General features: G+C 45.9%; 61 protein-coding genes and 1 other RNA gene (2 of these 62 cut by a window edge). 24 read left to right on the top strand and 38 right to left on the bottom strand.

Features of this window, described 5'->3' with window-relative positions; genetic code table 11:
* The 5 genes in view from ICN22_RS03965 to gyrA are tightly spaced (at most 32 nt apart) and all read right to left on the bottom strand, a layout consistent with a single transcriptional unit that may run on beyond the window.
* On the bottom strand, positions 1-713 hold the 5' portion of the coding sequence (locus tag ICN22_RS03965) for a prephenate dehydrogenase (RefSeq protein WP_216168997.1). It extends 169 nt beyond the left edge of the window; 713 of the gene's 882 nt are visible here — the first part of the coding sequence; it begins with the start codon at positions 711-713; its stop codon lies off the left edge, out of view.
* A 32-nt stretch (positions 714-745) separates the two neighbouring features.
* Entirely contained in the window at positions 746-1,876 is a 1,131-nt protein-coding gene (hisC, locus tag ICN22_RS03960) for a histidinol-phosphate transaminase (RefSeq protein ID WP_216168996.1), read from the bottom strand.
* On the bottom strand, positions 1,873-2,967 hold the full coding sequence (pheA, locus tag ICN22_RS03955; protein ID WP_216168995.1) for a prephenate dehydratase: 1,095 nt from the start codon (positions 2,965-2,967) through the stop codon (positions 1,873-1,875). The genes hisC and pheA overlap by 4 nt, the downstream gene beginning before the upstream one ends.
* Positions 2,967-4,064 (bottom strand): 3-phosphoserine/phosphohydroxythreonine transaminase, encoded by a 1,098-nt coding sequence (gene serC, locus ICN22_RS03950; protein ID WP_216168994.1) that lies wholly within the window; start codon positions 4,062-4,064, stop codon positions 2,967-2,969. The genes pheA and serC overlap by 1 nt, the downstream gene beginning before the upstream one ends.
* A 29-nt stretch (positions 4,065-4,093) precedes the next feature.
* The gene (gene gyrA / locus ICN22_RS03945; RefSeq protein ID WP_216168993.1) at positions 4,094-6,796 is read right to left on the bottom strand and encodes a DNA gyrase subunit A; all 2,703 of its coding nucleotides are present in this window, start codon (positions 6,794-6,796) and stop codon (positions 4,094-4,096) included.
* A 159-nt stretch (positions 6,797-6,955) separates the two neighbouring features.
* Here gyrA and ompA point away from each other — a divergent pair, with 159 nt between their 5' ends.
* The 4 genes from ompA (at position 6,956) to ssrA (ending at position 9,432) form a co-directional block, all read left to right on the top strand.
* Positions 6,956-7,540, top strand: a complete 585-nt coding sequence (gene ompA, locus ICN22_RS03940; protein WP_216168992.1) for an outer membrane protein OmpA — start codon at positions 6,956-6,958, stop codon at positions 7,538-7,540.
* 100 nt (positions 7,541-7,640) lie between these two features.
* Complete coding sequence (gene ubiG, locus ICN22_RS03935) at positions 7,641-8,330, top strand: bifunctional 2-polyprenyl-6-hydroxyphenol methylase/3-demethylubiquinol 3-O-methyltransferase UbiG (RefSeq protein ID WP_216168991.1); 690 nt, start codon at positions 7,641-7,643, stop codon at positions 8,328-8,330.
* Positions 8,327-9,004 carry an HAD family hydrolase gene (locus ICN22_RS03930; RefSeq protein ID WP_216168990.1) on the top strand — a complete coding sequence of 226 codons (678 nt, stop codon included), beginning with the start codon at positions 8,327-8,329 and terminating at the stop codon, positions 9,002-9,004. Before ubiG ends, ICN22_RS03930 begins: the two co-directional genes overlap by 4 nt.
* Positions 9,005-9,073: 69 nt before the next feature.
* Positions 9,074-9,432, top strand: a transfer-messenger RNA (tmRNA) gene (gene ssrA / locus ICN22_RS03925).
* An 81-nt stretch (positions 9,433-9,513) separates the two neighbouring features.
* Here ssrA and ICN22_RS03920 read toward each other — a convergent pair.
* Together ICN22_RS03920 and ICN22_RS03915 are read right to left on the bottom strand one after the other, a co-directional pair.
* Positions 9,514-11,265, bottom strand: a complete 1,752-nt coding sequence (locus ICN22_RS03920; RefSeq protein ID WP_216168989.1) for an IlvD/Edd family dehydratase — start codon at positions 11,263-11,265, stop codon at positions 9,514-9,516.
* Positions 11,266-11,297: 32 nt separating this feature from the next.
* Positions 11,298-12,287: a Bug family tripartite tricarboxylate transporter substrate binding protein gene (locus ICN22_RS03915; RefSeq protein ID WP_216168988.1), complete on the bottom strand. Its 990-nt coding sequence runs from the start codon at positions 12,285-12,287 to the stop codon at positions 11,298-11,300.
* Between the two features lie 109 nt (positions 12,288-12,396).
* On the opposite strand from ICN22_RS03915, the gene ICN22_RS03910 reads away from it, so the two are divergent.
* Positions 12,397-12,819 (top strand): VOC family protein, encoded by a 423-nt coding sequence (locus ICN22_RS03910; RefSeq protein WP_216168987.1) that lies wholly within the window; start codon positions 12,397-12,399, stop codon positions 12,817-12,819.
* Positions 12,820-12,860: 41 nt separating this feature from the next.
* On the opposite strand, the gene ICN22_RS03905 is transcribed toward ICN22_RS03910, so the two are convergent.
* From ICN22_RS03905 to ICN22_RS03880, 6 genes are all read right to left on the bottom strand, one after another.
* A complete protein-coding gene (locus ICN22_RS03905; protein ID WP_216168986.1) occupies positions 12,861-14,918 on the bottom strand; it encodes a TonB-dependent receptor family protein in 2,058 nt (685 codons plus the stop codon).
* Between the two features lie 84 nt (positions 14,919-15,002).
* Complete coding sequence (gene hemP, locus ICN22_RS03900; protein ID WP_216168985.1) at positions 15,003-15,179, bottom strand: hemin uptake protein HemP; 177 nt, start codon at positions 15,177-15,179, stop codon at positions 15,003-15,005.
* Position 15,180: 1 nt separating this feature from the next.
* Complete coding sequence (locus ICN22_RS03895; protein WP_216168984.1) at positions 15,181-15,462, bottom strand: energy transducer TonB; 282 nt, start codon at positions 15,460-15,462, stop codon at positions 15,181-15,183.
* Between the two features lie 429 nt (positions 15,463-15,891).
* Positions 15,892-17,091, bottom strand: coding sequence for a methyltransferase (locus ICN22_RS03890; RefSeq protein WP_216168983.1), 1,200 nt, complete (start codon positions 17,089-17,091; stop codon positions 15,892-15,894).
* A gap of 3 nt (positions 17,092-17,094) precedes the next feature.
* Positions 17,095-17,646: a carboxymuconolactone decarboxylase family protein gene (locus ICN22_RS03885; RefSeq protein ID WP_216168982.1), complete on the bottom strand. Its 552-nt coding sequence runs from the start codon at positions 17,644-17,646 to the stop codon at positions 17,095-17,097.
* Between the two features lie 9 nt (positions 17,647-17,655).
* Complete coding sequence (locus ICN22_RS03880; protein ID WP_216168981.1) at positions 17,656-18,654, bottom strand: tripartite tricarboxylate transporter substrate binding protein; 999 nt, start codon at positions 18,652-18,654, stop codon at positions 17,656-17,658.
* Between the two features lie 89 nt (positions 18,655-18,743).
* Between ICN22_RS03880 and ICN22_RS03875 the strand changes: the two genes are divergently transcribed.
* A complete protein-coding gene (locus ICN22_RS03875; protein WP_216168980.1) occupies positions 18,744-19,511 on the top strand; it encodes a sulfurtransferase in 768 nt (255 codons plus the stop codon).
* 12 nt (positions 19,512-19,523) lie between these two features.
* Here the strand turns inward: ICN22_RS03875 and ICN22_RS03870 are convergent, their stop codons facing one another.
* Positions 19,524-19,826 (bottom strand): antibiotic biosynthesis monooxygenase family protein, encoded by a 303-nt coding sequence (locus ICN22_RS03870; protein ID WP_216168979.1) that lies wholly within the window; start codon positions 19,824-19,826, stop codon positions 19,524-19,526.
* A 90-nt stretch (positions 19,827-19,916) separates the two neighbouring features.
* Here ICN22_RS03870 and ICN22_RS03865 point away from each other — a divergent pair, with 90 nt between their 5' ends.
* The 6 genes from ICN22_RS03865 to ICN22_RS03840 are packed head-to-tail and all read left to right on the top strand — an operon-like array spanning position 19,917 to position 25,391.
* Entirely contained in the window at positions 19,917-20,918 is a 1,002-nt protein-coding gene (locus ICN22_RS03865) for a Bug family tripartite tricarboxylate transporter substrate binding protein (protein WP_216168978.1), read from the top strand.
* Positions 20,919-20,978: 60 nt separating this feature from the next.
* Complete coding sequence (locus ICN22_RS03860; protein ID WP_216168977.1) at positions 20,979-22,352, top strand: MmgE/PrpD family protein; 1,374 nt, start codon at positions 20,979-20,981, stop codon at positions 22,350-22,352.
* A gap of 27 nt (positions 22,353-22,379) precedes the next feature.
* Positions 22,380-23,354: a D-2-hydroxyacid dehydrogenase family protein gene (locus ICN22_RS03855; RefSeq protein WP_216168976.1), complete on the top strand. Its 975-nt coding sequence runs from the start codon at positions 22,380-22,382 to the stop codon at positions 23,352-23,354.
* 5 nt (positions 23,355-23,359) lie between these two features.
* On the top strand, positions 23,360-23,896 hold the full coding sequence (locus ICN22_RS03850) for a chromate transporter (protein ID WP_216168975.1): 537 nt from the start codon (positions 23,360-23,362) through the stop codon (positions 23,894-23,896).
* The gene (locus ICN22_RS03845; RefSeq protein WP_216863477.1) at positions 23,896-24,417 is read left to right on the top strand and encodes a chromate transporter; all 522 of its coding nucleotides are present in this window, start codon (positions 23,896-23,898) and stop codon (positions 24,415-24,417) included. Before ICN22_RS03850 ends, ICN22_RS03845 begins: the two co-directional genes overlap by 1 nt.
* The gene (locus tag ICN22_RS03840; protein ID WP_216168974.1) at positions 24,414-25,391 is read left to right on the top strand and encodes a Bug family tripartite tricarboxylate transporter substrate binding protein; all 978 of its coding nucleotides are present in this window, start codon (positions 24,414-24,416) and stop codon (positions 25,389-25,391) included. The genes ICN22_RS03845 and ICN22_RS03840 overlap by 4 nt, the downstream gene beginning before the upstream one ends.
* Before the next feature lie 15 nt (positions 25,392-25,406).
* On the opposite strand, the gene crcB is transcribed toward ICN22_RS03840, so the two are convergent.
* From crcB to ICN22_RS03820, 4 genes are read right to left on the bottom strand one after another with little or no spacing between them, the layout of a single operon-like run.
* On the bottom strand, positions 25,407-25,784 hold the full coding sequence (gene crcB / locus ICN22_RS03835; protein ID WP_216168973.1) for a fluoride efflux transporter CrcB: 378 nt from the start codon (positions 25,782-25,784) through the stop codon (positions 25,407-25,409).
* A gap of 9 nt (positions 25,785-25,793) precedes the next feature.
* The gene (gene ygiD, locus ICN22_RS03830; protein ID WP_216168972.1) at positions 25,794-26,573 is read right to left on the bottom strand and encodes a 4,5-DOPA-extradiol-dioxygenase; all 780 of its coding nucleotides are present in this window, start codon (positions 26,571-26,573) and stop codon (positions 25,794-25,796) included.
* Positions 26,574-26,582: 9 nt separating this feature from the next.
* Positions 26,583-26,720, bottom strand: a complete 138-nt coding sequence (locus ICN22_RS03825) for a hypothetical protein (RefSeq protein ID WP_170217005.1) — start codon at positions 26,718-26,720, stop codon at positions 26,583-26,585.
* Positions 26,721-26,763: 43 nt separating this feature from the next.
* Positions 26,764-26,931 (bottom strand): hypothetical protein, encoded by a 168-nt coding sequence (locus ICN22_RS03820; RefSeq protein WP_216168971.1) that lies wholly within the window; start codon positions 26,929-26,931, stop codon positions 26,764-26,766.
* A 28-nt stretch (positions 26,932-26,959) separates the two neighbouring features.
* Here ICN22_RS03820 and ICN22_RS03815 point away from each other — a divergent pair, with 28 nt between their 5' ends.
* Positions 26,960-27,622, top strand: coding sequence for a site-2 protease family protein (locus ICN22_RS03815; protein WP_216168970.1), 663 nt, complete (start codon positions 26,960-26,962; stop codon positions 27,620-27,622).
* 59 nt (positions 27,623-27,681) lie between these two features.
* Positions 27,682-28,134, top strand: a complete 453-nt coding sequence (locus ICN22_RS03810) for a c-type cytochrome (protein WP_216168969.1) — start codon at positions 27,682-27,684, stop codon at positions 28,132-28,134.
* Here the strand turns inward: ICN22_RS03810 and ICN22_RS03805 are convergent, their stop codons facing one another.
* On the bottom strand, positions 28,135-28,815 hold the full coding sequence (locus ICN22_RS03805) for a cytochrome b/b6 domain-containing protein (protein ID WP_216168968.1): 681 nt from the start codon (positions 28,813-28,815) through the stop codon (positions 28,135-28,137).
* A gap of 44 nt (positions 28,816-28,859) precedes the next feature.
* Between ICN22_RS03805 and ICN22_RS03800 the strand changes: the two genes are divergently transcribed.
* Entirely contained in the window at positions 28,860-30,065 is a 1,206-nt protein-coding gene (locus tag ICN22_RS03800; RefSeq protein WP_216168967.1) for an MFS transporter, read from the top strand.
* On the opposite strand, the gene ICN22_RS03795 is transcribed toward ICN22_RS03800, so the two are convergent.
* Positions 30,062-31,003, bottom strand: a complete 942-nt coding sequence (locus ICN22_RS03795) for a 3-hydroxyacyl-CoA dehydrogenase family protein (protein WP_216168966.1) — start codon at positions 31,001-31,003, stop codon at positions 30,062-30,064. The two genes, ICN22_RS03800 and ICN22_RS03795, sit on opposite strands and share 4 nt — an antisense overlap.
* Before the next feature lie 83 nt (positions 31,004-31,086).
* Here ICN22_RS03795 and ICN22_RS03790 point away from each other — a divergent pair, with 83 nt between their 5' ends.
* The 4 genes from ICN22_RS03790 (at position 31,087) to ICN22_RS03775 (ending at position 36,023) form a co-directional block, all read left to right on the top strand.
* Positions 31,087-32,016: a 2-hydroxyacid dehydrogenase gene (locus tag ICN22_RS03790; RefSeq protein ID WP_216168965.1), complete on the top strand. Its 930-nt coding sequence runs from the start codon at positions 31,087-31,089 to the stop codon at positions 32,014-32,016.
* Positions 32,017-32,028: 12 nt separating this feature from the next.
* Complete coding sequence (locus tag ICN22_RS03785) at positions 32,029-32,955, top strand: dihydrodipicolinate synthase family protein (protein ID WP_216168964.1); 927 nt, start codon at positions 32,029-32,031, stop codon at positions 32,953-32,955.
* Positions 32,956-32,983: 28 nt separating this feature from the next.
* Positions 32,984-33,934: a TAXI family TRAP transporter solute-binding subunit gene (locus ICN22_RS03780; protein WP_216168963.1), complete on the top strand. Its 951-nt coding sequence runs from the start codon at positions 32,984-32,986 to the stop codon at positions 33,932-33,934.
* Between the two features lie 76 nt (positions 33,935-34,010).
* Entirely contained in the window at positions 34,011-36,023 is a 2,013-nt protein-coding gene (locus ICN22_RS03775; protein WP_216168962.1) for a TRAP transporter permease, read from the top strand.
* Positions 36,024-36,100: 77 nt separating this feature from the next.
* On the opposite strand, the gene ICN22_RS03770 is transcribed toward ICN22_RS03775, so the two are convergent.
* The gene (locus ICN22_RS03770) at positions 36,101-37,234 is read right to left on the bottom strand and encodes a mandelate racemase/muconate lactonizing enzyme family protein (protein WP_216168961.1); all 1,134 of its coding nucleotides are present in this window, start codon (positions 37,232-37,234) and stop codon (positions 36,101-36,103) included.
* Between the two features lie 131 nt (positions 37,235-37,365).
* Between ICN22_RS03770 and ICN22_RS03765 the strand changes: the two genes are divergently transcribed.
* On the top strand, positions 37,366-38,805 hold the full coding sequence (locus tag ICN22_RS03765) for a M23 family metallopeptidase (RefSeq protein WP_369411562.1): 1,440 nt from the start codon (positions 37,366-37,368) through the stop codon (positions 38,803-38,805).
* A 65-nt stretch (positions 38,806-38,870) separates the two neighbouring features.
* Here ICN22_RS03765 and ICN22_RS03760 read toward each other — a convergent pair whose 3' ends face one another.
* Positions 38,871-39,311, bottom strand: a complete 441-nt coding sequence (locus tag ICN22_RS03760; RefSeq protein WP_216168960.1) for a universal stress protein — start codon at positions 39,309-39,311, stop codon at positions 38,871-38,873.
* Between the two features lie 107 nt (positions 39,312-39,418).
* On the opposite strand from ICN22_RS03760, the gene ICN22_RS03755 reads away from it, so the two are divergent.
* The gene (locus ICN22_RS03755; RefSeq protein WP_369411567.1) at positions 39,419-39,802 is read left to right on the top strand and encodes a DUF2177 family protein; all 384 of its coding nucleotides are present in this window, start codon (positions 39,419-39,421) and stop codon (positions 39,800-39,802) included.
* A 13-nt stretch (positions 39,803-39,815) separates the two neighbouring features.
* Positions 39,816-41,456: a SulP family inorganic anion transporter gene (locus tag ICN22_RS03750; protein ID WP_216168958.1), complete on the top strand. Its 1,641-nt coding sequence runs from the start codon at positions 39,816-39,818 to the stop codon at positions 41,454-41,456.
* Here the strand turns inward: ICN22_RS03750 and ICN22_RS03745 are convergent.
* Complete coding sequence (locus ICN22_RS03745) at positions 41,449-42,180, bottom strand: sulfite exporter TauE/SafE family protein (protein ID WP_216168957.1); 732 nt, start codon at positions 42,178-42,180, stop codon at positions 41,449-41,451. The two genes, ICN22_RS03750 and ICN22_RS03745, sit on opposite strands and share 8 nt — an antisense overlap.
* A gap of 53 nt (positions 42,181-42,233) precedes the next feature.
* On the opposite strand from ICN22_RS03745, the gene ICN22_RS03740 reads away from it, so the two are divergent.
* Positions 42,234-42,992, top strand: a complete 759-nt coding sequence (locus tag ICN22_RS03740) for a helix-turn-helix domain-containing protein (RefSeq protein WP_216168956.1) — start codon at positions 42,234-42,236, stop codon at positions 42,990-42,992.
* A 3-nt stretch (positions 42,993-42,995) separates the two neighbouring features.
* Here ICN22_RS03740 and ICN22_RS03735 read toward each other — a convergent pair whose 3' ends face one another.
* From ICN22_RS03735 to ICN22_RS03680, 12 genes are all read right to left on the bottom strand, one after another.
* On the bottom strand, positions 42,996-43,253 hold the full coding sequence (locus ICN22_RS03735; RefSeq protein ID WP_216168955.1) for a hypothetical protein: 258 nt from the start codon (positions 43,251-43,253) through the stop codon (positions 42,996-42,998).
* The gene (locus ICN22_RS03730; RefSeq protein ID WP_216168954.1) at positions 43,250-43,453 is read right to left on the bottom strand and encodes a FixH family protein; all 204 of its coding nucleotides are present in this window, start codon (positions 43,451-43,453) and stop codon (positions 43,250-43,252) included. Before ICN22_RS03730 ends, ICN22_RS03735 begins: the two co-directional genes overlap by 4 nt.
* 32 nt (positions 43,454-43,485) lie before the next feature.
* Positions 43,486-44,943, bottom strand: coding sequence for a cytochrome c oxidase accessory protein CcoG (ccoG, locus tag ICN22_RS03725; protein WP_216168953.1), 1,458 nt, complete (start codon positions 44,941-44,943; stop codon positions 43,486-43,488).
* 3 nt (positions 44,944-44,946) lie between these two features.
* Positions 44,947-45,870 (bottom strand): cytochrome-c oxidase, cbb3-type subunit III, encoded by a 924-nt coding sequence (ccoP, locus tag ICN22_RS03720; protein ID WP_216168952.1) that lies wholly within the window; start codon positions 45,868-45,870, stop codon positions 44,947-44,949.
* Positions 45,867-46,034 (bottom strand): cbb3-type cytochrome oxidase subunit 3, encoded by a 168-nt coding sequence (locus ICN22_RS03715; RefSeq protein WP_216863476.1) that lies wholly within the window; start codon positions 46,032-46,034, stop codon positions 45,867-45,869. Before ICN22_RS03715 ends, ccoP begins: the two co-directional genes overlap by 4 nt.
* 5 nt (positions 46,035-46,039) lie before the next feature.
* The gene (gene ccoO, locus ICN22_RS03710) at positions 46,040-46,690 is read right to left on the bottom strand and encodes a cytochrome-c oxidase, cbb3-type subunit II (RefSeq protein ID WP_216168951.1); all 651 of its coding nucleotides are present in this window, start codon (positions 46,688-46,690) and stop codon (positions 46,040-46,042) included.
* Between the two features lie 11 nt (positions 46,691-46,701).
* The gene (gene ccoN / locus ICN22_RS03705) at positions 46,702-48,144 is read right to left on the bottom strand and encodes a cytochrome-c oxidase, cbb3-type subunit I (RefSeq protein WP_216168950.1); all 1,443 of its coding nucleotides are present in this window, start codon (positions 48,142-48,144) and stop codon (positions 46,702-46,704) included.
* Between the two features lie 170 nt (positions 48,145-48,314).
* Positions 48,315-48,494: a cbb3-type cytochrome oxidase assembly protein CcoS gene (ccoS, locus tag ICN22_RS03700; protein ID WP_216168949.1), complete on the bottom strand. Its 180-nt coding sequence runs from the start codon at positions 48,492-48,494 to the stop codon at positions 48,315-48,317.
* A gap of 9 nt (positions 48,495-48,503) precedes the next feature.
* A complete protein-coding gene (locus ICN22_RS03695; RefSeq protein ID WP_255533825.1) occupies positions 48,504-50,999 on the bottom strand; it encodes a heavy metal translocating P-type ATPase in 2,496 nt (831 codons plus the stop codon).
* Positions 50,950-52,194, bottom strand: coding sequence for an MFS transporter (locus ICN22_RS03690; RefSeq protein ID WP_216168948.1), 1,245 nt, complete (start codon positions 52,192-52,194; stop codon positions 50,950-50,952). The genes ICN22_RS03695 and ICN22_RS03690 overlap by 50 nt, the downstream gene beginning before the upstream one ends.
* A 6-nt stretch (positions 52,195-52,200) precedes the next feature.
* A complete protein-coding gene (locus tag ICN22_RS03685; protein ID WP_216168947.1) occupies positions 52,201-52,956 on the bottom strand; it encodes a 2OG-Fe dioxygenase family protein in 756 nt (251 codons plus the stop codon).
* 29 nt (positions 52,957-52,985) lie between these two features.
* On the bottom strand, positions 52,986-54,287 hold the full coding sequence (locus ICN22_RS03680; protein ID WP_216168946.1) for a TAXI family TRAP transporter solute-binding subunit: 1,302 nt from the start codon (positions 54,285-54,287) through the stop codon (positions 52,986-52,988).
* A gap of 114 nt (positions 54,288-54,401) precedes the next feature.
* Here ICN22_RS03680 and ICN22_RS03675 point away from each other — a divergent pair, with 114 nt between their 5' ends.
* Complete coding sequence (locus ICN22_RS03675) at positions 54,402-55,163, top strand: SDR family oxidoreductase (protein ID WP_216168945.1); 762 nt, start codon at positions 54,402-54,404, stop codon at positions 55,161-55,163.
* Here ICN22_RS03675 and ccmI read toward each other — a convergent pair whose 3' ends face one another.
* The 3 genes in view from ccmI to ICN22_RS03660 are tightly spaced (at most 1 nt apart) and all read right to left on the bottom strand, a layout consistent with a single transcriptional unit that may run on beyond the window.
* Positions 55,164-56,360 (bottom strand): c-type cytochrome biogenesis protein CcmI, encoded by a 1,197-nt coding sequence (ccmI, locus tag ICN22_RS03670; RefSeq protein WP_216168944.1) that lies wholly within the window; start codon positions 56,358-56,360, stop codon positions 55,164-55,166.
* Between the two features lies 1 nt (position 56,361).
* Positions 56,362-56,853, bottom strand: a complete 492-nt coding sequence (locus ICN22_RS03665; RefSeq protein WP_255533824.1) for a cytochrome c-type biogenesis protein — start codon at positions 56,851-56,853, stop codon at positions 56,362-56,364.
* Positions 56,850-57,109, bottom strand: partial view of a DsbE family thiol:disulfide interchange protein gene (locus ICN22_RS03660; protein WP_216168943.1) — the end only. Its footprint extends 265 nt past the window's final position; the window shows 260 of its 525 coding nt (coding positions 266-525); its start codon lies off the right edge, out of view; the stop codon is at positions 56,850-56,852. Before ICN22_RS03660 ends, ICN22_RS03665 begins: the two co-directional genes overlap by 4 nt.

Raw genomic sequence — 57,109 nt, 5'->3', positions numbered from 1 at the left:
ATCTCTGGGCTCGAAGCTGCAATGCGTGTGAAATCTTTGAAGCCTGCGCCCACATGACTGAGCTTTTGATCAGCATCCTCTGAGTTCACAACACTGGCCATTAATGCATAAGACAGAATATGCGGCAAATGAGAGACTGCTGCGTAGATTGCATCATGCTGTACACAAGAAATCTTTTTAACAACAGAGCCAACTGACTGCCAAAAGCCTTCGATTAAATCGGTATCTTGTGGGGAGTTTTCTTGTAGGGGGCAAAGAATGGTTTGCTTGCCTTCAAATAAATCTGCTGTTGCAGCGCTAGCACCATGTTGCGCGCCACCAGCAATCGGGTGCGCCGGTACAAACTGACAAGCTTTTTTACCCAAAACTTCTTTAGCGGCCAAGATCACATCGCCCTTAGTGCTACCCGCATCGGTAATCATTGTTTTAGGTTCAAGATGAGGTTCGATGATTTCAAAGGCTGTACGCATCTGCGCCACTGGCATGCATAACACCATCACGTGTGCTTGCTTAGCGGCCTCAACTAAGTCAACTACAGCATCTATAGCACCCATCTTGAGCGCTTGGTCTAGATTCGCGACGCTACGGCCGACACCCAAAACCTGATTGACTACGCCCGTTTTTTTTAATGCCAGACCCAAGGAAGCACCAATGAGACCAACACCAACAATCGCGACGGTACCGTAATTACTAGATGGATTAATGATGGCCATTGGCTTATGAAATTTATGTAATTAGTGCTGAATTACTGCTGCGCCAAAATATCTTTGAGGGCATCAATAAATGCTGCGTTCTCTTCGGGTAGGCCAATGGAAATACGCAACCATTGTGGTAAACCGTAATTGCCAACTGGGCGAACAATAATGCCACGCTTAAGCAACTCTAAATTAATACGAGCACCAGCGCCATCATCTTCACCCACTCTCACGAGCACAAAGTTGCCAGCAGAAGGAAGGTAAGTTAAGCCAAGCGCATCGAATGCTTGTGTCAGTTGAGCTAGACCAGCGCGATTCAATTCAAAGCCTTGCTGCAAGAAAGCAGAATCTTGGAACGCTGCGATCGCCGCTGCTTGCGCCAGACTGTTGACGTTAAATGGTTGACGAATACGGTTGAGTAAATCCGTCAAGGCAGGCTGAGCCACACCATATCCGATTCGTAAGCCTGCTAAGCCATAAGCCTTTGAGAAGCTGCGAGACAAAATCATATTAGGAAAGCGCTTCACCCAAGCAATCGCGTCATATCGCTGCTCTGGAGTGAGGTACTCGTTATAAGCCTCATCCAATACAACCACTACATGAGCAGGCACAGCCATTAAGAAATCTTCGATCTCTTTAGCGCTTAAGTAGCTACCGGTCGGATTATTTGGGTTAGCCACAAACACCAGCTTCGCTTTATCACCTGAGGCTTTAACTGCTTGTAGCATGGCAGGCAGGTCATGACCATACATTGCAGTTGCAGTTACTTCAATTGCCTTAGCGCCTACAGCTTGTGTCGCTAATGGATAAACCGCAAAGGCATGTTTAGAGAAGATCACCTCATCGCCAGCCTGAGCTACTGCACGTGCAGCTAACTCCAAAATGTCGTTACTACCGTTACCCAAGGTAATCCAATCCGTTGGAACACCTAAACGCGCTGATAGAACATTCTTTAATTCAAAACCATTGGAATCTGGATAGCGACCCAAGTCACTCGCAGCTTTAAGCATCGCGTCTTGCGCCGACTTTGGCATACCTAATGGATTTTCATTAGATGCGAGCTTCACAATCTTGTTTTCATCAAGGCCGTACTCACGCGCGACCTCACTGATGGGTCGCCCACCAACATAGGGAGCTATCGCATGAATATGCTTTAAACCAATGTTAGATTTTGATGTCATGCTGAATGAGGATATGAGCCGAGGTTTTTATAAAAAGCAGCTATCGTTTTTAACTCTTCTAATGCTTTGGCTACTTTTGCGTCTTCAGTATGTCCCGCTACATCAATATAGAAGTGGTACTCCCAAGTTCCCTTGCGAGCAGGGCGAGACTCAAAGCGATTCATGGAAACGCCATGCTTGGCCAAAGGCTCTAATAAACGATGTACGGCACCTGGTTGGTTATCTACTGATAGCACCAGAGATGTTTGATCTTTGCCAGTAGGTTGACACTCGTAAGTACCGACCACCACGAAACGAGTACGATTTTGTGGATCATCCTGAATCTGTGCGGCTACTGCCTGCAATCCATAAACTTCTTGCGCAGGGTCTCCAGCAATCGCCGCCAAAGTCGGATCATTGGCAGACATACGAGCAGCCTCTGCATTACTGCTTACTGCTTGACGCTTTAATTGGGGGGCATGCACGCTCAACCATTGCTGACATTGCGCCAAAGCCTGAGCGTGTGCACAAACCGTAGTCACGCCATCTAAGCTACCGCTCTTGGTTAAAAGATGGTGACGAATAGGCAACACCACTTCACCGCTAATCCGCATCGGCGAGTCTAGAAGCAAGTCTAAGGTTCTTGAAATCGCACCCTCACTAGAATTTTCTACAGGCACAACACCAAACTGCGCCGCGCCCTTCTCTACCGCCTTAAATACTTCATCCAAACTGTTGCAAGGAAGACCGGCAATCGAGTGGCCAAAATAGGTTTGCGCTGCTTGCTCTGAAAATGTGCCTACTGGACCAAGATAAGCAATCGTCTGACGCGCTTCTAAAGCACGGCAGGCAGACATCACCTCACGCCAAATGGCAGCGATACCATCATGCAACAACGGACCCTTGCTGAGCTCCTGTAAACGCGCAACAACTTGACGCTCACGCTCTGGCCTAAACACGGGCGATGAAAACCCACCCTTAATGTGACCGACCTCTTGAGCAGCTTTTGCACGCTGTGATAGCAAATCTAAAATCTGCGCATCCAGTGCATCAATCTTGTCGCGGATTGGCGCTAGGCGCTGTTCTTCGGTACTTTGGTCTTTGGAGCTCATTAGGCACGCCTTTCAAAGTCACGCATAAATTCCACTAAGGTCTTGACGCCCTCTAGCGGCATTGCGTTGTAAATACTAGCGCGCATACCGCCTGCCGCTTTATGACCGCGCAAGGCAACTAAGCCTGCTGCATTGGATTGCTCCAGGAACTGGGCATTTAAATTTTCATCTTTCAGAAAGAATGTGACATTCATTCTGGAGCGATATTCTTTGGTAACGCGGCTCTCATACAAGCTACTCTGATCTAGGAAGTGATAGAGCAAGTCTGCTTTTTCTTGATTGCATTTCTCAATCACTTTTACACCGCCTTGCTTCATCAACCACTTGAAGCCAAGACCAGCCATATAGATGGCAAAGGTGGGTGGCGTGTTCAACATGGAATCAGTTGCTGCTTGTTTAGACCAGTCCCAAATCGATGGTGTAATTTTCATACTGTGCCCCATCAGATCTTTTCGAACGATCACGATCGTTACGCCGGATGGACCAATATTTTTTTGTGCGCCGCCAAACCAGACACCACACTTTGTGACATCCATTTCCCTGGAAAGGATGTTGCTAGAAATATCTGCGACTAGTAACTTGCCATTGACATCAGGAACATCGGGGAACTCTACGCCACCAATGGTTTCATTCGCACAGTAATGAACATAAGCAGCATCATCTGATAGCTGCCAACTAGAGCGATCTGGGATCGTGTTAAATTTTTCAGCCGCAGAAGAGGCTGCTAGATGAGCAAGGCCATACTTGTCCGCTTCTTTGTACGACTTTTCTGACCAAATGCCAGTGACTAAAAAATCGGCCTTGGGACCATTTTTGGCTAAGGGCATCAGGTTCATGGGAATTGCAGCATTTTGACCTAAGCCACCACCTTGAAGCATCAAGATTTCATAGGAATCCGGAATGCCCATAAGGGTGCGTAAATCTTGCAGCACTTCCTCATACAAGGCCATGAACTCTTTGCCTCGATGACTCACTTCCATGACGCTCGCGCCCAAGCCCCGCCAATTCAACATCTCTGCAGCAGCCTGCTTCAATACCTCTTCAGGCAAGGTAGCAGGCCCCGCAGCGAAATTAAAAATGCGGCGGTCAAACGTCATGGAGTTAATTAACCTTATATGGATGCCAATTAGGCATCGCCAGCTTCATCAGGACTGGAATCAAGGGCTGGGTCGCCGTCTTCACCATCTTCAAGATCGCTCTCATCATCAGAATCGCTTTCAGCAATACGCTGCAAGCCAGACAAGCGAGTGCCTTCATCGACGTTAATCAAGGTGACGCCTTGTGTTGCGCGCCCCATCTCGCGAATCTCAGAAACGCGCGTGCGCACCAAGATACCGCCCGTAGTAATCAACATAATTTGATCTTCAGGAGAGACCAAAGCAGCGGCAACCACTTTGCCGTTGCGCTCAGTTGTCTGAATTGCAATCATGCCTTTAGTGCCACGACCATGACGGGTGTATTCACCAATCGGAGTGCGTTTACCAAAACCATTTTCTGTTGCAGTTAATACGCTACTCGGAATTGCGAGGCCATTCGCATCAACGACAGCCGCCTCAGTACCTTCAGCAGCTTCAGCTGGAGCAACTAACATGGCAATGACTTGATGACCTTCACCTAAGTTCATACCACGCACACCGCGCGCTGTACGACCCATTGGGCGAACATCGTTCTCATCAAAGCGCACCGCTTTACCAGCATCCGAGAACAACATCACATCATGCTGACCATCAGTAATCGCTGCACCGACTAAGAAGTCATTCTCGTTTAAATCGACAGCAATAATACCGGCCTTGCGTGGATTGGAGAAATCAGACAAACGTGTCTTCTTCACTGTACCTAAACTTGTAGACATAAAGACGTAATGATCATCCTGATATCCCTTAATCGGGAGAATCACGGTAATCTTTTCGCCTTCAATCAGCGGGAACATATTAACGATTGGCTTGCCGCGTGAATTACGACTTCCTTGTGGAACTTCCCACACCTTGAGCCAGTACATGCGTCCGCGATCAGAGAAGCAAAGAATAATGTCATGCGTATTCGCAACGAAGAGTGTTTCAATCCAGTCTTCATTTTTGGTGGCTGCAGCTTGTTTGCCACGACCACCCCGTTTTTGCGCACGGTATTCACTCAGTGGCTGGCTCTTCATATAACCAGTGTTAGAAAGTGTGACCACCATATCTTGCGGAGTAATCAGGTCTTCTGTGAACAACTCGGTTGCATTCATTTCAATAAATGAACGACGACCTGAGTCACCACCAGTAATACCAAACTCAGCCTGCACTTCTTTCAACTCAGACTCAATGACTTGAGTGACACGCTCTGGCTTAGCAAGTAAGTCGAGCAAATCCGAAATCTGTGCCATCACATCTTTGTACTCATTTACGATCTTGTCTTGCTCAAGGCCAGTCAAGCGTTGTAAACGCATCTGCAAAATTTCTTGTGCTTGGCTATCCGATAAACGATAGAGACCAGTGGTTTGCATGCCGTACTCTGGCAACAAACCTTCAGGACGGTAAGCATTGCGACCACCTGGAGTATCCGTCTCAGCACGCGCCAACATCTCGCGCACCATGGAGGAGTCCCAAGGTTTACTCATTAAGTCTTGCTTAGCAACTACGGGGTTTGCAGCCGCTTTAATGATGGCAATGAATTCATCAATGTTTGCCAACGCAACTGCCAAACCTTCTAAGACGTGACCACGCTCACGCGCTTTGCGTAATTCAAAAATTGTGCGACGTGTGACTACTTCACGACGATGCTGCAAGAAGTACTCCAACATTTGCTTCAGGTTCAACAGGCGCGGCTGGTTGTCCACCAGAGCCACCATGTTCATACCGAAGTTGTCTTGTAGCTGAGTGCTCTTGTACAAATTATTGAGAACTACTTCAGGCACTTCACCGCGCTTCAATTCAATGACTACACGCATACCTGACTTGTCTGACTCATCACGTAAATCAGAGATTCCTTCTACTTTTTTCTCATTCACCAACTCAGCAATACGCTCGAGCAAGTTCTTTTTGTTTACTTGGTATGGCAACTCATCGACGATGATGGCCTGACGTGCGCCCTTATCGAGGTCTTCAAAGTGAGTCTTAGCACGCATCACAACACGGCCACGGCCAGTGCGATAGCCCTCTCGAACACCTTGAACGCCATAAATAATGCCGGCGGTCGGGAAATCCGGAGCAGGAATGATTTCAATGAGCTCGTCGATAGTGCATTCTGGGTTGTGCAGTACGTGTAAACAGGCTGTAACCACCTCATCCAAGTTATGGGGAGGGATATTGGTCGCCATACCCACTGCAATACCTGAGCTACCGTTTATCAACAAATTAGGCACTTTTGCAGGAAGAATCAGGGGTTCTTTCTCGCTGCCATCGTAATTTGGCCCGAAATCCACGGTTTCCTTGTCCAAATCGGCCAATAACTCATGGGCGATCTTACGAAGGCGGATCTCGGTGTAGCGCATCGCAGCAGCGTTATCACCGTCTACAGAGCCAAAGTTACCCTGCCCGTCAACCAGCATATAGCGCAGGGAGAAGTCCTGGGCCATGCGAACAATAGTGTCGTATACCGCAGAATCGCCATGAGGATGGTATTTACCGATCACATCGCCAACTATACGGGCAGATTTTTTGTAAGCACGGTTCCAATCGTTGTTTAATTCATACATCGCAAATAAGACCCGGCGATGAACCGGTTTGAGGCCGTCACGTACGTCTGGCAGGGCTCTGCCGACAATGACGCTCATTGCATAGTCCAAATAGGACCGCCGCATTTCGTCTTCTAGGGATATTGGTAGTGTTTCTTTAGCGGCTTGTTCCATTTAGAAATAATATCATTTTGATGACTGATAGCCCCTATGCTAATATTCTGTCAGTTTGTACGAAATTGAGATGTGTCGCTTTGCGGTTTTTGCTTCAAAGTAGGGCGAATTACATTTAAGTTTGACTTTAATTAAAAAAGAGATTTTTGAGGACTAAAAATGAACAAAACCCTAAAACTGGTACTTGCTGGCGTAATTTCTGTTGCTGCGACTGCTACTTCCGCTCAAAACGTTGACAACTGGGTCAACTCAACAGGTTTATCCTGGAAAAACGGCGATGGCACATTGTGCTGGCGCGATAACAACTGGACTCCCGCTACAGCAGCTAAAGGTTGTGATGGTTTCTTGGCTCCTAAGGCTGCTGCTCCTGCTTCAAGTGTTACTCAAAGCAAGATCACTTTGCAAGCTGACACACTCTATGACTTCGATAAAGCAACATTGAAGGCAGAAGGTCAAGCAACTTTAGACAAAATCGCTAGAGACTTAAGCAAAATCAAATTAGAAGTAATTATTGCTGTTGGTAACACTGATAGCGTTGGTACTGATGCATACAACATGGCTCTCGGCCAGCGTCGTGCTCAGTCAGTTAAAGCTTACTTAGTAAGCAAAGGTGTTGACGGTAGCCGTATTTATACAGAATCAAAAGGCAAGAGCAATCCAGTTGCAAGCAATGCAACTGCTGAAGGCCGCGCTAAGAACCGCCGCACCGACATCGAAGTTGTTGGTACAGCTGCAGTTAAGTAATTCTTTTTACTTGTAAAAAAGCCCGGTTCTGCCGGGCTTTTTTATTTCCGCTATATTCGTAATTCATTTATCTCAACGTGCTTACAGCGCCTTTATTCCTATGAACGTCGATCAATCTGAAATCGCTAAATTTAGCGCCCTAGCCCATCGCTGGTGGGATCCCCAAAGCGAATTCAAACCTTTGCATGCCATTAACCCCCTGCGCCTCAATTGGATCAAGTCTTTTGTTGATCTCCAAGGTAAGAAGGTTCTCGATGTCGGCTGTGGCGGCGGAATTCTGGCGGAGTCAATTGCCCAGTCTGGCGCTGATACTTGTGGCATCGACTTGTCTGAAAAAGCCCTTAAGGTAGCTGAGTTACATGCACTAGAGGTAGGCGCGACCCTCAAATACCGCTCTATTTCAGCTGAAGCGCTAGCTGAGGAAGAGCCAGAGCAATATGACGTTGTGACCTGCATGGAGATGCTTGAGCATGTGCCAGACCCTTCGTCTGTAGTTCGGGCCTGTGCAAAGCTGTGTAAACCAGGCGGCACCCTCTTTTTTAGCACCCTGAACCGCAATCCCAAGTCCTACTTATTTGCCATTATTGGCGCTGAATATATCTTGCGACTGCTCCCCAAGGGTACTCACGAATATGCCAAATTCATCAAGCCCTCTGAATTAGTCGCATTTACCCGTCACGCCGGATTAGAAATGCTTGGCATGAAAGGGATGACATACAACCCCATCACGCAAGTCTATAAATTAGGAGAAGATGTGGATGTGAACTATATGATTGTTGTGCGTAAATGAGTAGCGGGTTAGTAAGTCCTTACAAGGGCATCTTTTTTGACCTAGATGGCACTCTTGCCGATACGGCTCCAGACCTTGTCTCAGCTGCTAACCAACTCCTTACCGCTCGCAATCTTCCAGCTATGCAATATGAGGTATTACGTCCCCGTGCTTCAGCAGGGGCTCGTGGACTGATTAAAGGGGCATTTGGGATCGATACCGATCACCCTGATTTCATTCCACTTCGAGATGAGTTCTTCTCAAATTATGAAAAAGCACTCTTGGTCAACAGCATCATTTTTGATGGCATTGATCATTTACTAGATCAATTAGATGGCGCAAAGCTACCTTGGGGCATTGTTACCAATAAAAGCGAACGCTTTACCAATCCCCTAACTGAGTTAATGGGCTTACGCCACAGAGCAGCATCCACAGTCTCTGGCGATACAACCCCGCATTCAAAACCCCATCCTGAGCCTATCTTGCACGCTGCCAGACTCGCCAATATTGACCCGACTAAATCGGTCTATGTCGGCGATGACATTAGAGACATCGTAGCGGGCAAAGCGGCGGGTATGAAGACCATCGCAGCAGCCTATGGCTATTGTGGCTGTGAGGAGCCCCCAGAGGCCTGGGGCGCGGATTATCTCGTAAATCACCCAAAAGAATTGCTGAAAATCATCTTCCCGCAGTAGGGAGATAAAAAGATAATGAGCAATTTAGGAGTAAGCACCTTAAAATAGAGTTTCCAATGCATAAACTCCGGGGTCGACATGGTTTCGACGTGGATTACAAAGCATCAAGGGCATACCGAGGACCCGTTATCTCGTAAATCAATGGGAATGTAATAACTGCAAACGACGAACGTTTCGCACTAGCCGCTTAATTGCGGTTGCCCCTGAACTGATTCTCTCTTGGGTCAGCTAGCGAAAGCTAGATCAGGGTCATTTACAAGAGATAAGATCATTTCATGTCACGGGGAATGGTTCGAAAACTTAGTGAATCGCCAGCGTGGAACATGTCAGTCTGTGACTAGCTAGCTAAATTAAATGATATGACTAAGTATGTAGAACTTGTTGTAGAGGATTTGCGGACGCGGGTTCGATTCCCGCCGACTCCACCATTTTGAAGTATGTAACAGTCCAACGCCACCCACCAGGGTGGCGTTTTTCTTAGCTGCTATTTTTTCTTCCCATTGATTGCATCAACGCTTTGGTGTCTTACCCACTATCTTCACCGCTCTCAAGAAATCAAAGTCAACGCCTTTGTCTGCTTGAGTAACAGTATCTAAGAATAGTTTGAGGTAGCCACGCTCTGCAGTGGGCTCTATTACTGGATTCTCTTTTGCACGCTTAGCCAACTCTTCATCGGAGACCAACAAACTAATCTCACGATTCTTCACGCTCAAGCGGATGCGGTCACCATTATGTACAAACGCCAGTGGCCCACCTACTGCAGCCTCTGGAGTCACGTGCAACACAATGGTTCCGAACGCCGTACCACTCATGCGCCCATCAGAAATTCGCACAATATCTTTTACGCCAGCACGAGCAAGCTTCATCGGAATCGGAATATATCCCGCTTCAGGCATACCAGGCGCGCCTTTGGGGCCAATGTTCTTGAGCACCAAAATATCATCTGCCGTCACATCTAGATCTGGTCCATCAATCCGATTGGCTAGGTCTTCACTGTTTTCAAACACAACAGCGCGACCCTCATGCTCCATGAGTTTTTCATTGGCTGCTGATTGTTTAATGATGGCGGCACCGGGCGCTAAGTTGCCATGCAACACTGCAATGCTGCCACGTGGATAAATCGGGTTATTAAACTTGCGCACTACATCTTGCCTAAAGCTTAGGGGAGCAGCATCAATCTCTTCACCTAAAGTGCGACCCGTTACTGTCATCGCATCGAGTTTTAATAAAGGCTTAAGCTCACGTAGCAGCGTAGTCATACCACCCGCATCATGAAAGTTTTCCATGTAATGGTCACCAGAGGGCTTCAAATCTACCAATACTGGCGTCTCATCACCCATCTTATCGAGTGCATCCAAGTCAATCTCTAGACCCATACGACCAGCGATAGCGGCTAAATGTACGATGCCGTTAGTCGAGCCACCAATTGCCAATAAAACACGCATCGCGTTTTCAAAAGCGTCTGCTGTTAATACCTTATCAATTGTTAAGCCGTCTTTTGCCATTTGTACAGCGCGAGTACCCGTCTCCTCTGCAATCCGAATTCGATCGGCAGTGACTGCAGGCGGTGTTGCGCCACCAGGCACAGTCATACCAAGGGCTTCAGAAATACAAGCCATCGTACTGGCAGTACCCATGACTGAGCAGGTACCTACACTAGCTACTAGTTGGTCATTCACTTCATCTTTTTCAGCTTCGTCAATTTCACCAGCGCGGAATTTTCCCCAATAGCGACGACAGTCGGTACATGCACCCACACGCTCACTTCGATGGGAACCTGTCAGCATAGAACCGGTAATCAACTGAATTGCCGGAAGACCGGCGGAAGCAGCGCCCATCATTTGCGCAGGTACAGTTTTATCGCAACCACCAATCATTACTACCGCATCCATCGGCTGAGCTCGCAACATCTCTTCCGTATCCATTGACATCAGGTTACGCAAGTACATGCTAGTAGGAGCAGCAAAGCTTTCATGAATCGAGATAGTGGGGAAATCCATCGGCAAGCCACCAGCCAACATCACGCCCCGCTTTACAGCCTCAATCAGTTGCGGCATGTTGCCATGACAGGGGTTGTAAGCACTCCCAGTATTAATAATGCCAATGACGGGACGATCCAGAGCGCTATTGGTATAGCCAGCACCCTTGATAAATGCTTTACGCAAAAACAAGGAGAAGCCTTTATCGCCATAGCTGGTTAAGCCCTTACGCAAACCACTCTCTATGGGCTGCTTTTTTTCTTTATCTACATTGCTTGTCATAAATCATTCTTTAACTTAAAAATAAATGGTGCTTACTCAGCTTTGATATCAGCTTCTCTAATGACTTTTTCCCAACGCTTCACTTCAGTAGCTAGCAATTCAGCTGATTTCTTGGGCTTGGTTGGCGCTGCAGCATAAACACCTTGCTTCAGAAATGCTTCCTTCACCTCAGGATTGAGTAATAGTTTAGCGATAGCACTATTCAACTGATCAACGATAGGTATGGGTGTACTGACTGGCGCTAGAACACCAAAGGTAGAACTCACTTCCAGAGTGGGCATACCAGATTCAGCAGTCGTAGGAACATCAGGCAACATCGAAATACGTTTTGCCGTTGTCACCGCTAAAGGACGTAATTGCCCAGTGTTGATAAACGGCAATGCAGCAGGAACCGTTTCTACCATCATGTTGACTTGTCCTGCAACCAAATCGGTCATGGCTGGGCCACTACCCTTGTATGGCACGTGCGTGATTTTGAGACCCGCTTCTTTTTGGAAAATTTCCGCACCCATTCTCTGTGGTGCACCCGCGCCTGAAGAGGCGTAATTTAATTTGTCTGGATTGGCTTTTGCGTAATCCACTAAACCCTTTAAGGTTCTTACAGGAACATTGGGGTTCACTACCACCACCAAAGGCACAGAACCCACAATCATGACTGGAGTGAAATCCTTCAGAAGATCGTAACGTAACTTGCCCTTTTCAAGCGTTGCCATAGTGGAATGTGAGGTGACTGCGCCCATCAATAAGGTGTAGCCATCTGGATTTGCTTTAGCCACCGCTTCGGCACCGATATTGCCACCAGCTCCACTGCGATTCTCAACCAACACTTGCTGACCCAAAGAGTCGCCTAAATTCTTGGCTAGAATTCGTCCAATGACATCGGTAGCCCCACCAGGAGGATAGGGCACGATGAGTTTGATTGGCCTGTCCGGATAAGCGGCATGCACCAAACCAGAAAAGCTCAGGATGAGGGTTGCCTGGGCGATAGAACGGCAAAGCTTACTCAATCGAAAAGTGATCATTTTTGTCTCCAAGTCACAGTTTTATATTTATGCTCTCAATATACTAAACTTCACAATCACATCCATTTAAGCTAGCTGAGCTCAATTCCACATCTTGCCAAGGACCGTTATGTCAAACATTCAACCTTTTCACCTGGCTTTTCCTGTAGACAACCTGGAAGCAGCTCGTACTTTTTACGGCAGCACCTTAGGCTGCGCAGAAGGTCGTAGCTCCGATGAATGGATTGATTTTGATTTCTTTGGGCACCAATTAGTTGCCCACCTAGCACCTGAAGAATGCAGTCATGCAGCCTCAAATGAGGTTGACGGACATCAAGTTCCCGTAAAACACTTTGGAGTGGTACTGACGATGCCAGATTGGCATGCATTAGCCGATAAATTAAGTAGCAGCGGCATGAAGTTCATCATTGAGCCGCAGATTCGCTTTAAAGGAAAAGTGGGTGAGCAAGCCACCATGTTCTTTCTCGATCCCGCTGGTAATGCTTTGGAGTTCAAGGCATTTGAGGATCCCAGCCAGCTATTTGCTAAATAATTGGCCGAGATAGAAAAACTGACTACAAGCTATTTACCGCATCAGAAAAACTGGTAACTCATACCCGCCTGAAAATTGATGGGTGCGCCAGCAAAAATCCCATCAGGACTTCTACTGGAAATATAGCGCTTGTTTAACAGGTTATTCACCACACCAAATACTTTCAAACTTTTATTGATTGCATAATTCGCACTCCAATTAACAGTGGTGATGGCAGGAATTTCCCCCAGAGTCCCAATGGAGTTTGGTAAAGCAGTATTTGCCGAATCAGCAAATTGAGACGATAAGTAATTCAGACTAACTAAAGTGTTGAGGCCATTTTTCTGATAGCTGACACCTAAATTCGATACCAACTCTGATGTGTATGGGATACGGTTTCCATCTTTTCCCATAGATGAATTACCAACAAATTTAGCGACAGGAATGTAAGTCAGATTCCCATTCAGACCCCATCCGGATTGAAGTGCATAAGCTAAAGATAATTCCATACCCTGATGTAAGCTCTTGCCACCGTTTGCTTTGGTAATACCCGCAGCTAGACTTTGATTGACGATTTGATTGCTAAAGTTCATGCTAAATATTGCCGCATCATAGCTGAACCCATTATTGACACCCCGTAGACCGAACTCGAAGTTAGTTGATCTCTCAGGATCCAATTGCTGATCCACGCCTTTTTCACTAATGGCAGTTGCTAATTGAGCGGGCGCAAATCCTTTATATACGCTTGAATAAAGCTGTAATTCTGGAATCAGTTGCCAGCTTGCTCCAATTTGCGGCACAGTTTCTAAATTCTTTGCGCTACCTGAGATTTCAGTCAGGACATTATTTCGAGACTGGTTATAACTTTCAATGCGCAACCCCGGAGTAACTGCAAAGTCTTTTGATAGCAAAAATCTATTTTGTGCAAACAGGGCCACTGAATTGGCTTTATTTTCCTCATGACTGGATACTCTGCCAGACTTAGCCAGGCTTTGGGATGCCACAAGCTGGTTTGATTGCGTCTCAGTATGCAAGCGCAGTCCGAATTCAAATTCGTTACCTATGCCCATTGCCTCATAAGCATGAGTCACTCGTGAATCCACTCCGAGCATTTGAAATTCACGATTACGCCCAAACATACAATCATTGCTACCATTGCAAAGAGTAAAACTAGTTTTATCCGCAGTGCGACCACTGATGGCTTGACGCCAGTAATCTCGGTCCAGGCGACTCCAATACAGCAAGGTGTTCATTTTTGTTCCAGTACCAAGCTCCCAAGAGTGATTCAGATCTACAGCATTTCTCTGCGTAACAAAGTAATCATTAGGAGCAGGGTTTCCTGAAAATCGAGCGTCATATTGATTTGGTCTCAAGCCAACATATGAGGTATTGATATTGTTGTCATAGTGGGTATATTTGAGGCTTAGCCATTGGTTTTGATCAATGGCCACCCCACCCTTGAAGAGAATGTCGTACATCCTGAAACCATTACCTTGGTATCCATCACTCTCTGACTTAATGATATTAATGCCTGCGATAGCTCCATTACTTTCCGACTTACCGCCGGCCTCAATTTGAGCAAATTGGTAACCATAGTTACCCGCTTTTCCAGAGAGCTTAAAGCCCTCCTCTGGAGTCTTGGTGAGGTAATTAATAACCCCACCAATATTAGACGGGCCATACTGCAAGCCTGATGCCCCCTTTAAAACTTCAATGCCACTCATACGATCAACGGGCGGGCTGTAATAAGAAGCGCTAGAAATAAATAGGCTAGGATGAATAGGTGCACCATCCTCCAGCAACAATACCTTCTGACTGCGACTAGGATTTAGCCCACGAATCCCAATATTAGGAATAGAGCCTAAGCCACCTTCATCACCCCGGATATTGATACCCGGAATAGTTTTTAGGGCATCCTGAATGGATAAGGGCTGAAGTAACTCCAGCTGCTTTTGATTAATTACGTCGACTGTACCCGGAATTTTCGAACGCGCATTTTCCTCGCTGCCGACAATATCCATTCTTGGTAAATCTATTTCCTTAGCCTGAATACACGGGCTCAAGGAACACCCACAAATCAAGGCCAAGCGTAAAGCCCAGACTAATTTTTTTTGCTTCATATGTAATCTCCAGTGATAAAAACATCAAATCGCTGGCTAATCGCATATCAAAATACTTTTGCTGGCTAATAAATTAGTACGTTGTTATTTAGTCAAAATGAGCTTCTTTAATTTAGTAATTCTTAAAACATATCTTTCGCCATCATGGATGATGACAACGGTTTTCTCTTTGCCAAACAAAGTCGTACTGGCAATCACCTTATCTAAGCTCAATTGAGGATTTACAAAATCTGCTGTCGAGACATTTAACTCTGGTTTCAATTTAAGTCTCTAGCCTGAAGTGGATCGGGAGATGGTAGCAGTGAGATATGGTCTGATCCTGAGACTCTAGAGCAGAAAATTTCCACTGTCTAACACCGTCCATGGCGGATCTATCGAGTTTTTCATAGCCAGAACTTTTAGCTAACTGAACACTTTCCACATCCCCTCGCTCATCAATACATAACTTGAGGTGAACGGCCCCTTGCTCACGCATACGCCTGCTTAAGAGGGGGTAAATCGGTTTTGGATTTAAAAATATGTCTCTATCACGAAAGGTTTTCACTGCTGGAGACGATATTCTCGACTCATGATTACTTTGGTCCTTCGCAATCGTTGATGCAAGATAACTATAAGTAGTATTGATGTCCTGAGTTTGTTTTGATACTTTGGATACAGCGCGATGATCAAGCGAGTCCCTCAAACTGAGAGGGAGCCTTTCTGGTGCAAAAGTCTGCGAAGTCTTCTGTTGAAATATTCCCACCCCAAAAATAATAGAAATATGCACCCCAATTACCCAAAGAGGGATGAGCTTAGACGCACTAATCTTTAATTTTTTTCCTATCAAGAAACAAAGCCCTTACATACATCAACTCAATAATAAATGATGATAATCATTCTCATTTATTTTATTAGATGTTCTGCCGGCCAACAACCCCATTAAATTAAAAGGCCCGCAGGCTTAAAGGGCATTCAGGGAGTTCAATAGTTGAAGCTAATACTTCTGATGAATTTGTAAGCGCCAGAGTGAAGTGATTTCAGCTGCTCTTGCAAAATGAAGAGAGTCCGATTCATCAAATGCCTTCGGATGTTTTGGTTTGGTGTCAATGCGTTCAAGAACAACTAATCCGGCATCTTCAATCCAAGAGAGCAACTCTTGTCGGGATCTGAGCTCAAGATGTTCAGCTAAATCAGACAGAATCAACCAGCCCTCACCTTGGGGTAGCAAATGATCTTTCAATCCCGCTAAAAATCCTTTGAGCATCTGACTTTCTGGATCATAGACCGCATGCTCTAATAAGGAGCTGGGCCTTGCAGGCACCCATGGCGGGTTACAGACAATTAATGAAGCCTTTCCTGCTGGAAATAAATTGGCCTTCACAATGTCTATTTGAGAACCCAAGTCCAAGAGTGCAATATTTTCTTTGGCACATATAAGCGCTCGCTCATCTTGATCGGTGGCAACAATTTTTTGGACATCTCGCATGGCCAAAATAATCGATAGCACGCCAGTACCTACGCCAATGTCAAAAGCTGTGGACGCCCCATCAAGGGATTTGGGCAAAGGGGCGCTACAAACTAACTCAATGTACTCGCCGCGAACGGGTGAGAAAACGCCATAATGCGGGTGAACGTAAATTGGCTCGCCATTTTCATCAGCCAGAATAGGCAATCCATTCTTGCGCCACTCATAAGCGCTAATCACGCCTAAAAGTTCACGTAAAGAAACTACATAAGACTGATCAACGATGCCATATGCCTCTACACATGCTTGCGTGATATCGGGCGCACGACGTAAGGGGATAGTGTGATCCGCATTGCATTGAATTAACAACATCCCCAATATTCGGGCACGCTGAGATTGAATCAGGCGGTGTTGATTAAAAATATCTTTTGCTGTTTTCTTGGGAGTGGCATCAGTAGACTTATCCACCCTCTTGCCGGCACGCTTTGATTTTTTTGATGGTTTATCTATACGTCGAACCAAGGCCTGCAATAGCTGTCGGGCATTTTGAAAATCACCCTTCCAGAGAATAGCTGTACCTTCACATGCCAAATGATAGGCATCATCCGCCGTTAATGTATCGTCGGCAGTCACCACTTTTTTATGTGCTGCGATGCCATTTTCAGAATGCCAAACTGCTTTACAGTTCTGGCCACCCTCTTCCCAGTGAATGGAGCCGCCCTGGTTCATGAATTACTCAGGAGGGTGTTCCTCGGGATTGACATCTAAGGCGATCAAAAACCGAGAGACCATGTTGTAAGCTGCCACTACAGTGACAAGCTCAACAGTATCGGTATTACCCAAAGTAGCCTGCAAACGCTTCATCAGAGCGCTATCCACCTGAATATTGCGCGTCATCTGAAACGTGAGTGCTACAGCATCATTCTCTACAGCAGAGAATAAGGTGCTAGGAAAACTTGGCTGGCCAATTAAACGCAGTGCTTGAACTTGCTCTTCAGTACCACCTGCCTTGATAAACGGCGGGGCATGGTGAAAAAACTCATATTCAGCGCCATTAAGAACAGCCACCCCGCACATCGCAAGCTCACGCAGCTTCGGATCTAAGGAAAGGTTATTACGGATCTCGCCCACAAAATGATTCCATCCCTCGGCGATAGGGGTGCTATGTAAAAGCATACGATCCAAATTAATGAACTGACCACCACGTCTTTTACGAATAGCTGCCACCAACTCAGCAGGCTCAGCCAAGTCCATCGGCTGATAAGGAATTAAACGTTCACTCATATCCATTCCTTATTGTGTTTCTTTAATATTGTTTTCAATCACAAACTTGCCCCATACCGCAATTTGCTTGCCGATAAAGTCACGTAAAGTTTCTGGGTTGCCTGCCACAATTTGAATCCCTTGAGACTTCAGTTTCTCTGATACGGCAGGTGTTTTTAATGCTTTGGTAACAGCTATATTCATGGCATTCACAATTGCAGGTGGAGTTTTTCCTGGAGCCAAAACTGCCCACCATGCTGGCGCATTAAATCCAGGGAAACCACTTTCAGCAATCGTTGGCACATTCGGTAACTCAGGGGATCTTTTAGCGGTAGTGATGACTAAGGGAATAACACCGCCACTATCAACATGGGGCTTGACTAGGAATTCTGAACCAACAGCTAATTGAACTTGGCCACCCAGAACATCTTGCATCAATGGGCCTCCACCACGGTATGGAACGTGATTCCAATCAAAGCCTGCTTGCTTAGCCAAACGCGCCATAGCTAAATGACCCAAACTACCAATGCCAATAGATCCATAGCTAAATTGTTTGCCAGCCTTAGACTGGTCTACCAACTGCTTAAAGCTGGTGATCCCAGAATTCTTACTCGCGACCAATACCATCGGTGAAGTACCAATTAAGGTCACAGGCGCAATATCTTTAATCGTGTCGTACGGGAGCTTATCTTTAAGGATTGGATTGACACCGTGCGTGTCAAAAACCACTGCGAAGGTGTAACCATCAGGATCTGACCTAGTCATCGCAGCAGTGCCGATCACACCAGATGCCCCGCCAATATTTTCAACAATCACGTTTTGCTTCAATTCTGCCTGCAAAGCCGGAGCCAAGGTACGCGCCACTTGATCCACAGAGCCACCTGGCGGGAAAACAGCAATCAGGCGAATCGGTTTTTGGGTAGGCCAAGCGCCTACACCCGCAGTTTGAGCGCTAGCAAAAGAAGCAGCGAACATCATAAATAAGCCAAATAAAAGGGCTTTTTTAGTTATTTTCAAGTAAATCGGCATGCATCATCTCCCTCTATTAAGACTGCAAGATTACCACCCATCCTCGCCGCTTGTTTGATAATAGATGTCGGAGCAAGATGAGATTACCTATGAAACCAATTTTGAACGTGGCCGCCTACTTATTCGTCAGTCTTGACAATTTAATTGAGCTACGCGCCAAGATCCTAGATGAGTGTAATTCTAGCGAGTTAAAGGGCACCATTCTCTTGACTGGTGAGGGTATCAATATGTTCTTAGCTGGCAGCGAACCCAAATTACGTGGCTTTCTAAATTACTTGCGCCAGGATCCGCGCTTTGCACCCCTTCAAACCAAAGATAGCTGGTCCGAAACGCAGCCCTTCAAGAAGATGCTGGTCAAAATTAAGAATGAAATCATTCGAATGAATCACCCAGCGATTCGTCCAGAAGAGGGTCGCGCAAACTTCATCACACCAAAAAAATTACAAGAGTGGCTTGATCGCGGTACAGATGATTTAGGACGCCCAGTAGTCATGGTGGACACACGTAATGCTTTTGAAGTTGAGTATGGGACTTTTGAAAATGCACTGCATTTTAATATCGAGAAATTTACAGAATTTCCAGATGCAATTTCAGCTCATAAAGATGAGTTAGCGGATAAAACTTTAGTGAGCTTTTGTACCGGCGGAATTCGCTGTGAAAAATCTGGGCTCTACATGCGTGAGATCGGGATGCAAAACAGTTATCAGCTAGAGGGCGGCATACTCAAGTACTTTGAAGAGGTTGGCTCCGCACACTACACCGGCACCTGCTTTGTATTTGATGAACGGGAGGCGCTAGAACCTAACCTAGACACCATCCCACTTGAGCGCTCAATCCGAAAAAAACAAAGCGCGTAGATGCCAAGGGTATTAGCCTGACTTACCCACCAAAGTCATGTGCTCAACAAAAGGAAGTTTTGCAAAGAATGGGCCAACAATGGCTCGCCAATCAGCAAATGCAGCAGATCCTCTAAAGTCGACTGTATGGTTCTCCAAGGTATCCCAGTAAATCAGCAATAAATAACGGGCAGGACTTTCAATGCTGTGATTCACCTTGAATCCACGAAATCCTTTAGCTTTGCCAATGACGGTATTGACGCCACGCAAAATGGCCTCCTCAAACTCAGCGCCCTTAGTTGGGTCAATTTCTATATCGCAGTGCTCTAAAATCACGGTGCTTCCTTTTTAAAAAGTATTTCTATATCAATAGTAAAATTCATTTATAAAAGAAGCTTAATCTAAAAAAATATCTGGGCTCGAGACATGTCTAATACCCTCCATCGGCAAATGCCGATTTTTTTATCTGCCCTAATTTTTTCCAGCATGAGCTTAGTAGCGACTTTCAATGCTGCAGCGCAATCAACACAGAGCTACCCCAACAAGCCAATTAAGTTAATTGCTCCAGTAGCAGCAGGAGGCGGTCTAGATAATCTTGCGCGCAAGGTGGCCGAACGATTATCTAAAAATCTAGGGCAACCCATTGTGGTCGAGAACATCGGTGGTGGTGGTGGAACAATTGCTGCACAGACAGCTTCAAAAGCAAGTCCTGATGGTTATACCCTCATGATCTCCTATGTTGCAACCCATGGCACAAACCCAGCTGTTCGCAAATTACCCTACGACGCTATCAAAGATTTCACACCAATCGGCATGATTGGTGCTACCCCCAATACCCTGATCATCAACCCCGACTTACCAGTAAAAAACTTGAAAGAATTTATTGAGTACGCCAAAAAAAATCCAGCGAAAATCAGTTATGGCTCAGCGGGACCCGGAACACTTACCCATCTTGGCGTAGAGCAGTTCAAGCTTGCTTCCAACATCTTTATGGTGCATATACCTTACCGAGGTATAGGCCCTGCCTTTACTGACCTACTAGCCGGACAAACACAGGTCATGCTGCCAACGCTGTATGCCGCTATGCCGTATTTGAAATCGAATCGCGTCAGGGCTTTGGCAGTAACTGGTCAAAAACGAAGTACAGCAGATCCTAGCATCCCAACCTTTAAGGAGCTAGGTTACAACGGCTTTGATGGTCAACAGTGGTATGGAGTCTCAGGACCGGCAAACCTACCTGACCATATTGTTAAAAAACTCAATGTCGAATTAAATAAGGTATTGGCCGCACCAGAATTTGCTGAACAAATGGCAAATGAAGCAATGACGCTGATGCCAATGTCTCCGCAACAATTTGAAAGCTACATTAAAGAAGATATTGCACGCTGGACTAAGGTTGCCAAACAACGCAATATTGAGTTGGAATAAATTCAGTTACTAAGTTACTCACTCTCACTAAATTCAATACTTACAGAAATAGGAAACAACATGTCCCACGCTATCCAAGCAGCAGCCGATCTCGATGCGCCACCAGTCACTAAAATATTGGCTGAGTTTGTTACTTCACACGCCAGTCAAGGCTGGAGTGCTGAGGTGGACCATGAGGCGCATCGCACCTTTTTAAATTGGCTTGGATGCGCAATTGGCGCAGCTAATCACGAGAGCGTTGAATCCTCATTGGCTGCTATCCGCGAATTTCAACCAGCACCTCAGGCGAGTATTCTTGGCCGAAAGGATCGCGTTGACATGGGTGGCGCAGCGCTCATCAATGGCATTAGCTCGCATACCTTTGACTTTGATGACACGCATCTCAAAACGGTGATACACCCTGCAGGACCTGTTGCTTCTGCCATCCTCGCTTTAGGTGAACATACCAATGTCACAGGTCGTCAAATAATGGATTCACTCGTTTTAGGGATTGATGTTGCTTGCCGTGTTGGTAATGCTATGTATCCAGACCACTACCATCGTGGCTGGCATATCACTGGCTCTACGGGCATGCTGGGCTCTGCTGCAGCTTGCTCACGTCTAATGGGGCTAGATCTCCAGAAAACCACTATGGCATTGGGCATCGCAGCATCACAGCCGGTGGGTATGCGCGAGCAATTTGGCACGATGACAAAACCCTTTCACCCAGGCGGTGCTGCACGCGCAGGACAACTCTCTGCTCTATTAGCAAAGCATGGCTTTACTGCTAGTCCTAAAGCTTTAGAAGCGGGTCGTGGCTATATGCAAACCGTTTCAACTAAATGTGACTGGTCAGAGATTGATCGAGAACTTGGTAAATCATTTGAGATTTCGTTGAATACCTACAAGCCATTCGCTTGTGGAATTGTGATCCACCCTGCCATTGATGCGTGTGCACAACTCAAAGCACAGGGGGTTAAAGCAGAGGAAGTGGAACGTATTGAACTACGCGTCCACCCACTCGTTCTTGAATTAACTGGCAAGAAAACACCTAAAGATGGTCTAGAAGGTAAATTCAGTGTCTACCATGGTTGTGCCGTTGGCTTAATTTTCGGTCAAGCAGGTGAAGGTGAATATGCCGACGATATTGTCAATCGTCCTGATGTAGTTGCCTTACGCGCAAAAGTAAACGCCACAACTGATACCTCTATTAGCGAAGCATCGGTGGACGTCAAAGCGATTCTGAAGGATGGAAGAGAAGTCCACATCTTCGTTAAAAATGCAATTGGGTCTGTTGAGAATCCAATGAGCGACACTAATTTAGAGCAAAAGTTCACTAGCTTGACTGAGCCAGTGATTGGCAAAGAAAAAACTGCTCAACTTATTGCAGCATTATGGAATCTAGGAAGCGCACCCGATCTCAAGAAGATATTGAGTCTTTGTACTCCCGACTAACCCACCTTAAAGAAGAAACTAGTCATCATGGCCAAACTACCGAATATCGTCATCCTCGGAGATTACGAGCGCGCCCTGCGTCGCTTCTCTCAATGGGATCGGATAGAGCAAAATTCAAATCTCACAATTCATCATGAGCCATTGCGAGATGAGGCCTTGTATGAGGCAGTCAAAGATGCGGATGTCATTGCGATCGTACGTGACCGCTCCCCCTTTAACGAAGCCATGATTGCAAGGCTGCCAAAGCTCAAATTATTGATGTTCACAGGTAAGCGAAATGGCACGCTAGATAGCGCCGCCCTTCTTTCTCGCAATATTCCGATCGCCTGCACGCCAGGTGGCCCTTCAAAAGAGACTACTGCCGAGTTAACCTGGGCATTAATTTTGGGCGCTTCAAAACAATTGGTTCGCCAAAATAATCTCGTGAGCACTGGTGGCTGGCGCGATGAACTCTCCGTTCTACCCATGCTCTCCGGTGAGCGCTTGGGCGTTCTTGGTCTTGGCGCCATTGGCAGCGCTGTTGCTCGCGTTGGCAAGGCATTCGGCATGGAGATTGTTACCTGGAGTCCTAACATGACTCCAGAGCGCGCCGCACTTGAAAATGCAAGTTCCGTCAGTCTCGATGAATTACTACGCACATCAAAAGTAGTTACTATGCACTTAGTAGCAGGCCCAGGAACTAAAGGCCTCATCAGCGCTGATCAACTCGCCTTAATGCGCCCAGATTCCCTTCTGGTCAACACCTCGCGCTCTGCATTGATTAATATGTCCGACTTATGCGCCGCTCTCAAAAAAGGTTGCCCCGGCCAAGCTGCTGTTGACGTATTTGATATTGAACCATTGCCATCGAATGATCCCTTACGTAGCACCCCAAATTTATTAGCAACTCCCCACCTAGGCTTTATCGCGGAGCCTGTATTCAAAATGTTCTCTCAAGGGATTACTGAAACTCTGGAAGCATGGTTGGATCAAAAACCAGTGCCCCACCCATACCAGCCTTAACGCTTTTGAAAACACTTACTCCAACAGAATTATTTATTACCTTTAGCAAGATCGGTATGTCTGGTTTTGGTGGGGTGCTGCCTTGGGCTCGTCGCACTCTGGTAGAACAAGACAAGGTACTCAGTTCAGAAGAGTTCAGCGCCATTCTTGGAATATGTCAGATTGTTCCAGGGCCCAATATTCTCAATCTGGCTGTCTGCATTGGTTCGCGTCTTTGTGGCGCTAAGGGCGCCTTTGCTGCAGCGCTTGGCCTAACTCTTGGACCAATCTGCATTGTGATGTTGCTAGCAGTCTTGTATCAGCATTACAGTAATTTAGAAAGCGTTCAAGGCCTACTCAGAGGCATCTCTGCAGTGGGCGTGGGATTAATTGCTTCCACCGGCATCAAAATGTTGCGTGATGAGTTTCAATATCCTGCAATGCTTTTAGTCGTAGCCCTGACTGTGACAGCCGCAAGCTACTTCCATCTAGGCCTTGGCTGGGTTGTTCTTCTTGTATCACCGCTTGCCTTGCTTTTAGCATTCAAGAAAGCTCGCAAGTAATGGGCATACTCTTCAGTCTATTCTTAAAGCTTTCTGCTTTTTCTCTGATTGCCTTTGGTGGAATCAATGCATTACTTCCTAGCCTCTTGGAGCTATCGGTTTATCAAGAACGGTGGATCGACCTACAAACTTTTGCTGATTACTTTGCGATTGCTCAAGCTGCTCCCGGCCCAAATTTTATGACAGTCACTCTGATCGGCTGGCATGTTGGAGGAGTCCTAGGAGCCCTACTGGCCACCTTTGCTATTGCCTGGCCATCATCTATTTTGGTCTACTTTGTACAAAGGCTGATCCTGAGTATGAATGACGAACAAAAAAAGAAGGCGATTCAGTACGCTGCTGCCGCACTGGCAATTGGCTTAGTGCTTTCTTCTGCGTGGCAGATTGCATTGCAAATCAATCGTAGCTATGCTGCTTATGGATTGACTCTACTAACTATTGGCTTGACAGTCTTTACCCGCTGGCACCCTCTATATTTAATTGCACTGGGCGCAGCCCTTGGAACAATGGGATTGATATGAAACTGACTTCACTTCTGAGAATGACTATTTCCGGCGCAGCGCTCTCATTGGCACTGACTTCGCAGGCTCAAAATAGCTACCCTAGCAAATCCATTAACTTAATAGTGCCTTATGGTGCAGGCGGCAGTGCAGATTCTCGGAGTAGGCAACTGGCCCAGAAAATGAGTGTCATTCTCAAGCAAGCGATTGTAGTTGATAACAAACCAGGTGCTGGCGGAAATATTGGTACTGAGTTTATCGCAAGATCTGCTCCGGATGGCTACACCTTTGGCATGGGAAACTTTGCACCAATGGCGGTAAACAAAACGCTTTTTGGAAATTTAAAGTATGACCCAGAAACTGCGCTTACTCCCATCATCCTGATAGAAAAGGGTCCGCTAATTCTGGTAGTCAATCCAAATTCGCCATACAAAACCATTCAAGATATTGTTACAGCAGCTAAAGCAAAACCCGGAACTCTGACATTCTCTTCAGGAGGAATCGGTGGCAGCCATCAACTCTCAGCCGAGCTGTTTATGCAAAATGCTGGCATCCAAATGATTCATGTACCTTACAAAAGTGGCTCTGCTGCACTGACTGATTTGATGGCAGGTAACGTTGATATGATGTTTGATCAGATGTACTCTGCAGTTCCCAATATCAGAGCAGATAAATTACGTGCCATTGCTATCACCAGCAAAAAGAGGTCGCCACTCTTTCCAAACGTACCTAGTTTTGCAGAACTGTCTTACCCTAAAGTTGAAGTACTTAATTGGCAAGGATTTATTGCGCCTGCTGGTACACCTAAAGCCATTATCGACACATTAAATAAGGCGGCTAATGAAGCGCTTAAAGATCCACAACTCAGAGAGTTAATGCTCTCCCAAGGAAATGAAATTGGTGGTGGTAGCCCTGCCGATTTTGCAGCCCTCATTAAATCAGAAGCTGCAAAATGGAGTGCTGTAGTCAAGGCTGGAAATATTAAGCCCGAGTAAGCTAGATATGCACTCTTACTTCAGCGCCTGGTAAGTCAGAATACCCAAAAAGGTTAAGCAGAGTGAGCCAGCTAAATGTAAGAGCGCAGTACCTAGCGCCCAACTCACTTCGCCACGCTGCATAAAACCAACCACTTCAGCAGAGAAGCTGGAGAAGGTGGTGAGGCCTCCCAAAAATCCCGTAATAACGAATAGCTTCCATTCAGGGGAGAGGCTTTGGTTATTACCAAAAAAAGCTACGGCAATGCCGATGAAATATCCGCCAACCATATTAGAAATAAAAGTACCCAATGGAAGGGTTGAGGTAACACTGACTGTGACGAGATTAAAGCCCGCTCTTAGTAAAGCGCCAAGACCAGCGCCAAAAAAAATTGCAAAAATAGATAGCCACATATTCGATATTTATTGGATTGAAAAAGTGAGCATGCTAATAGAGCCCATTTCCACTCCATCAATTAGCACCTTAGGAGCCTCACCTTGCTCTTGTAGAGCAAGCGTATATAAAGCTGGCCAATAGTGCTCAGGAGTCGGAATAGATAAATGCGCAGCATCACCGCACTGTTCCCAATGAATTAAATTGTTGTGATGATTTGCATGCATCTCAGAAACAAAAAAATCATTGAACTTCATGGCCCATGGATAAGGTGTTGCATTGTCCTCCCAATGAATGGTACGCAAGTTATGCACAACATTACCGCTAGCTAGAATCAAGATATTCTCGTCACGCAAAGGTCGTAATTTTTTAGCAAGCTCATAGTGCTCAGTCGCAGACATGGAGCCATCTAGACTCAGTTGCACTACTGGTACATCTGCATTTGGATAAAGGTATGTCAGAACAGACCATGCCCCATGATCAATACCCCACTCGTTCTCTTCAAGCACTACCGGGACATCCAATAATTCTTTTACGCGGTCTGCGAGCGCTGGACTACCGGGCACTGGATATTGAATATCAAACAGGGCTTGTGGAAATCCACCAAAGTCATGAATGGTTTTAGGTTTGGTCATTGCTGTAACCCACACTCCGCGGGTTACCCAATGGGCCGAAATGACCAAGATGGCATCTGGGCGTTTAAGTGATTTACCCAAATTGACCCAAGCAGCTGTATAGCGATTGGGCTCAATGGCGTACATCGGACTGCCATGACCAGCAAATACTGCAGGTTGGCGATGGCTAGTCATTAATACAAATTAGCCGAATACGTAGCCAGTATGAGCCGCAACCAATGCAAACAAAATAGCCAAGCTAGTAGCCGCTGCCAACATCACGATCAAGGTGATGATTTTCTTATTCACTTCTTCTTTCGACTCTTTATGCCATTCGTTCATGCTAAACCCTATTAAACAGATTATTTGATAGTGCAATTATCCACTATCGGCCGCGGCCAGCCTTGCGCATCATGGCTTTTCCACCCCCAAAGCCTGCCTGAGGCCTGCCGCCAGGACCAGATGGACCTTTTGGGGCTGGTGGACGGGCTGCTGGCTTAGCTGCTTTGGGCTTAGCGGGGGTCTTTGATTCAGGTTTTTTATCGTCAGTCACTTTTAGCTCCTATGGATATCATATCGTCATGATTACTGACTATTCTATCCAAGCCGTTGCCATTAATGCGATTCCTTTGATTTTTGCCATCACCATTCATGAGGCTGCCCATGGCTATGTAGCCCGTCAATTTGGTGACAATACCGCTTATATGCTTGGTAGAGTCACCCTCAACCCCATTAAACATATAGACCCGGTGGGGACGATACTGATCCCCCTGCTGTTGATTTTAAGTGGATCCCCCTTTTTAGTAGGCTATGCCAAGCCAGTACCAGTCAATTTTGGGCGTCTACGTAACCCCCGAATTGACTCTATCTGGGTAGCCTTAGCTGGCCCAGGCTCTAATTTCATCCAAGCCCTCATTTGGGCCATCTTCCTGATTATTCTCTTTGGTTTTGACGTGAATGAGCGATTCCTCTTAGCAATGGCTCAAGCAGGGATCACCTGGAATTTAGTCTTGCTGGTGTTTAACCTCTTCCCGCTACCCCCACTAGACGGTGGTCGTATTTTGGCGAGCTTATTGCCAGCACGACAATCCATCGCCTTTGGAAAACTAGAGCCTTACGGATTCTTTATTGTCCTGGCCCTCGTCTTTACAGGCGTCATTGGTAGTTTTTGGATGGAGCCCTTGACATCCTTTTTTAAGAGTGTTGTTTACTTTGTCACACTGCCCCTGCAAATGCTTTTCTGAAGTATTCTCAAAATTCGAATTCATCAGCAGTAACCCACTGACCTTACTGGAGCTTAATTATGAAACTAAAACAGGTAATTTTGGCCGCCATTGCCCCCGCACTAGTCGCTGGAACAGGCATTGCTTATGCGCAATTTAAAAAACCAGAAGACGCTATCAAATATCGTCAAAGTGCTTTTACTGTGATGGCCAATTCCTTTGGAAAAATTGGTGCGGTTGTTAAAGGCGAGGTACCATTTAATAAAGATGAAGTAGCAAAGAACGCGGCGGTTGTTGCCATGATCTCGACATTGCCATGGCAGGCTTTTGGTCCAGGCACTGAAGGCGGCAATGCACTTCCAGTCGTATGGTCAGATAACGCTAAATTTAAAGCAGCTGGAGAAAAAATGCAGTTGGCTGTTGCTAGCCTCAATACTGCTGCGCAGTCAGGCGATCAAGAGGCAATCAAAAAAGCTTTTGGTGCAGCTGGTGCTACCTGCAAAAATTGTCATGATGACTTTAAGAAAAAGTAATCAGTTGGTAATGAAGTAGCCCAGAGTTACCGCAATGAGGCTGAGTAGTAATAACGCAAAGCCTCTTTGCCAACTTCCATCCTTGGAAGCATGACCCAAGTCAGCAGAGAGATTGATTTCTGTTTTGCTTGGGTCAATTTCTTTATCGCCCACCAACATGGGCTTGATTAAATTCTCACCTTTGAATTTTTGGTAATACAGGATTGCGCACAGATGCAGTGCAATCAAAATAATTAAGACTATTTGATTCTGACGATGGATCGAAGTGAGTAGTTCAACTGTTCCACTGGAAATATATTTTGCAAAAGGTCCTTCGAAGGCAATATCGTCATTTGCAAACAGACCCGTTGCTGCTTGAAGACTAACTGAAAAAAGTAAAGCCAGAACAGATAAAGCGCCTAAGGGATTGTGCCCAAGCCCTGCTTTGGCCTTACCCATTAAGAAATGTATTAAGCCTTTTGGGCTAGGTACAAAATGAATAAAGCGTGCATGGTAAGAGCCGACAAACCCCCACAGGATTCTGAAGACAATCAAGCTGAGCACGCAGTAGCCAGAAAGCGCATGCCAACTCATGGCATTACCACCGATCTTGACAGTGACAAAACTCAGAATAATGCCGACTACCAAAAGCCAATGAAACAGTCGAATTGGCAAATCCCAGACACGGATGGTTTTTTTCATATCTAAAGCATAAATCACTACCCCCTTTAGAATAAGAAAAATTCATGAAAACTAGCCAAGCCTTTAAAACTCTGCTGCTCTACCGTATAGGCGCAACCCTGAGCTATCAAATCATGATGGTTGCAGTAGGTTGGCATATCTATGAGATTACCAATAGCGTCATTTCCCTCGGCTTGATTGGTCTTGCAGAACTCATCCCCTACCTTGCATTAGCCCTCTATGCTGGGCATGCAGTAGATCGCCATTCTCGAAAATGGATCGCTGCGATTGCCTGCACCTTCCATATTGGCGTTGCCTTATTTCTAGTTGCAATTGCACTAGGTTGGTTGGCGCCGCCCGTTCCCTTGATTTATTTAGCGGTCGCTTTTTTAGGCTTAGCTCGTGCACTATTGCGCCCTTCTTATCAGGCCATCTTTGGACAAATTATTCCCCGAGATCAAATGCCGCGCTATACCGCTTATGCATCCTCTGCATTTCAGATTTGCGTGGTAACTGGGCCGGGTTTAGGCGGGCTCATGATTGGATTTGCTGGGCTGGAGTGGACTTATGCGCTAGCTGCATTGAGTGGTGCTATCGGCCTTTATGGAGTGAGCTTCATTCGCATCAAACATGAAAAATCAGAAGGCATGAGCAATGACTTCTTAAAAAGCTTTTTGGAAGGTTTTCATTACGTCCGAAAACACGATTTGATTGTCAGCATTATGTTGCTCGACATGTTTGCTGTACTGTTCGGTGGCGCAGTATCGATACTCCCCGCCTTTGTGAAAGAGGTTCTCAATGCTGGTCCTGAAACCCTGGGAATTCTGAGGGCAGCGCCAGCGGCTGGGGCTGTGATCACCGGTCTTTACTTAGCGCGTCGACCCTTGCTTGAAGATTCTGGAAGACATTTATTGTTATCAGTCGGCGGCTTTGGAATTGCCATTATTGCCTTTGGGCTTTCTAACAATCTTTGGCTGTGTGCACTCTTCTTATTTATCTCTGGTTGCTTTGACTCTATCTCGGTAGTCATCCGTGGCAGCATTATGCAATTGACTACCCCAGATCAGATGAGGGGCAGGATCAGTGCGATCAATGGGATATTTATTGGCTCTTCCAATGAATTGGGCGCACTGGAATCTGGAATTGCAGCCAGTCTGATGGGACTTATTCCATCCATCGTATTTGGTGGAGCTGCAACCTTGCTAGTTGTCTTGCTGACCTACAAGCTTGCACCTCAACTCAGAAAACTCAATCTTAAGGATCTAACTTAGTCAATCTGAGGCAAATCTTTTTGAATAATCTTCAGGCCTTCGCGCAAGGCCTCCTGATAGCGCTCTCGCTCTGCCTTCATGGTCTCTGCAGTCCAAGAATAAAAACCTTCACCGGTTTTCATGCCTAGCTTGCCACTAGCGATGCGATCACTTAAGCATTTGGCAATATCAGGGGAGTTATTGAGAGTCGGATAAATCGTTGCACCGCCGGCACCATGCACATCGAGTCCAGCATGGTCTCTCTGCATTGCAGGTCCTGCAGCGATATAACGAAAACCAAAGCCAAAACGTACGGCTTTATCGATATCTTCTAGGCTGGCAATGCCAGCGTCGACCATCGCGAAAGCTTCGCGCGATAAGGCGTGCTGTAAGCGATTTGCCAGGAAGCCTGGTAAATCTTTCTTCACGGTAACGGGAACCATGCCGCAAGCCGTCATCAAACGAGACAGGCTTTCGCCCACCATCGGCGAAGTCTTTGCACCGTAGACCACTTCCACGCAAGGCACGAGATGTGCAGGCATGAAGAAATGTAAGCCAATCATTCGTGCCGCTGTTTTGAGTCCCGCTGAAATATCGCTAATTGGAAAGCTGGTGCTGTTACTTGCTAAAACTGCTTCTGGTTTTGCATATTGCTCTAGTTTGGCAAATAACTCTTGCTTGATATCTAAGCGTTCAGGTACGCACTCAATCACCAAATCGATTTCCGACCAATCTATTTCCTCTAAGGAACTAGCTGTTGAAAGTAAATGTAAGCGATGCTCATACCCAAGATCGATCATCGTGTTGGCAAAGTAATCCGGTAAAAGTGCACGACGCTCGGTAGTAGGCTCCATTACCTGAACCGCACAACCCCCGCGTGCACAAACCGCGGCTACATCAGCACCCATAGTGCCGCCACCAACGATGACGACCTTAGTTTCAGACGGGGTAAATAACATCTCAATTTCTCCTTCGGGGGCAAGATAAGGATCAAAATCCTCTTACAATGCCTTCATTATTCCAATAAAAAAGTAAGTGAGACATGATCCCAGTCAATTCAGTGCTGCAGGTCGGACAATTTCCTGAGGTAATGCAGGCGGCAGTTGACCGGCGCATTAGCCCGGTTCGCTTTCCTGACCTCAATGCCAATCTACCACCAGGCTCTTTTGAGAGTATTTTGATTCGCTCAAACACCCAGCTACCCGCCCAATTACTTGAGAAACTCCCCACTGTAAAGATGGTAGCTACTTGTGGTGTAGGTTATGACAATCTTCCACTCAATTACCTAAAGGCTCATGGAATCAAGGCCAGCAATACCCCAGGCGTTTTAAATGATGCGGTTTGCGAGCTGGCGATTGGCATGCTCTTTGGTTTATTACGTCGCATCCCTCAAGCGCATGAGTTTGTTAAAAGCGCTGCCTGGTCCAAGGGTCTATTTACCGTTACCACAACGCTTGCTGGCAAGCAGGTCGGGATTGCAGGAATGGGTCGCATTGGACAAGATCTGGCAAAACGCTTAGAGCCGTTTAAGGTGAATTTGGCTTACACCGGCCCAACCCAAAAAGATCTGCCTTACGAGTACTTTCCTGATATCCAATTTTTAGCGAAGGCGTCTGACGTCCTTTTTCTGGCTTGCCCTGCCACCCCAGAAACAGAAAAAATGATCAATGCTGAAGTCCTAAAGGCCCTAGGCCCACAGGGTTATCTGATCAATATTGCTCGTGGTAGCGTAGTGGATGAGACTGCACTTTTAGTTGCACTGCAGCAAAAATGGATTGCCGGGGCAGCACTTGACGTATTTGAAAATGAACCCAATCCAAACCCAGAGTTCTTAAATCTCGATAATGTTCTATTAACTCCGCATATTGGCAGTGCAACCTCCGAAACGCGGCAATTGATGACAAATTTAGCAATAGACAACTTAGAAGCTTTCTATAATAAAAGACCACTTCTGACTGAAGTAAAAAATTAAAACGGAGCATGTATGACAATCACCTTACACCCCTCAACACTGCCTGCGGTGCTCTCACCTGTATTGACTCCGTTTAAAGCTGACGGTAGTCCAGATACACAAAAATTACTCAAGCAATGCCAATGGCTCGAAGCCAATGGTGTTGGCCAAGCAATCTTCGGCACCAATTCAGAAGCCAATTCCATTTCAGCCCCACAAAAAATGGAGGCGCTAACAGCACTCATTCAAGGCGGCCTGAATCCCGCCCATATGATGCCTGGCACTGGCGCCACTTCGATTGATGCCACCGTCACAATGACCCGTCATGCCGTTCAACACAAATGTGCCGGCGTGTTGATGTTGCCCCCGTTCTATTACAAAGATGTCACAGACGATGGTTTGTTTGCCTTTTATTCAGAAGTCATTCAAAAAGTGGGTGATGCTGGTTTACAAATTTACATCTACAACATTCCACCAGTTACCAAGATTAATTTGAGCCTCTCTCTTTTAGAGCGCCTTGCAAAAGCCTATCCAAAAACAATCGTTGGCATGAAAGATAGCTCCGGTGATTGGGCTTATACAGAATCCGTTATTAAACTATTGGCGCCCTCAGGTTTCCGCGTTTATGCTGGTAGTGAAGTCTTTCTCATGCGTACTTTGCACGCTGGTGGTGTTGGTTGTATCTCTGCTACAGCTAACGTAAACCCTAAAGCTATTGCTCAATTAGCAGCCCATTGGAAAGATGCTGATGCAGATCAACAGCAGACTGCTTTAGATCAGGTACGCTCTACATTTGCTCAATATCAAATGATTGCTGGCATGAAAACTGCAGTTGCACATTACAGCAAGGATTCAGAGTGGCTTCGGGTACGCCCACCACTCATGCAACTGAGCACAGATCAGCAAGCAAAGTTATTGGGTGAGCTACAAAAGATGAATTTCAGCATGCCAGGCCTTTAATTTAATAAATACAAAACAGGAGACAAAAATGAAACTTCTAAAAATAATTGCCGTATCTATCACGATGTTGTTTGGTACTGCACAAGCGCAAAACATTTCTATCGCAACCGGCGGTACTGGTGGCGTTTACTATCCAATGGGCGGAGGCCTAGCCTCAGTCTTATCCAAGCATGTACCAGGAATGTCAGCAACTGCAGAGGTTACAGGTGGCTCAGTTGATAACTTAAAACTCGTTGGCACCGGTAAATCTTACGTTGGCTTCTCAATGGCTGATGCCGCTAAAGATGCTAAAGACGGTGAAGATAAATTCAAGGGCAAGCCAATAGATTTGCGAAATTTACTCATTCTCTATCCAAACCAAATGCACGTTGTCACAGTAGAGTCAACCGGCATTAAAACTATGAAAGATTTAAAAGGTAAGCGTGTAAGTACCGGCTCACCTGGTAGCGCAACTGAAGTGATGGCGTTTCGTTTACTCGAGGCTTCTGGCCTTGATAAAGATAAAGATGTCAAGCGTGAGCGTTTGAGTGTTGCAGAGTCAGTCAATGCTGTTAAAGATCGCAAAATTGATGCTTTCTTCTGGGTTGGTGGCTTACCAACGGCAGCTGTGACAGATCTTGCCAATAGCCCAGGCATGAAAATTGTCATGGTAGATAGTGCTGCCGAAGTTCCCGCTATGAATAAAAAATATGGCAACCTTTACTTCCCAGAAAAAATTACAAAGCAAACTTATAGTGGCATGGAAAAAGATAATAATGTGGCAGCGGTTGCCAATCTTTTAGTTGTGAACGCCTCTATGTCTGATGCAGAAGCATATAAAATTGTTAAAGCTGTTTTTGATAATCAGCTTGAACTTGTCCGCTCACATGCTGAATACAGAAACATCAAGCTAGAGAATCAAAAAGCAAATGCTTCACCGATTGCTTATCATCCAGGCGCATTAAAGTACTTTAAAGAAAAAGGTATCAAAGTAAACTAAGCCATATCGGGGTGAGTTAATCTCACCCCTTCTGCTTTAATGATGTACATAAATATAAAAATAGACTGATACAGACATGAATCAAAATGTAATTGATAACGAAACCCAAGAAAAATTAGATGCCTTCATTAAGCAAGAAGAGGGCGACTCTAATGACTACAAAGGTCTGCTAGCTATATTCATTACGCTGGTGGCAATAGGCATGTCTTTATTTCATTTATATGCAGCCTATTCGATCGTTCCGACGCATCAGCTCAGAGTGATTCACGTTGCCCTGGTCTTATTTTTAGTGTTCTTGAGCTTTCCTATTGCTGCTCGTTTTAAAAATCAGTTGAAATTTTGGGATGTTTTATTTGCCATAGGCTCAGTTGCTATCGCCTATTACATTCTTGCCGGTGGCGATAATCTCATGGACAGAAATACCGACCCAAATTCTACTGATGTCGTGGTTGGTATCGCTCTCATACTGCTCATTCTGGAGAGCGTGAGAAGAACCAATGGCATGGTACTTGTCACCGTTACAGTACTTTTCTTGCTGTATGCCTTCTTTGGCAACTACCTTCCAGCCCCATGGACTCACAAAGGCTATGGCTTAGATCGACTCGTAGGTTATATGTACATGAGTCTTGAGGGTATCTATGGCACCGCAGTCGACGTCTCTGCAACCCTGATTATTCTTTTCACCATCTTTGGTGCTTTTTTACAATTTACAGGCGCGGGAAAATTCTTCATCGACTTCTCTTTTGCAGCAATGGGCGGTAAATCGTCTGGGGTGGGTAGAACGATTGTCCTGTCCTCCTTCCTGATGGGTGGCCCGTCAGGATCAGGCGTAGCAACTACCGTTACGGTCGGCTCTGTAGCTGCGCCCATGCTTGAGAAAGTAGGTTACGAGAAAAATGCTGCGGGTGGTCTTTTGGCTGCAGGCGGACTTGGTGCGATCATCTCACCACCCGTATTGGGGGCGGCCGCCTTTCTGATTGCCGACTTCCTCAAAATCTCCTACTTAGATGTGTTGCTCATGGCAACTATCCCTACGATCCTGTTCTACCTTGGCTTGTTTGTCATGGTTGAAATCGACGTACGCAAGTACGGTATGAAAAATATTCATTTCCCATCCGCAGAAAGCGCATGGCAGTTAACTAAAAAATATTGGTTTCATTTTTTCTCTTTAATTTCTATTGTAGTTTTTATGATGTTTGGCTTCTCGCCAGTGATGTCAGTATTTTGGGCAACCGTTGTTTCTGCGTTTTCTAGCATGTTGCGCGAAGATACCGCGATCATTCCATGGGCCTGGTTCAAGGGTAAAGAACCCATTCTCTCCGGTCTTTACAATTCCAGTTTATCGAAGGCACTCTCGTCTGGCTCTACAGGTGTATTGGCAATCGCATCAACTTGTGCGGGTGCAGGCCTCATCGTGGGCACCGTTACCCTCACTGGCCTAGGTCTCAAATTTAGCTCCATCGTGATTCAGTATGCGGGAGGCTCATTACTACTAACAGCCATATTTACAGCATTGATTGTCTGGATTGTTGGCCTCGCGGTACCAGTAACCGCCTCTTATATTATTTGCGCTGTGATCGCTGCGCCAGCACTCATTAACTTGGGTGTGCCTGCATTTGCCGCACACATGTTCATCTTCTACTACGCAGTACTTTCAGAGGTGTCACCCCCAACAGCTTTATCTCCATTTGCTGCAGCGGCAATCTGCAAAGGCAATCCCTACAAGACAACGCTACAGACATGGAAGTATGTCGCTCCAGCGATCTTAGTGCCGTTTATGTTTGTCCTCGATGAATCAGGCGTGAGCTTGCTTCTGATGGGATCTACTAGCGCTCTGGAACAGGCTGACTGGACGCAGATTGCATGGATTTCATTTACCGCCGTAGTTGGCATCATTTGTTTAGCTGGTGGCTTGCAGGGTTGGTTTATTGAAAAAACCAAAGTCTTTGAGCGCGTCATCATGGTGATCTCCGGGGTGGCTTTAGCCTACCCCTCTACTGAGGCTGATCTCATTGGTTTTATTGGATTTGCTTTGGTACTCGTTACCCAACTGATTACCCACTACAAACTCAATCCCAAATCCACCTGAACCTTTTTAAGTAGTTCATGATCATAAAAAATCCTGCCTCTTGAGCGGGATTTTTTATTACCGAGAATTTAAATACATTAAATAATCTTCGTCCAAGCAGTCTTACCGGCATACTTTTTGATAGCAGTTTCATCAAACTCAAATCCTAAGCCTGGCGTCTTATGCAAAATCAAATCACCATTCTTGAAGGTGAGCTGTTTATTAATTAATCTACGGAAGTTTAAGACCTGATCATCTAAGAAGAATTCTACAAAACGCGCATTTGGCGTTGCTGCAACTAAAGGAGCATGTAGATCATGCATCCAATGCGGGCAAACAATTACACCCTTTAAATCTGCATATGCAGAAATACGACGCCACTCTGTGATGCCGCCACAGACTGCCGCATCAGATTGCAAAATAGCGACGCCACCAGATTCAATGAGCTCCCTAAAACGCCAGCGTCCAGCCTCCATCTCACCAGTAGCCACGTTGATCTTAGTTTGACGGGCTAGGGCCGCATGCAAATCAATCGCATCCGGAGAAAATGGCTCTTCGATCCAATAGGGGTTGTAAGCCTCAAAGCGGCGAATGTATTCAAGTGCAGTTGGCAGATCGCGCCAAGCATTATTGGCATCTAGGGTAAGCAAAACATCCTCACCCACGGCTTTACGAGCAGCTTTGACCCGTGCCTCCTCTTCACTTGGGGAGAGGCGACCTACTTTCATTTTGACGGCTTTAAAGCCTTGTTTTACGTAGGACTCCATTTCCTTACCTAACATGGTGGGTGTTTTACCATCGAGGTAGTAGCCACCGCTGGCATAAGCTGGGACGCAATCATCTACAACTGATCCTAAGTATTGGTGAAGAGGTAATTTCGCGGCACGGGCATTTAAGTCCCAAAGTGCAGTATCGAGAATGGAGATACCGCGCATGACTGCTCCAGCGCGCCCCTGCAGAATAGACTCGTTATACATGTCAATCCAAAGACCTTCGCTACGATGACTATTTTGACCAATCAGTTTTGGGGCTAGCAATTGCTCCACGGCAATCTTGGCAATCTCTCCACCTGCACTGCCGACATAGCAAAATCCAATGCCCTCATTGCCATCCTTACCTCGAACTTTAACCAGGCAATAGTGCCGCTCCGAAACCGTTCGAGTGGAAAAGGAGGTGACCTTATCTAGGGGCACCGCTACTGCAGCAACTGATACTGACTCAATAATGGGCATGAAAATTCCTTTAACTAAAAATTTATTGTATCTACAACTTTTGCCACTTTCCTTGACCAACTTCAATAGAAAATTGCTGCACTACAACATAAAAAATGGGGGGCTGGGCAACAATATTGGATAATTGAGCGGTGAAAAAAATAGCGAGCCAATTACCTCACTTATTGAGAAACGTCATCAGCGTTGTTGGACTCTCTCTGATCGTGCTGGTTTCTAGTGCGCAAGCTCAACAAGCAAGTCCAACGAATAAAGCTAACAAAACCCCTCAGGTAAAGCAAAAAGCGGTCGGCACTAATAATAAGCAGGCCGGCATTAAGCTGAAAGAAAATTCACTCAATCGCTCCAGTAAAAGTATGAACTTAAATCCTGAGTTATTTAAACGGATTGAGAGTGCAGATAGTAATGAAAGTGGTGCGAATCTAGACTATCGCGTCCAACGTGGTTGCCTACGTCGTAGCTTTAACGAAGAGAATCTTCCGACCAATCTGGGTTTAGAAAACCGAGAATTCAATGATTTTTTCAAATCTCAAACTAAAGGTTTTTTTAATCGGATGCGGGGCAATTGCATTCCTTATGCATTGGCCCTCGGTAACCGTAACCGCTTCGAATCCTTAAGCATCATGAATGGCCCACTACAGGATGCTAAGACTGAGATTTGGACTTTTACGCCATCAGCAGCAGGCAGTTTCTTAATCCAACAGGACTACCTCAGAGATGAGTCTAAACGCTTTACGGAAATCCAATTTCCTCTGAGTGCTGTTTTATATGATCCCAAAAAAGTGGGGGATAAATTACCCGTTGAACTGGTTTGGGAACTGAACTCCATCATCAAACAAATTTACCCCGAAGAAAATAATACGCTTGAAAATACAAATAGCGTTGTTCGTCTGATTGTAGACTTTGGTGATAAGGAGCGATGGGCTCAAATCTGGGCAGTGGAAATCATTGAACCGTCCTCCAGCGAAGTATTTGCAAGCGCTTTTTGGGTCGAAAGAAGCGACATCCCTGGAGGCTTTTATACTTCCAGCGGAGAATCGATTGAACGTACTTTCTGGACCAATCCCCTAAGCTATCGACGCATCTCCCGTGGGGTTGGTAGTGTAAGAGCATCTAGCAAAAAAGCTGCGCCACCAAAGAACGGTAGCGCTATTGTTGCCGCTCCCAAACAAAGATATCGCACCCATATGGGAATTGATTATTCTGCGCCAATTGGGACACCAATCTTTAGCGTAGCCACAGGCAAGGTAGTGCATTTGGGCTATAGCGGCGCGTTTGGCAATCTCATCATTCTTGAGCATCCCGGTAACTACCGCACTTACTATGCCCACTTGAGTAGCTACAACGCAGAACTAGAAGTGGGCAATGAAGTACGGCGTGGCCTTGAGATTGGCTATGTTGGATCAACTGGACGCTCCACCGGCCCCCATCTCCATTTTGAATTAAGAAAAGATGGGGTTTATGTTGATCCCTATGCCGTAAAAACCCAGCTAGATTTATGGAATATGCGCGATAGCGATAGTGGCTTACTAACCCGAGAAATTCTATTGCTAGGTACAACACTGATTAACTGAGAGATTTAAATCAGTCATTGAAAAAGGGGCCCATTGGACCCCTTTACTTTTTGATGCGCTAGTTCTTAAGCAAGTACCAATACCGGTATCTTGGAATGCACAATCACCTCGTGCGTTTCGCTACCTAGTAAGACACTCTTAATACCAGTACGCTTATGTGAGGCCATCACAATCACGTCGGCTTTTGCTTTCTTGGCACCATCCAAAATACCCTCTGATAAATTGCTATTAGGGATATGAAGAGTGCTTGCTTTTACGCTAGCACCCAATAGCAGAGAAGCCTTTTTAAAGACATCTGCGGCATAAGCTTCGCAGACCTTCTTATGGTCTTTTTGAGAAATTCCGTAGCCCATAGAGCTATCGGAGTAAACCATTGGTGGCATTGGATCAGAAACATAAACCAGTGTCACCGCAGCTTTATCAGCTTTTGCAAGCTCAGCCACCTTTTTTAAGGACTTTTTACTCACATCTGAACCATCGACTGGTACTAATAAGTGCTTAAACATATTTAACTCCTGTTAAATTAACCCTAATACCTTTCATTCCATCATAGTCTTTATTATTCAAATGTAAAACCATAAAAAAGGAAACTAAATTGCTCAAGTACTTTGCAGTGTATTTTTCGTTCCTCTTAACACTGATCATTATTGATTTGATTTGGCTGCTTGGCATCGCCAGAAATCTTTATCGTGATGAGATGGGCTCCCTCATGGCTAGCGAGCCAAAATTGTGGGCAGGACTAGCTTTTTATCTCTTATATGCTCTTGGGGCATCGATTTTCGTAATCTTTCCAGCGATTTCAAAACAGTCCTGGATGTATGCGGCGCAGTTTGGCGCCCTATTTGGTTTCTTTTGTTATATGACTTACGATCTCACTAATCTTGCAGTGATTCGCGACTTTCCCATGCGCCTGGCATTTGTAGACATTGCCTGGGGTTCTGCTGTTACTGCACTATCCGCAACGATTGCCTACTGGGTTGGCAATCGGATGGCTTAAGAGCCTTTCACATATGCGTTTTTTTCACCCCAAACTACTCGACACCTTTCAGGGCTATAACGGGGCCCTTTTAAGCAAAGATATATTGGCGGGCATCACGGTTGGAGTAGTTGCACTACCTTTAGCAATGGCATTTGCGATTGCTAGCGGACTCAAACCAGAAGCAGGCATCTTTACCGCCATCATTGCCGGTGGATTCATTTCCGTCTTGGGTGGCAGTCGCGTGCAAATTGGTGGGCCGGCTGGCGCATTCATCGTCATCGTTTACGGAATTGTTGAGCACTATGGCGTTGCCAATTTGCTTCTAGCGACTGTCATGTCTGGAGTCTTTTTATTTCTAATGGGTCTCTTTCGCTTAGGGACATTAATTCGCTTTATTCCGATAGCGGTCATTATTGGTTTTACTAACGGCATTGCTGTATTAATCGCCCTATCTCAAGTAAAAGAATTTTTTGGTCTTCAAATTGCCAAAATGCCTGCAGAGTTTTTTCAAGCAGTCCAAACTCTGTATGCAGCTGCCGACACCGCTAATCCTGTCGCGCTCATGCTATCAATCGGAACTCTCGCCTTTTTAATTATCTGGAGAGTCTTTCAAAAACAGCTAGGACACCTTAATCATCTACCGGGCACCGTCATTGCCATGGCTGCGGCTACCATAGTGACGAGTGCATTTAATCTACCGGTAGATACTATCGGGAGTCGTTTTGGCGGCATCCCCTCTGGTCTACCGAGTTTTGAATGGATCCCTATTAGTTGGAGTACCACTCAATTCGTAATGGCACCTGCCATTACTCTCGCCCTTCTTGGGGCGATTGAGTCACTACTGTGTGCCCGAATTGCCGATGGACTCATTCATGATCGTCATGAGTCCAATCAAGAGCTAATGGCTCAAGGTATTGCCAATGTAGTCACCCCATTCTTTGGTGGCATGCCAGCTACAGGAACCATTGCCAGAACGGTGACCAATATACAAAGCGGAGGAAGCACCCCAATTGCTGGGGTCGTTCACTCGGCAACCTTGCTACTGATTATTTTATTTGGAGCCCCGCTCGCAAAAAATATTCCTTTAGCTAGCCTCGCTGCCATCCTCATGTTTGTTGCATGGAATATGGGCGAATGGAGAAAGTTTGCAGACCTCAAACAATTTCGTCTGCCTTATCGCTTAACCATGTTGAGCGTATTTTTTCTGACGATCGTGCTAGATCTTACTGTCGCAATACAAGTGGGCTTACTGCTAGCATTTATTACCTTCATCTATCGCATCTCAAGTTTGTCGCGCTATGAACCAGTCAATCTCATTGATTTTCCAGAGCTAAAGCAGTATCAGGGAAGGATTGCTGCATTCCGAATTTATGGCGCTATCTTTTTCGGTGCAGTCAAAATTCTGGAGAGCATTGAAAATGAACTTCCCTCAAAAGTATTGATACTTGACCTCAAGAATGTGATCTACATCGACGTTTCTGGAATGGATGCCGTGCTTGAACTTGAAGCTGTTTGTAAAAATCGCAATATCACACTCATGATTTGTGGACTAGCTCATCAACCTTACGAGATGGCCACTCGAGCAGGTCTCTTAGAGCGCCTGCCTGTCGATTGCATCTACCCAGACCTACAGCATGGCATCGCTAAAGCCATCAGCAATCCCATTAACTAATACAAAAACCACCTTGAAGTAGGGCTTCTGGTAAAGACCAGGCACGATAAAGTCCAAATAATGCGGCCGACAACAAAAGTCCTGCAGCAACGTATCTCACCGCAGGATATTGACTCAGTTGTGCCAAGACCGCTGAAAATTTTGAGATCAGCAATAAATTAGGCAAGGTACCTAAGCCAAACGCCAGCATGAGGGCTGCGCCTGTTAGGATATCCCCCGACAAAAAGGCGAGCGGTAAAACACTGTAGACCAAACCACAGGGAACAAGACCCCATACCATCCCACTAAACCAGCGAGATGAAGGGCCTGTGAAACTCCCTAAATATTGAGCCCAATAAGTAGCCACTCGTGCACCAAGCCACTTTCCAAGTAACAGAGGACTACTTGACCTCGGACGTAAAAGACGCAAGCCCATTACTAACAAAAGGAGTGATGTAATGGCAAACAAAGGGCGCTGAATAGGCACGATATTTTGCTGCCAAAGAATTGCGCCTGCCCAAGCAGCTAGGCCGCCGAGCAAAGCATAGGTCATCAAACGTCCAGAGTGCATGATGAGCTGAAGATAAAAGAGTTCAGACTTACTTTGTAGTGGGGTATAAATCACTCCACTGGAGTTACCTTGACGCTCAACTGCCGCAGCAATACCGCCACACATCAAAGCGCAGTGCCACCCACTGACTAAAGCGCCCAAGAAGACCGCCAATAGAAGACTAGCAGTCAGCATTGCAAGGAAATATTAAAATTGAACATTATCCGAGTAGAATAAACTGATCTAATATGAATTACACCAACTCGGATGTGCCCAGTGGCAAATGCTCAGTCTGTGTACTGGGTCAGTTTTGCTTGCCAGTAGGTGTTAGCTCATCCGACATTGCCAAGATTGACACCCTCGTAAAAGAGCGGGTTTACCTGAAGAAAGGTGAGAGTCTCTACCGCCATGGTGATCCACTTTCTGCGGTCTATAGTATTCGTTTTGGCACCCTCAAAACTGAGTATGGTTTAGAAGATGGGCGTCAACAAGTTATCGGCTTTCATCTACCTGGCGAGATCTTAGGGCTTGATGGTATCGGAGAGGGTAGCTATCAATCTGAAGCGGTTGCTCTGGAGGACAGTGAGGTTTGCATTATTCGCTATGAGGCATTTGAGGACTTAGCACGTCAAATTCCAGAACTCCAAAAGCAATTTCACCGCATTCTGAGTCGAGAGCTCACACAAGATCAACGTCATCTACTCTCACTGGGCAGTTTGCGTGCAGAGGAGCGTTTAGCCACCTTCCTGCTGAATCTTTCTCAGCGCCTAGCTGCACGAGGTTATCTCAATAATGAATTTGATTTGCGTATGAGTCGAGTGGAAATTGGTAGCTATCTTGGCATACAGATTGAAACCGTGAGCCGGATGCTCTCACGCTTTGCCGAGTCAGGAATGATTCAAATTAAACAGCGTCATATCAAGCTGATTGATATGGACGGACTATATCAACTAGCCGGCATCCCAAACCCTGAGCGAACGGTGCAGATCAAGCCATGCGCTAATTGAAATCTATATTAAGCTTTTGTCTGAGTTCTTAGTATCAGGATTAATCCCCGGCAGAATATAGGCTGTAAGCGCGCTCGAAAATGAGCAAAAGATCCAGATAACAAAAAATCCGATGGTGTAAATACCCTCATCAGAGATATTGGGGTGATGACCAAAAAATAACAACTCAGCAGGATGCACAATGCTAAAGAGTAGACCTTCAGCCAAGATGGAGACCAAAAATGAAGGCCACATAATCCAGATGAATAGACGGTACTTCATTTGCGGTCCTGCTCTACTTTAAGCTGCTCCACTTTAAGCCCACGCTTCACCACACCATCTCGCACTGACTTATCTGAATAGAGATTAACCGCCAAATAAATAGTAATCACACAAGCAATGGCGGCAACTGCTGGACCACTAATTAGTAGCCAAGGCCAGAGCTGTTTAAACCAAGGCTTATGAGCTTCATGTTCTGACATATTTATCCTCTTTCTATCTTTCGCTATATAGCTTAGCGGGGAATAATAAAACTCGATTTTTCATCGCGAGTCCTGATGATTAACTCGCTACCAGATAGCTCTTGACCAATCACATCAAAGTGAATTGGGTAATTACCAGGCTCATGCACACCTACAGTAGTACTTACTTTAACTGGAATCAATAGGTTGCTGGCTGGGCCTACAGCAATCTCCGTGACCAGCTCTCCCTGAGAATTGAGTATTCTTAAATCTGATAAGCCGCTTGCCTTAAGCTGTACTTTCATATTATTTTCTGATGCATTCATGATCTGAATGCGATAGATATTTTCAATACGTACGCCATCGACCTCGCGAGCCAATGCTCCACGATCACGCATTACATCAACCCTCAATGGATTTCGGGTAAGCAATGAGATTAAGAAGGCGCTGGTAAGTACGGTAATAAAGGCAATGTAGATCAAAACACGTGGTCGCAAGATATGACGTATTGCACTCTGATTGGTTTCTTTTTCTTCAATGGCACGCTCAGTTGTATAGCGAATCAAACCCTTTGGATAATCCACCTTTTCCATTACTTGATCGCAAGCATCAATACAGGCGCCACATCCAATACACATATATTGCAGACCATCACGAATATCAATGCCAGTTGGGCAAACTTGCACACAAATACTGCAATCTACGCAATCGCCAAGACCGAGAGTTGCAAGATCGGCTGACTTGTTACGACTCCCGCGTGGCTCGCCACGTACCTTATCGTAGGTAACCAAGAAAGTATCTTTATCTACCATCACACTTTGAAAGCGTGCATAAGGGCACATATATTTACAGACTTGCTCGCGCATGAAACCCGCATTACCCCAAGTTGCAAAGCTGTAGAAACATAACCAAAAGGTTTGCCATGGGCCCAAGGAAAAATGTAGGATTGCAGCGCTGAGCGTTTCAATTGGGGTGAAATAACCAATAAAAGTAAACCCGGTCCAAAAAGCAATTAGGAGCCACAGGAAATGCTTAGTAATCTTGAGACGCCACTTATGAATATTCCAAGGCCACTCTTGACCATCTAAGCGAATCCGAGCAAAACGATCACCCTCAACTTTACGCTCGATCCACATAAAAATTTCGGTATAGACAGTTTGGGGACAAGCGTAGCCACAAAATAATCTACCCGCAATAGCGGTAAATAAAAAGAGGGCTAATGCAGAGAGAATTAACAGGAGCGTCAGATAAATTACATCCTGCGGCCATAGTACGAGACCAAAGATATAAAACTTACGCTGAATTAGATCGAAGAGTACTGCTTGACGATCATTCCAAGTAATCCAAGGAAGGCCATAAAACAATAATTGCGTTGCAATTACTAAGATGAGGCGCCAGCGAGCAAATAAGCCACTAACAGATCGTGGATATATCTTTCGCCGGATCTCATAAAGAGATTCCTCAATCACATCTATAGGAATAGGCTTGCCTGCCGGCGAATGATTTGACACTGATTACTTGGCTGCAGCTGTCTTGTTGTTAGACAAACCCCAAACATAAGCCGTTAGAAGATGAATTTTTTCAGGGCTCAACACTTTATCTTGAGACGGCATCATAGCCATGCGGCCTTTAGTCAGAGTCTCTACAATAGTTGCTTCTGATCCACCATAAAGCCAAGTCTTATCAGTCAGGTTAGGCGCTCCCATGGCAATGTTGCCTTTACCCTCCACACCATGACAAGCCACGCAATTGGCTTTAAATAATTCTGCGCCACGAGCGACTTTTGCATCATCAGCAGGTAAGCCAGACAAACTGCGAACGTAGTTAGCTAAATCCACAATCTGTACAGATTCGAGATGTCCATATGCAGGCATCACTCCATTACGCCCGTTAATGAGGGTAGTCTTAATATTTTCAGGAGATCCGCCATAGAGCCAGTCACCATCGGTTAAATTTGGAAAGCCTTTAGAGCCGCCCGCATCTGAACCATGGCACTGAGCACAGGAGTTTAAGAACAAACGTTGGCCCATTTGACGCGCCTTGGGATCTGCGGCAACTTCCTCAATATCCATCTTTACATATTTAGCGTATACAGGCTTTAACTCATCATTTGCTTCTGTCATAGAGCTCATTAAAGCGCCGTCCGTGGTGTAGCCAACCACCCCTGGAAATGCGCCCAAGCCTGGAAATAAAACTAGGTAGACCAAGGCAAAGATGCAAGACAGTAGGAACATCCAAGCCCACCAGCGTGGCAATGGATTATTGAGTTCACGCAAATCGCCATCCCAAACATGACCTGTATCTGCTACTGCACCATCTGCTGTATGGATTACCTTGGCCTTACGCTGTGAAGCCAGAAGCCAGATACACCAAACAATACCGACCAATGAAACTAGCGCGATGTAATTACTCCAAGCGCTATTAAAAAAGTCACTCATGATTTATCCTTACTAAATTCATCTGGGAGATCAAATGGAAGTTCGGCTGATTCTTTATTGGCAGACTTTCTACCTGGAGACCAAGCCCACCAAACAATCCCTATAAAAAAGGCGAGTCCAATGACGGTTGAAAAAGCGGAGAGATAAGCTGTGATCTGTTCCATTTGACTTATTTCGCAACAACTTCATCGACCATGATGTAGCGACGATTGATGCCCAAACCTTGTAGGTAGGCAATCAAGGCATCCTCTTCAGTCTTGCCTTCTAACTCCTTAGGTGCTTCTGTAATCATTTCATCGGTGTAAGGAACGCCCAAACGACGCATTGCCACCATATGAGATTGAATTGAGGAAGCGTCGGCAGCACTCTTCTGTAACCAAGGATATCCCGGCATATTGGATTCAGGCACTACATCACGCGGATTACGCAAGTGAATACGATGCCAATCATCTGAGTAACGAGCGCCAACCCGAGCTAAGTCAGGGCCTGTGCGCTTGCTACCCCACAAGAATGGGCGATCGAATACGGATTCACCAGCCAAAGAGTAAGGGCCGTAACGCTCTACCTCTGAGCGCAATGTACGGATCTGCTGCGAGTGACAGCCAACGCAACCTTCGCGCTGGTAGATATCGCGGCCAGCTAAACGTAATGCGGTGTATGGCACTACACCAGGGCTCGGTTCAGTTGTAGTGTGCTGAAAAAATAGAGGGACGATTTGAACTAAACCAGCAATCGACACCACAATAATGGTGGCAACAATTAACCAGCCAACATTTTTCTCAAGCGTTCCGTGGGAAAAGAATTTATTTTCGCTAGACATTTTTCTTCCCCTTAGTGAGCAGCTGCAGATGTTTGCGGAATGGGGGGATTGACAAATGTTTTACCAATCACTGTCTTGTAAACGTTATATGCCATTAAGAACATGCCGCTTAAGTAACAGAGGCCACCTAATAAACGAATCACATAAAATGGATATGTGGCTTTTACAGACTCAACAAAGCTATAAGTCAATGTACCGTCTGGTTCAAACGCTCTCCACATCAAGCCTTGCATTACTCCAGCAATCCACATCGCAGCGATATACAGCACGACACCGATCGTAGCGATCCAGAAATGTACCTCAATCAAGCGGGTGCTATACATATCTTTCTGCCCAACTAAACGGGGGATGAGGTAGTACAGAGAGCCAATCGTAATCATGGCAACCCACCCAAGAGCACCTGAATGAACGTGGCCAATAGTCCAGTCGGTGTAATGCGACAAGCTATTTACAGTCTTGATAGACATCATTGAACCCTCAAACGTAGACATACCGTAGAAAGACAGTGCCACTACCAAGAATTTTAAGATGGGATCGGTGCGCAATTTAAACCAAGCACCAGATAAAGTCATGATGCCGTTAATCATGCCGCCCCATGATGGAGCCAATAAAATAATGGAGAACACAGTACCAAGCGACTGAGTCCAGTCAGGCAAGGAGGTGTGCTGTAGATGATGGGGACCTGCCCACATGTAGGTAAAGTTCAAAGCCCAAAAGTGGACGATAGATAAGCGATATGAATAGATTGGGCGCTCTGCTTGCTTAGGAATGAAGTAATACATCATGCCTAAGAAGCTGGTCGTTAAGAAGAAGCCAACTGCATTGTGGCCATACCACCACTGCACCATCGCATCTTGCACACCAGCATATGCGGAATAGGATTTCCACATGCTTGCTGGTATTTCTAAATTATTAAAAATATGCAGAATGGCAATAGTCAGGATATACGCGCCAAAGAACCAATTAGAAACATAAATATGCTTTGTTTTGCGTTTCATGATGGTGCTAAAAAACACCACAGCATAGGCAACCCAAACCAAGGTGATCAGGATATCAATTGGCCACTCTAGCTCTGCATACTCTTTAGAAGTTGAAATGCCCAACGGCAAAGTTACTGCTGCCAACACAATGACAGCCTGCCAACCCCAGAAGGTAAAGGCCGCTAGTTTGTCGCAAAAGAGTCTTGCCTGGCATGTGCGCTGCACGATGTAATAAGACGTCGCAAATAAAGCCGACCCACCGAATGCAAAAATGACTGCGTTAGTATGCAATGGACGTAAGCGACCGTAACTTAACCAGGGAATATTAAAAGTGATGTCAGGCCAAATCAGCTGTGCAGCGAGGACCACTCCTACGAGCATACCCACAATTCCCCAAAGTACCGTAACGATGGCAAATTGGCTTATAACCTTGTAATTGAAGGTATCTTGATTGCTCCCCACGGTAAGTCCCATGGTTTCTCCTTTTTTGTGACCTAGCAGCGACATAATCCAAATAGACTGGATTCATTATCAAAGTAAGCCGAATAGGTCGTTTTGATCTATATCAAAAAGGATGCGTGCATTTACGTTAATTGCAACTCGAATGAGTTGCTTGTATTTCCTAGCCACTTAAAAAAATAGAGTTATTTTTTATAGCCATCACTCCTATTTTTAGATTGAGGCGTATCGTCATCCATCAAAATCGCCTCCCCTGGACCCTCTAGATCATCAAATTGACCTGCTCTCACAGACCAAAAGAAAATCCAAGCTAGGAGTCCGATTAAAAGCAAGGAAATGGGGATTAGTAGAAAAAGGCTTTCCATCTCTCTAGTCTAGGCCTTTCTGAGGCGCCAGGCATTTAATGTGACCGCTAGGGAGGATAAGGACATGCCAATGCCGGCAACCCAAGGGTTGACCCAACCCATCATTGCTGCGGGGATAGCTAGCAAGTTATAGACTAGCGCCCAAATCAAGTTTTCTTTAATAACTCGCTGCGCTTTATCAGCCAGTAAGAGCGATTTGGCTAATGGAGCTAAAGAACTTGCGGTCAAAATCGCGTCTGCACCAGCTGTAGCGAGGGGCGCACCCGCTCCGACCGCAATCGAAATATCAGCCCGCGCCAATAAAGGGGCGTCGTTAATCCCATCACCAATGGCCCAAACAACACGACCCTGATTTTGCAGGCTCTCAATATAGCGGTACTTATCTTCTGGAGAGCAAGCAGCTTTGAACTGATTGATACCAACATGGTTGGCCCACCATGCCACCGTTACTTCATCATCTCCTGAAACCAAATGGACTGCTATCTTGCGAGACCGCGCTGCAGCTAACAACTTCTCCAGTCCCGCTCTTGGAGTATCTAAAAACAGAAAGCTCGCAATCAAGCCTTTGTTATCCGCTAGATGCACTTGTCCATACTGACCCTCTTGCGCAATCTGCTGAGCACCCACCCATGCAGCACTACCTAGGCGATAAATACCTGAGCTCAAGCCTTTGCCCAATTGATTAATAATCGCCTCAGGCAAAGGACTTAGCAAAAGATTGTCAGCTTCTGCGGCACGCAACAGTGATAGCGCAAGGGGATGTTTTTGACCCATCTCCATGGACGCAGCAATTCTCAATACATCTGCTCTGGAAAACTCCGAGCGAGCAACTAGGACTTCTTTTAATTCTGGTTGACCCATAGTGAGAGTACCAGTCTTATCTAGCACCAAGTCCGTCGCTTTGACCAAACCTTCTAGTACATGGCCACGCACAATCAAGAGACCTAGCTTTGTTACAGCCCCTTGAGCTGCAGCCATCGCTGTTGGTACGGCAAGAGATAGAGCGCAAGGGCAACTAGCGACCAGTACTGAGACCAAAACAGTCCAAGCCCTACTAGGGTCGACGTAGTACCAGATTGCTGATGATAAAAAAGCAACTATCAACAAAAAGCCTACAAAATATCCAGCCCACTTTTCTGCGAGACTCACCATGACAGGCTTGGCTTGCAATGCTTGATCTAGTAATGAGGCGATACCTGCAATACGAGTAGACTGGCCTACAGCATCAATTTTGATCAATATCGGATTGAGAATATTGTGCGTACCTGCATACACCCGATCACCAATCCTCTTATCAATCGGCTTGGATTCACCGGTCAGCAGTGACTCATCTAAAGAGCTCTCATACTCAATCACAATACCGTCAGCTGGAACCACATCACCTGGAGGAATGCAAATCACTTCGCCAGGATTGCAGTTCACTACCGGGACAATTTCAACTTGCAAAGACGTGGGATAGTTTGGCACTCTCTCACACGTAGCTGGCAATTGTTTTGCTAGGGCCTCTGCTCCACCCTGCGCATCTTGTCGTGCCAATAATTCTACGTAGCGTGCCGCCAAAATAAAGGCGACAAACATAGTGATGGAATCAAAATAACCTTGACCCGAACCTGTGACAAGATTTACAGTTCCTGCACTAAATGCTAGAGCTAGTGCTAAAGCAATCGGCACATCCATACCCAATATATGCGTTTGCCGAAATGAAGCAATGCTCCGCCAAGCTGCTCGGAAAATGGGGCCTGCTGAATAAGTCATTACTGGAACCGTGAGCGCCCAGCTAGTCCAGCCCAATAGCAGGTCATACTCCACCGTAATATCACTATCGCCCACATACGATGGCCAGGCATACATCATGACTTGCATCATGCCCAGCAATGCAACCCCCAGTCTAGTAAGTAATTGACGACGTTCTTTTTTAGACTTTTCAATAGAGAGTGAGGGCTCAAAAGGCCACGCCTCGTAACCAATGCGCTCTATCTCAAAGAGTAAGCGAGCAAGACTAGTTTTCTCAGGGGAAAACTCCACCTTGACCTTTTGACTGACATAATTAATCTGTACATCCTTGACACCAGGGATACGTCGCAAGTGTTGCTCACATAACCACACACAAGCAGCGCACCGAATCTTCTCCAATCGTAGAGTGGTCTCTAAATAAGCTTCATCACTACTCGGCCGAGTATATCTACCGAGCAAAGAAGGATCGTCGTAGGGAGCCAGACTGTCAGGAATTTCACTTGAGGCAAGGTAGGCTGCAGGCTTATCGCTTGACTGTGCACGCCGTGCATAGAACACCTCTAGGCCTTCACCATGAATTGTTTGCGCAATGGCTATGCAACCAGCGCAACAGAATTTTCTATTGATGCCGGCAAGCTCAAGCTCGTAAGAATCATTCGGAAGAATAAAGCTGCCACAGTGATAACAGCTATTGCTTGGCAGGCTAGAGTTCATGAATGAATCATGACTGGCGGGTGATAGATCCACTAACCCATCCATTGCGGCGCTCATACAAAACAAACAGTACACCCCAGATTACTACCGCAGCATAGGCCCAGACCCAAGATATTTGTGAAGTACGTGAGCCAGTTAAATCCAGCACAAAACCAAAAATAGCTGGCCCCAATAACCCGCCTCCAAAGCCCATCAGGGAGTGGAGCCCCATGGCAGCGCCTTTAATATTTTCTTTCGCGCTAATGACTAAGCCTGCAGTTAAGGTGGAAGAATCGGCCATGATAAAAATCGTATGCCCTACTGCCAAAGTAATAATCAACCACCAAGATTGTCCTGTTGACCAGGCGAGCGCCACTCCAAATACTGCGCTAGATAGCATGACAAAGAAAATCCATTTTTGGCGCCCCATTCTCAAGGCAATCTCGTTTCCAATAATGGATGCAGGAACGCCAAAGAAATTAATCACACCCGCAAGAGTAGTTGCAGTTAATAGAAAGGGGTCGCCTGTCACAATGGCACAGAAACCAAAAAAGGCCACGATCCAGCTACGGCAAGCAAATAATTCGATGGAGTGGGCGGTATAGCCAAAGATAAATCCTGAGGCTGTTTTATCTTGCAAGACTAAGCGCCACTTATCCACCGGAAAAATATCGTGTAAGCGAATGCGTATTGGACCGTGCCACTTTTCATGGGCGAGTGCTGGAATAAATAAAAGCACAATCAACAAAGCAGTGAGTGGACCTAGGGCGATGATTCCAAAAACATAGCGCCAGCCTAAGCTATTTAAGATCCAACCAGAGCACAGATAAGAGAAGCCAGTGCCAATACCAAAGAATGCAGTATAGAAAGCAATATGGCGGGTCAGCTCGCCGGTTTTAATACGATCTGACAGAATTTTTAAGCCAGGCATATACGTACCCGCTAAACCGATGCCATTGAGCGCCATAAATATTAAGGCGGTCCAGAAGTTATAGGCAAAGAGGCCCATACCAAGTAATCCACAGGTCGCTGAAAGACCGCCTACGAGATAGACTTTTTTTGCATCAACGCGATCGGTGAGAGCGGTTGCTAATGGGACCATCAGCATATAGCCAAAGAAGAAGGCGCTAGCAATGAGGCCAGACTGCAAATTACTCAGATGCCATTCATCTTGTAATGTCGTTAACACCACCGCGTAACAGGCAAAACCCAATAGCGCACAAGTTTGCGCCATCAGCATCAGGGGTGTGTAACTAGCAGGCTTTAATCGCATCAGAACTTACTGCTGACTACTGCTTGGAGAATCCTGAAAGCCATTCGAGCGGAAAGTGAGTACCAATGTATCTCTATGGCCGTACTGCCCTAAGGGCTGAATGGGGGTAGATTCATGAATCATTCTTTCATCATTCATCAGCAATAAAGACCAAGGCTCAGAGAGGGTAAATCGCAAACCAGTAGAGCCGGTTGCACTAAAAATTCGGGTCTCGCCACCCTTGACATCGACTCGATTGATTAAAAAGACAGCTACAAAATCAACGCCATCACGATGCGCTCCCTCAGGTGTTGGTCGCCCAATACCATCCGTCGTATCAATCCGAAATTGGTGAGCTTCTATAAACCAAGTGTTTACCTGCTTAACGCCATCCAGAATATGAGTCAGCCCCAACAAAAGAGCATGCCAAGCAGGATTGCTAGTGAGCTCAGTTTGAGAAGGCTCAAACCAACGCTCGATACCGCCATGCAGGGCGTTGTAATTGACAGACTGCCAGTGGGCACGATGCGGCACGCTAGCCAAAGTTGCTCCCTTGATCTCAAAGCTTGAATGGCGGCGAAAGCGATACCGTCCACCATCCTTAAGGTAGGGATCTCTGGGCAAGCCTTCCCAGAAGTGAGTGAGATTCCGAAGCTGATCAAGACCCACATGGGCAATTTGCGCTACATCCTGAGCAGAGACAACTGCAAAACCATTATCTCGTAAAGATTGAACTAAATCCTTAGCGGGCGTTAGTGGGGGTAAAAGGTTGGAAAGAGTCATGGGTTTATTTTAGGCGCATACCAATCCATTTAGGAATACAGGTTCAAACGGCTGCGCACTTCCCCCACGTGACCTTTTAAGTCATACAACTCTTTTGCATCTAGCATGGAAATTTTAATATTGCTAATCCTGCGCTCAATATTTTCCAAATCCTTGAGGTTCTTTTCTTTTAAATCTGGATTAGATGCATTTCTTTCTACCCCCTTAAGTTCCTCATATACCTGGGATAACTTCAATCGTAAGAGTAAGCTTTTAGCTGCAGGAATATAGGTAAATAAGGGAACTAGAATCACTAGAAGCGGAATCACAATTTTAGCGAAGCGTCCAATCCATACTGCCGTCCAGAAAGGGAGGTAGCGATGCAGGAAAGATGGGCCATCCTTTAGATAGATTTCAGCATCAACATGCAAAGGAAAATCAAGCCCAGTTCCCGATGGAAACTCTCCCGGCTTTTGTATGTAGGAATACGTTTTTAAAATATCGTAGGTAGAGCTCAGCAACAGTGTTACCAAAGCAGGACTAATGTCATTCTTACCCACCAAGGTAGCTGTTGCAGCAAGTACCTGAATATCTTGACGCGGAAGATCATAGGCAATACTAACGACGCCGCGTGGCACTGTTACTTTTGAGAGAAAAGGGAATAAGTGAACGTAAGCTTCAGCCTGCTCAAAGTTCATTAAGCGAATGCCGGGAGTTTCGTAAAATTTTTTGACTACAGGAGCCTCTGCAGCACTTACTAAAAATACAGCATCTAGCTCCCCTTTTTTAAACTTCTCTAATGCATCCAGTGGTTTTAATTTTTCAGCACGAAGATCGCTCAGACTCAATCCACTTGCCGCAAGTAACTGAGAGGTCAGGGATAGCGTGCCACTACCTTCATTGCCGATGGATACTCGTTTACCTTTTAACTGACTCAATAAACCCAATTGCCCCGATTCACTTGGAAAACTAGACCCTCTATACCAAACCCATACCGGCTCATAAAACACGCCAGCGATAGAAATAAAATCAGGGTACTTGGACAAGTCTGCTACGCCACCCTGAACCATGGCAAAGTCAACGCCAGAGTGTGGATCCTTTAGTAGCGCCAAGTTATCACTTGTTCCACCAGTGGTTCTTAGCTTAAGCGAAATACCCTCCTGGGCAAGCTCACTTTGGAGCTTTTCACCAAACTGCTGGTACAGGCCGGTTGGGAAACCAGTAGCCAATTCAATCGATCTCGGTGGAGGTGGTACGAGCACCCAGAGCGTGGCAAACAGCAAGGCCACTAGACCCAAAAAGGCTATGCCAACTGCAATAGGGTTATAGATATTTTTGCGTATAAAGTTCATAAAAATTCCGCTTGTTTTTGTCATTATGCCCCTAGCCTAAGGATCTAGAGTGGAATGAATTGATTCGATTATTTCAGGATAAGATGGGGGTTTTAAAGAACCATTAGGACAATCATGAATTCACCCGCCAACAAAGTAGCCCTGGTCACAGGCGCTGGAACGGGTATCGGGAAGGCCGCAGCAAAAGCACTCTTGGGAGGTGGATTTAAGGTTGCTCTGACCGGTCGAAATCTAGAGAAGCTGAATGTAGCCATTCACGACATTGGTGGGAACAGCCAAAACTGTCTCGCAGTTAGCTGTGACGTCGGTAAACCAGAGCAAGTAAAGAAATTATTTGCAGAAATCCAAAAACAGTTTGGACGGATTGACGTACTCTTTAATAATGCCGGCATGGGAGCGCCAGCAATTCCCATGGAAGAGCTGAGCTACGAACAGTGGATGAATGTAGTTAATGCCAATCTCTGCGGCGCTTTCCTATGCGCTCAAGAGGCTATCCGCATGATGAAGGCTCAGTCGCCGCAGGGTGGCCGAATTATTAATAATGGCTCGATCTCTGCGCATGCGCCCCGGCCGATGTCTGCCCCATACACCGCCACTAAACATGCCATGACTGGATTGACTAAATCTATTGCATTAGATGGTCGTCAATTTAATATTACCTGTGGTCAGATCGATATAGGTAATGCTGGTACTGAAATGACTATCCCTATGGCTGCAGGCATTTTGCAGCCAGATGGCTCAAAAAAGGTTGAGCCACTCATGGACGTTGATCATGTTGGGCAAGCCGTCCTGCAGATGGCTCAACTGCCATTAGAAAGCAATATTCTGTCGATGACTATCATGGCAAGTAATATGCCATTTGTTGGTCGAGGCTAATTAAGGCCTAATCTGCCCAATGATGAGGCGGGCATTTGTAGTGCCCACCTTGATCGTTTGCGGTGCAGATATCAAATCGCCAGATTCTGGCATTGCCATTCCTGTTTTGGAGATGCGCACTTCAACTGACACTTCAGGCATTTGAGAAATCAATGCATTGGGACTCATTGACAAAGCATCATTCAAAACAAAGCTGATTGGGAATGCAGTAACCAGGGTTTTGAGAACCGCCACTGGCATACGCTCGCCTGGCTTACGGGCAATCACCATCAAAAAATCGCCTGCAGTAATTTTAGACTTCAGCTCTGGCGCAATCTCTACTTGTCCAGTCACGCCTGCGCTTTGATTACTGATTACTGGCTTACTAGCCGGTGCAAGACCGCCCTTGCTACGTGCCTCTGCAATAGAGGCTGCGATTGCACGCGCCTCATCGGAGTCGGTGGGCAATTGCTTTGATAACTTCTCCCAAGACTGCACTGCGGCTTTATAGTTCTGCGCATTAAAAGCGGCAGTTCCAGAAAGCCAAAGGGCTAATAAATTATTTGGATCTTGGGCTAATGCCTTATTAATGAGTTGCTGTGGCTTACCAGCAAAATTACCATTCGCATTGGCTGCCAATACATCGGCATAGTCAGCCAATAATTGTGGGTCTGAGTCAACAAATGAGCCTGCACGAGCGTAGGCATTTGCAGCCTCAGCATTGCGACCTAAAATCCGATAGGAGCGCGCCAGCATGGCCCAGCCTTTGAGATTGTCGGGTTCTTTATTCATCTTGGCCGCAAACTCTTCAACCATCTTTTCAACTGACTCTTGAGTCATCGGTTTCTCAGGACTCTTCTGGGCAATCTGAGCAGCATCACCAAGATAGAAATAGAAACCCGCTGAGAGTATTGCCACAAAAAGACAAATCCCAATAATGGTTTTCTTAGGAGAGCCTAGTACCGCATGATCATCGGCTTCATCCGTATCCTGAAAAAGCCGCTGACGCATTTCTGCATGAGTCTGCTCATAGTTATGGCTATCTACTGTACCCGCCAAGCGATCAGCCTCGAGCTTATCAAGCTCTTCCCGATAGATGGCCGCATTCATCTGACGGCGCGAGGTTGAGGATTCTTTTGCAGGAAAAAATAATGGGCGCAATAACAGCACCAAGACTAGGATCAACAAAAGAAGAGCGGAGATTACAAAACTAGTCATGTTATTTTTCTATTGAACTGGACTTGGCATCCTGAAGGAGTGCATCAATGCGACGATTATCTGCCTCAGTTAGCGTGGTACTGGGCATAGCCTGATTTCTGCGACGCAGGTATACGATCAAGCCAATAATTCCTGCGAGTAAGATTACAAAAGGGCCTATCCATAGGAGCCAGGTGATTGGCTTCACGGGCGGACGATATAGGACGAAATCGCCATAACGCTCGACCATGAAATTCCGAATTTGCTCATCCGTCTTACCCTCAGTAATCAAGATACGAATTTCTCGGCGTAAATCGTTTGCCAAATCAGAGCGTGAGCCTGCAAGGGATTCATTCTGACAAACTAGGCAGCGCATTTCTTCTGAAATCACAATCAGACGTTGCTCTATTACTGGGTTATCAGCCAAAGGTGCCGCATCCTTAGCAGACACACTGATAGAACACAGTAGGGCAAAAGTGAGCAAGAGTGATTGAAGCGTCTTTCGGGGCATCATTTGAGCTCATCTAACAAAGGAATGATCTTCTTACGAAGTAATTCCATCGTGATCGGTCCAATATGCTTAAACCGAATAACGCCTGTCTTGTCAATCACGTAGGTTTCTGGAACGCCATAGACACCATAATCAATGCCCACTCGGCCCTTGGCATCAAAAGCGGACAATAGGTACGGATTACCTTGACGAGCAAGCATGGCCATCGCGTCGTCACGCTTATCTTTGTAATCCAATCCAATAATTGGCGCCACTTGCA

The sequence above is a fragment of the Polynucleobacter bastaniensis genome, assembly GCF_018882205.1.
Lineage (GTDB): Bacteria > Pseudomonadota > Gammaproteobacteria > Burkholderiales > Burkholderiaceae > Polynucleobacter > Polynucleobacter bastaniensis.
The sequence above is the reverse complement of the archived record's forward strand: the minus strand, read 5'-3'. Positions and strand labels throughout refer to the sequence as shown.

Coding starts and splice junctions, on each gene's coding strand:
- hisC (WP_216168996.1), bottom strand. CDS start 1,876: ATGACATCAAAATCTAACATTGGTTTAAAGCATATTCATGCGATAGCT.
- pheA (WP_216168995.1), bottom strand. CDS start 2,967: ATGAGCTCCAAAGACCAAAGTACCGAAGAACAGCGCCTAGCGCCAATC.
- serC (WP_216168994.1), bottom strand. CDS start 4,064: ATGACGTTTGACCGCCGCATTTTTAATTTCGCTGCGGGGCCTGCTACC.
- gyrA (WP_216168993.1), bottom strand. CDS start 6,796: ATGGAACAAGCCGCTAAAGAAACACTACCAATATCCCTAGAAGACGAA.
- ompA (WP_216168992.1), top strand. CDS start 6,956: ATGAACAAAACCCTAAAACTGGTACTTGCTGGCGTAATTTCTGTTGCT.
- ubiG (WP_216168991.1), top strand. CDS start 7,641: ATGAACGTCGATCAATCTGAAATCGCTAAATTTAGCGCCCTAGCCCAT.
- ICN22_RS03930 (WP_216168990.1), top strand. CDS start 8,327: ATGAGTAGCGGGTTAGTAAGTCCTTACAAGGGCATCTTTTTTGACCTA.
- ICN22_RS03920 (WP_216168989.1), bottom strand. CDS start 11,265: ATGACAAGCAATGTAGATAAAGAAAAAAAGCAGCCCATAGAGAGTGGT.
- ICN22_RS03915 (WP_216168988.1), bottom strand. CDS start 12,287: ATGATCACTTTTCGATTGAGTAAGCTTTGCCGTTCTATCGCCCAGGCA.
- ICN22_RS03910 (WP_216168987.1), top strand. CDS start 12,397: ATGTCAAACATTCAACCTTTTCACCTGGCTTTTCCTGTAGACAACCTG.
- ICN22_RS03905 (WP_216168986.1), bottom strand. CDS start 14,918: ATGAAGCAAAAAAAATTAGTCTGGGCTTTACGCTTGGCCTTGATTTGT.
- ICN22_RS03890 (WP_216168983.1), bottom strand. CDS start 17,091: ATGAACCAGGGCGGCTCCATTCACTGGGAAGAGGGTGGCCAGAACTGT.
- ICN22_RS03885 (WP_216168982.1), bottom strand. CDS start 17,646: ATGAGTGAACGTTTAATTCCTTATCAGCCGATGGACTTGGCTGAGCCT.
- ICN22_RS03880 (WP_216168981.1), bottom strand. CDS start 18,654: ATGCCGATTTACTTGAAAATAACTAAAAAAGCCCTTTTATTTGGCTTA.
- ICN22_RS03875 (WP_216168980.1), top strand. CDS start 18,744: ATGAAACCAATTTTGAACGTGGCCGCCTACTTATTCGTCAGTCTTGAC.
- ICN22_RS03865 (WP_216168978.1), top strand. CDS start 19,917: ATGTCTAATACCCTCCATCGGCAAATGCCGATTTTTTTATCTGCCCTA.
- ICN22_RS03860 (WP_216168977.1), top strand. CDS start 20,979: ATGTCCCACGCTATCCAAGCAGCAGCCGATCTCGATGCGCCACCAGTC.
- ICN22_RS03855 (WP_216168976.1), top strand. CDS start 22,380: ATGGCCAAACTACCGAATATCGTCATCCTCGGAGATTACGAGCGCGCC.
- ICN22_RS03845 (WP_216863477.1), top strand. CDS start 23,896: ATGGGCATACTCTTCAGTCTATTCTTAAAGCTTTCTGCTTTTTCTCTG.
- ICN22_RS03840 (WP_216168974.1), top strand. CDS start 24,414: ATGAAACTGACTTCACTTCTGAGAATGACTATTTCCGGCGCAGCGCTC.
- crcB (WP_216168973.1), bottom strand. CDS start 25,784: ATGTGGCTATCTATTTTTGCAATTTTTTTTGGCGCTGGTCTTGGCGCT.
- ygiD (WP_216168972.1), bottom strand. CDS start 26,573: ATGACTAGCCATCGCCAACCTGCAGTATTTGCTGGTCATGGCAGTCCG.
- ICN22_RS03825 (WP_170217005.1), bottom strand. CDS start 26,720: ATGAACGAATGGCATAAAGAGTCGAAAGAAGAAGTGAATAAGAAAATC.
- ICN22_RS03815 (WP_216168970.1), top strand. CDS start 26,960: ATGATTACTGACTATTCTATCCAAGCCGTTGCCATTAATGCGATTCCT.
- ICN22_RS03810 (WP_216168969.1), top strand. CDS start 27,682: ATGAAACTAAAACAGGTAATTTTGGCCGCCATTGCCCCCGCACTAGTC.
- ICN22_RS03805 (WP_216168968.1), bottom strand. CDS start 28,815: ATGAAAAAAACCATCCGTGTCTGGGATTTGCCAATTCGACTGTTTCAT.
- ICN22_RS03800 (WP_216168967.1), top strand. CDS start 28,860: ATGAAAACTAGCCAAGCCTTTAAAACTCTGCTGCTCTACCGTATAGGC.
- ICN22_RS03795 (WP_216168966.1), bottom strand. CDS start 31,003: ATGTTATTTACCCCGTCTGAAACTAAGGTCGTCATCGTTGGTGGCGGC.
- ICN22_RS03790 (WP_216168965.1), top strand. CDS start 31,087: ATGATCCCAGTCAATTCAGTGCTGCAGGTCGGACAATTTCCTGAGGTA.
- ICN22_RS03785 (WP_216168964.1), top strand. CDS start 32,029: ATGACAATCACCTTACACCCCTCAACACTGCCTGCGGTGCTCTCACCT.
- ICN22_RS03780 (WP_216168963.1), top strand. CDS start 32,984: ATGAAACTTCTAAAAATAATTGCCGTATCTATCACGATGTTGTTTGGT.
- ICN22_RS03775 (WP_216168962.1), top strand. CDS start 34,011: ATGAATCAAAATGTAATTGATAACGAAACCCAAGAAAAATTAGATGCC.
- ICN22_RS03770 (WP_216168961.1), bottom strand. CDS start 37,234: ATGCCCATTATTGAGTCAGTATCAGTTGCTGCAGTAGCGGTGCCCCTA.
- ICN22_RS03760 (WP_216168960.1), bottom strand. CDS start 39,311: ATGTTTAAGCACTTATTAGTACCAGTCGATGGTTCAGATGTGAGTAAA.
- ICN22_RS03750 (WP_216168958.1), top strand. CDS start 39,816: ATGCGTTTTTTTCACCCCAAACTACTCGACACCTTTCAGGGCTATAAC.
- ICN22_RS03745 (WP_216168957.1), bottom strand. CDS start 42,180: ATGCTGACTGCTAGTCTTCTATTGGCGGTCTTCTTGGGCGCTTTAGTC.
- ICN22_RS03740 (WP_216168956.1), top strand. CDS start 42,234: ATGAATTACACCAACTCGGATGTGCCCAGTGGCAAATGCTCAGTCTGT.
- ICN22_RS03735 (WP_216168955.1), bottom strand. CDS start 43,253: ATGAAGTACCGTCTATTCATCTGGATTATGTGGCCTTCATTTTTGGTC.
- ICN22_RS03730 (WP_216168954.1), bottom strand. CDS start 43,453: ATGTCAGAACATGAAGCTCATAAGCCTTGGTTTAAACAGCTCTGGCCT.
- ccoP (WP_216168952.1), bottom strand. CDS start 45,870: ATGAGTGACTTTTTTAATAGCGCTTGGAGTAATTACATCGCGCTAGTT.
- ICN22_RS03715 (WP_216863476.1), bottom strand. CDS start 46,034: ATGGAACAGATCACAGCTTATCTCTCCGCTTTTTCAACCGTCATTGGA.
- ccoO (WP_216168951.1), bottom strand. CDS start 46,690: ATGTCTAGCGAAAATAAATTCTTTTCCCACGGAACGCTTGAGAAAAAT.
- ccoN (WP_216168950.1), bottom strand. CDS start 48,144: ATGGGACTTACCGTGGGGAGCAATCAAGATACCTTCAATTACAAGGTT.
- ccoS (WP_216168949.1), bottom strand. CDS start 48,494: ATGGAAAGCCTTTTTCTACTAATCCCCATTTCCTTGCTTTTAATCGGA.
- ICN22_RS03695 (WP_255533825.1), bottom strand. CDS start 50,999: ATGAGCGCCGCAATGGATGGGTTAGTGGATCTATCACCCGCCAGTCAT.
- ICN22_RS03690 (WP_216168948.1), bottom strand. CDS start 52,194: ATGCGATTAAAGCCTGCTAGTTACACACCCCTGATGCTGATGGCGCAA.
- ICN22_RS03685 (WP_216168947.1), bottom strand. CDS start 52,956: ATGACTCTTTCCAACCTTTTACCCCCACTAACGCCCGCTAAGGATTTA.
- ICN22_RS03680 (WP_216168946.1), bottom strand. CDS start 54,287: ATGAACTTTATACGCAAAAATATCTATAACCCTATTGCAGTTGGCATA.
- ICN22_RS03675 (WP_216168945.1), top strand. CDS start 54,402: ATGAATTCACCCGCCAACAAAGTAGCCCTGGTCACAGGCGCTGGAACG.
- ccmI (WP_216168944.1), bottom strand. CDS start 56,360: ATGACTAGTTTTGTAATCTCCGCTCTTCTTTTGTTGATCCTAGTCTTG.
- ICN22_RS03665 (WP_255533824.1), bottom strand. CDS start 56,853: ATGATGCCCCGAAAGACGCTTCAATCACTCTTGCTCACTTTTGCCCTA.